Here is a 57,671-nt window from a genome sequence, read left to right as displayed (position 1 = left end):
TTTTGGAACAGTCAGACGAGATATGAATACTCGTTCCTCCCTGAGCTCCGGTTACCTTCCAGGTTGTTTCGGTCTTGTCACAGAACGAAAGTCCTGAAGCCTTTAGAGCATCAAGCACCTGGTTTACCTCTGTTGAAGCAAACGGACTCGACGGCTGGTTTGAGACAAGGGCCCACCCGATCGGGAGGACGATGATCATTGCCGCGAAAAGGATACTGACAGCCTTTATGGTTGTATTACTCATAGAATCACACTCGTAGAGATGACATGATCTTTCTGATACCAACATCAGAACTACAAGTAATAATGAGAAGTGAATAGATTATTAATCCTGTTATTTGTTTCTGATCACATGATAGCCATCACATGTCAATGGATAGAAATCTTGCCTATTGAGGTGAAAAGGAAGAATATTTGAGCTCAAACAATACAAAATTCAATACATGATTTTAGAGCGAGTATCAGTATGTCCGATTGCATCAAAAATCTGAAGTTGCCCGGCCTATGATTAGGGATCTCTTTGATCTGATATATTGCAATATGGAGGAATTCTCCAAGAATGGGTATTATGATGTAATTTTTCACGAAGTAATACCACGAACACAACCCTCTTTCTTGTGTTACATATGATGTTTTCAGGAGGGGCTCTCCCGGTTGGGTGTTGCCAGATGGGGTCTTCAAAAATAAATCCTGAATTTTCGGTTCTATCTATCAGACGCTGAATCATTCTTATTGAATCTGATGAAATATCCTCATGTAGACCCATTTACCTGCTGACCTAATCAGATTCAACATGTTATATCGATAAGACCGGTCTTTCCTGTTCCAATGAGTTGCAAAATCTGCAATTCCCGGACAGGTATATATCAGCAACCATTGAGTACACAGCATGAAATCCAAGGATAATATCCGGGTTAAAGACAAAAAAACTGTGGAAACCGGGATGAAACCAGCTCAGGAAACAGATGATAAACCGGATGGTCAGGTTCATAGCACACTGGGAATTACCAGAAACAGAGGAAAACAGGTTAGCACTGATGTAAAAAGTAAAAAATTGTTAGACCTGGCGCAAATGAAAGCAAATCAGATCAGTTCAAAGATAAAGATCAAAGCACATCAGGTTTTAGCAGGAAACCGGAAGAAATAATCAAAGGAGAAGCTTCCTGGTGTAATGACTCTGGGAAATAATTTAGTAATTCAGGTATCAGATTTTTTTGTTCACTGCTCAAGTTATGCACATATAATTTATTTTTTGTATTCAACAAAAAGCCTTATATACTGTATACCACATGTATTCCTATGACCTGATATGAATGTCCTGATATTTCATAGTCATGTCAGGAATACGTATGAAATGTTTCATATCAGATTTCAGAGTTCTGAATAATTGTATAATGCAAAAATCTTTAGAATCATTCTGAATCTTTGCTTTACACAATGAAGCACGAATGAACATCACATCCTGGAATAATTTGTATTTAGTCCGATTATTTCAGACGTAACGCAATGCATTTTACATCACTACTTTCTATTTAAAGGATATTATTATGCAAAACTATGACACACTCAGAATCAGCATTCAAGAAAGGAACGATAGTGCCGCTGAAGCTCATAAAATAGCAAATGTCAAAATAAAAAGAGCAAAACTGCTGAAACACCAGAATGATATCAAGGAGAACCTAAATACCAGTTTAAAAATTCACCAGATCAACGATACTCTGGATCTCAGTGTTATACCAGCATCCCTGCCATCACCGATAATATCTATCCCATCATCGAATATAACATCTGGACATTTAAAACCCATTAAGCAGAGAGAACATGAATTCGATAGAATTTTAAAAGACGGGTAAGGTATCAATAAACGTTCCTTTCGGCAATTAAAACTCTGGAGCATCGGTTTCAATAAGACATCTGAATGTAAAAACCTTAACCAGTTGCAATGAAACATATTTAATTTTCACAGTCTTTTTCAAGAATTACTTTCCTTGATGATATATATCTATAAAACAGTGAATGAAGGTCAGACTCTCTCCCGTAAACCTTCAGGAATTTAATAGCCATTTTTCCGAGAGAATCCAGAACAAACCCACAGTACCTCTGATCTCAAATGAAGGGTTATTAAGTATATTGAGTTCCTACCTGAAGATACGAGACACCTCAAATCCGGTTATACACAGATCAGGTTTGATGTAGATGCAAGGATACCGGATATCGTTCAGTTACCCAAACCAGGCGGCAGGGATAGATCATTGTCCAGAAACCATCATATGAACTAACGTATACAACCGATGAGATACCACCGCCGGTTCCATGTTTTCTCCTTGGATTACAACACGCTCTTCTCATCGCAACTTCCTTTGTTTTTCCCCTCATTCTGATCAGGACATCAGGGATGGGGACCTCTGACGCCGGGTTCTTCCTCTCAATGACCATCATGGCGGTGGGAATCGGGACAATACTCCAGTCCCTGAAAGGGCATTACATCGGGTCAGGATATTTGTGCCCCTCGTTTGCAGCCCTGTTCTTTATTCCGCCATCTTCTGCTGCATATGCCCTCGGTGGACTTGGCCTTATGTCTGCAATGACTGCTACGAGCGGAGTTATTCAGGTTGCTATCTCCCGGTTTATCGGCAGGCTCAGGTTCCTGTTTCCCCCTGAAGTAACCGGGCTTGTCATCATCATGGCAGGGATTTCTGCGATTCCCTTTTCGATTCAGAGTTTTCTTGGAATGGAGAATCTGAAGGCGGAATTTGTATTAGAGAACCTGCTCATTGCAATCGTTACCCTCGGAGTGATCGTCATTGCAAGTATCTGGGGGAAGGGGTCGATGAAACTGTATCCTGCCTTTATTGGAATCATCGCAGGGTATGTTGCTGCCTTTGCATGTGGACAGATCCCGGAATCATCGATCTTTATCTCTCTGGCATTTCCTTTGATAGAATTTCCACGTCCGACATTCCTCTCCTGGACCTTTGACTCCTCAATTCTCCTTCCATTTCTCATTGCTGCTTTTGCCGGGGTGTTCAAGACTATTGGAAATCTGACGTCCTGCCAGAAGATCAACGATGCAGACTGGATCCGGTCAGATATGGAGAATTACAGCAAGGGGACTCTTACCGAAGGAGTAACGAACATCATCTGCGGAGCTATCGGCGGTCTTGGTCAGAGCACTTCCTCCGGAAACATCGGGCTCTCACTTGCTACCGGTGCAACAAGCCGGAGGATTGGGATCATTGCCGGAGTCATCCTTGTTTTTCTGGCTGTCTTCCCACCGGTCTCTGCCTTTTTTCTTATCATGCCTCTTCCGGTGATCGGGGCTGCTCTCATCTACTCGATCTGTTACATGGTGATGACCGGGATGGAGGTGATGATGACGAGGATGATGGATACCAGGAGGTTTTTTACGATTGGTATCTCGCTTGTCTTTGGATTTGGTGCTAGTACATTCTCCAGTGTTGTTCTTCACCCTGATTACTCATGGCTTGCAACGATCCTGACATCTCCCCTGACTCTCTCGACTATTATCGCAATCGGGCTCACCTTTGCGTTCAGACTCGGAATCAGGCAACAGGCTACTATCACGATCATGCCAGGTGATGAAGACCTGGCTGATACCGTTTTTTCATTTATCGATAAGAATGCCAGGATGTGGGGAGCACGCCGGGATGTAGCGACCAAGGCCGGATCTGCCCTCCTCGAACTGATGGAGAGCGGCTTTTCGTATGAGATCTTCAAAGAGGGTGCAACGGTAACGCTTTCATTTGATGAGTATAATTTTGATATCCACGTGGAATACCGGGGAGATCCGATAACGATTCCCCAGGATATGCCGTCTCATGAGGAACTGATGGAAGATCCGGATTCGTTTTTACGACTGGCCCTGGTATTAGTCAGAAAGCATTCCGATTCGCTGAGTGTCACCCGGTTCGGGGAGATGAATAAGGTGCATGCTCATTTTGAACATTGAAACGCCTTGGTATTAATCAAGTTTCCGTATATGGGACTGAAAAAAGACCAATCCAGATCTCTAATTTTCTTAGCCTTCACCGAACCGAAGAGACGAAATAACCCAAGGAGTTGTCAGATGAAGAGAAGATCGAAAGAGATCTTCTACAATAATCATGATCTGATATTATAACCCGGATTATAACTCACCCACTGAAACTGACGAGGAGCCAAATACTCTCAAATTAAAGGAAAGAGGGATACATGTTGTTACATTATAACTATTTTATTTGGTTATATCGTTAAATAGCCGAATAATTAAGGATTATAAAAAGGAAAAGTGACATACAAACAATTATTACCTGACAGATGTAACAAACAATCTTGTGTAAATGATTATTCATTATTTAAAACACCAGGTATTTATATGCATAGTTGTCCTGTGCCTTGTATCACATGGATCTGCAGCAATTTCAGGATATACAAAGATTCGTGAATGGAATGTAGGTCCTGATGCATCCTCCATTGCACTTAATTCTTCAGGTTGTACATATATCGTAGATTCGGATCATAATTTTATCCGATATTATGATCCGAAAGGAAATATGATAGGAAAATGGGGAAAAGAAGGAACGGCAGATGGTGAATTTCGTAATCCGCAAGGAATCGCTGTCGACTATAGAACAGATACCGTTTATGTAGTAGACACAAATAACCAGCGGATTCAGTATTTTAATTCCACAGGCTCATTTCTTAATAAATGGGGAAGCCTGGGTAGCGGGAATGGGCAGTTCTATTATCCTACTGGTATCTGTTTTTCAGGTGTTCAATTATATGTGACAGATACATATCAGAATCGAATTGAATATTTCGGTCCTGAAGGTACATATATTGGGCAATGGGGTAAAATGGGAGATGATGTCCTGGAATATAAACAACCAAGTGGAATAACATATTCCGGATATCCTGGTATATACATAGTAGATAGAAATAATCATCGGATTCAGGCTAATATATTTGATACTTCAGGACCCCTGTCAACAGCAATGTGGGGAAAATATGGTAGTAAAAATGGTCAATTTAAAGAAATAACAGGTATTGCAAGAGATTCATCTGGGCAGATATTTGTCGCTGATTCTGAATTAAACCGGGTTCAGATTTTTAGTTCAAAAGGAAAGTATCTGGGTAGTATTGATGGTTTTAATCGTCCTAATGGCATTGCAATAGACTCACAAAACAATGTTTATGTTGTTAATTCAGGAAAAAATATGGTTGAAGTATATGCAAAATCTAAAAAATAATTTTTGTTTCATTCCTCCTCTCACCATATTATAATTCCAATTGTTGTTTTTTTTAGTCTTAATTTCGATATAACAAATATGCTTAAAGATACTGATCCATGAAATTTAGGACATAAATAAAGACCAATACAATATAATGGATATGATTGGTTAAATGATTTTTACTAATATACATGTACTTCTAAAAAAACCACAAGCTTAGAGAAAAATGATGAACTCAGTTATTTTAAAATCTTATATTCAATATTCAAACATAGAGTGTACAATTATCATCTTTTTTTAGAATAACGTGATGAAGGGGTCAATGTATTGAATAATCTCAATTTTAATGAATTAATCAATATATATCCAGATTATTAAGGATTAATAAAAATATAATGTGACATACAAACTATTATTTCCTGATAGACGTAACAAACCATCTTGAGTACATGATTATTCATAACCTGAAGCACCTAATGCTGATATGTATCATAGTCCTGTGCATGGTTTCACAGGGATCTGCAACTACTGGGTATACAAAAATAAGTGAGTGGTGGGTGGGTGATTTTCCTCAATACATGACAATTAACTCTTCAGATTGTATTTATATTACTGTTCCTAACGAGGGTAAGGTCAAGTATTTTGATCCTTCCGGAAGTCAACTGGGTGAATGGATTATAGAAGGGTTTCCATGGGGGATATCAGTAGATCCAGGAACAGGTAATGTGTATGTAGCAGACTATTACAAACATCAGGTTCAGTACTTTAATTCATCAGGTTTTTTTTTAGGAAAATGGGGAAGTTACGGTAAGGGAGACGGGCAATTTAACTGTCCTACAGGGATTTTTGCAAGTCCAGGAACAGTTTACGTTACTGATACTGGAAATAACCGGATAGAGTTTTTTGATATGAATGGCAGGTATAAGGGACAATGGGGTAAGGAAGGGAAAGATATCCTTGAGTACAAAATGCCCGGTGCAATCATTAAAAATAGTTATCCAGGAATTTATGTCGCTGATGAAAATAATTACCGGATTCAGGCTAATATATTTGATACTTCAGGACCCCTTTCAACGGCAGGATGGGGAAAACGTGGGGATAAAAATGGTCAGTTTCAATGGATATCCGGTATTGCAACCGATTCAGCAGGACTGATATATGTATCAGATAAAGCTCAAAACCGGATTCAGTATTTTAGTTCAAAAGGAAAATATTTAGGAAGTATTACCGACGATTTTTATTTTCCTCAAAGTGTAGCAATAAACTCTAAAAACTATGTATATGTACTGAATTCAGGCTTGAATAAGGTAGAAGTTTATAAAAAGACATAGATCGAAAACTCTTTCTTTTATCTTTTCCTTCAGATACCAATAAAATAGACGTGAGTATTTTTGGCTCATCGACATTTCGTTTGGGTAAAGTATCAGAGAATGTAATCAAATACAATGATTCTTGCTGAGGAACGATTTCATGTCGCTCTTTATTAACCGCTCCCTGGACCATATCCTCCCTTAAATTTCAGGATGGTGAACGAAAATTAGAAATTTGGATTGACTTTCACGGAGTTCACGATTCCCGTGTCCTGAATGTAATCATTTAAAAAGTGAAATTCATGATACAATGAAAAAAATCTGGCTTCATTTAGATTTCTTTGAGCATCAGGCGTAGATATATGGTCGAATCCCTAGAATATGCTGCCCAGAATGTGGGATAAAACAGGTTCAGGTTCCTTGGGCTAGTAAAGGAAGTGGGTTTACGATGCTAATGGAGGCGATAATTGTCTTCTCCGCACAAACGATGGAAACAGCACATATATCAGATAAACTAAAGTTACCGATAAAAGGATATGGCGAGTTGTCTCGCATTATGTCTCTAAAGCATTACGTGAAGTTGACTATTCGGAAATATCTTCTATAGGTATGGACGAAACATCAAGACGAAAGGGGCATAATTACATTACTGTTTTTTCAGATATCAATTCAGGTCGAGTAGGTCACATCTGTCCTGGAAAGGATGCCTTAACTATCAAATCCTTATCAAAACCCCAACGGTGCCCCGTTGAGGGCCCCAGGTAGGACCGGTGAAAAGGACTTTTTCATGCAAAATCATTAAAAAGTCACAATAGTTCTCCTGACAAGGTCATAGATTTCTGTTGCGATATGTCACATTTTTTATTAGGGGGATATCTTATCACTTTACTACATCATCAATAACCTTTGATAAATTTCAGGTCTCAAAAATGGTCAATGAGGCAGTGGATGAGGTTAGGAGAATTGAGCAAATAGTAACCCCGGTTCTAAAAAATACTCTCTATATCTGGCTTAAGAATCCCTCCTCTTTAACAAAGAAACAGTCGAAAAACCTTGTTACATTAAAAGAGATGAAACTGAAAACTGCTCGTGCATAAAACCATAAACTGAGCCTTCAGTTTTTTATACGATGGAAGATGAGTTATCCGCGAATGTGTATTTCAAGAGGGGGTACTTCTGGGCAACACATAGTAAACTACCTTCTATGAGTAAAGTAGCAAAAACTCTAAAATCTCATTGGAATTGAGTAATTTCATATTTTGATTCTCGATTTACAAACGGCTTGTTGGAGGGTTTGAATAGCATGATTCAAACAATCAAAGTTAATGCCAGAGGGTATCGGAACGATGAGAATTTTATGACCATGATTTATCTCCGACTTGAGAACCTTAAGTTCAACTTACCCACATGAAACGTCGATGAGGCAATTTTACCAATTCGTGATATTATCTACGAAAGTAAAAAATGGATGATGGCATAATCAATTCGGGGGAAGAAAAAATATCAGAAAAATCTATTCAAAAAGAATTATGAGATGATTAAATCTTAAAATGAGAGATCATTACCTGAAGATCTTTGACCAATGACAATATTTCAGTCGCCCCACTTGCCATTTCCTCTGCCGATGTACTTGATTTTTCTGCCAGATCTGAGAGCTCGTCCATTTCTTTCTCATCATCGTTGATTAGGCGTGAGAGATCTTGAATATCCTGGTTTACCATTGTTGTGTCTTCTGCCTGTGAATCAGTCGCTTTTGAAATATCGGAGATGCTGGTGACTGTCATCTCTATCGTCAGGACGATCCCGTTCAACGAAGCGATGGTATTGTTAACGTTCTCTATTTCACTTACAGTCTCTTGGTGAGCTGACGTGATGGATGCTGCGGTCTTTTCAGTACTTCTGACGATTCCTTCAATGACTTCTCCTATCTTCCCGGTTGCCTCACGTGATTCAAGTGCAAGAGATTTCACTTCTCCAGCAACCACAGCAAAGCCTCTTCCATGTTCTCCTGCCCGTGCCGCCTCAATAGCAGCGTTTAAGGCAAGAAGGTTTGTCTGACTGGCGATGTCACCGATAAGCCTGGAGAACTTAGCTATCTCCGTAGCACGTTCGGTAAGTTCAGTGATCTGATCCACTGCTTCTTTAGAGATAGACCCTATCTTCTGCATCTTCTTTGAGGTGTTATTTCCGAGTTGTATAGCTTCCTGACCGATAGAATGCACATCTCCGGTCAGGCTCTTTACCTCCTGGATGCTCCCGGCAATCTCCTGGATAGATGCTGAAAGGTCACTGATTTTGGATTCAATATTGCTTACATTTTCCCGTTGTTTACCAATTTTCAGTTCTGTCGACTGAGCAGTTTCAGTTACCTTCTGGCTTACTCCGACAACCTGATCAGTGGCTGATGAGATCTCAGTAATCATCTTCTCAAGAACCACAGATTTTTGTCTGATTTTATCAATTACATCACGCAGATAGATGATAGTATTATTGTAATCATTCTTTATCTGGGAGAGGGGATCTCCGTCTCTAATTGATGCCAAGAGGGTTAGATCACCAGAAGATACCGCCTGAAGACTCTTGGAAAGGTCAGTAATGCTCAACTCATATGAATTCACCCCCGTTTTTTCGGCCTGTGGTGGAGTGATATTTATCAGAATTCCGGGAGACTCTCCCCAGGTGATTCGAGTAATAATTGCTTCAGCTGGAAAGGAATATCCTTCAAGGTCAGTATATGTCCATGTAATAGTTTCAGAATCACCTGTAAATACCCTGGGGAAGATAACTCCAGTCAGATACTCAACTGATCTTCCATCAGGTTGTTTTGAAGATATCAGGATCTCATGCTTCTTTCCGATGATACCGTTAGTATTACTGGCGTGAAATAGAGTTAGAGCAGAATGATTACAAAATACGTACACTTCGTTCTGGATAATCAGAATTGCCTGAGGGAGCACATCAAGAATTTTCTTACAGTCTCCAGGATTAATTAATTCAGGATTAGACATTTACTACTTCCTCACGATGAAATGAACTGAACCATGTCACATTAAAATCAAATTGAACTGGATGATATCATATAATCATTAAAATCTAAAATTATCCGTGTTAGATAATCTGACGTTTTTATTATCCAATATCCTCCTGATTCATGGCATTCATGATCTTAAATGCATTAATTAAACGTCTGAAAGACTCGACCAATTCCCCAATTTCACTATTCCGGGTTTCAACATTAATCTCGGTATTTAAATCACCCATACTAATCTGCTTTGCAATTTCTGTAAGTTTTTGAATCGGTCTTACATAATGTTCCATCAAAAAATCCAAGGTCTTCTCTGATTGCTCCTCATCCCCTTGTAACTGTGAATTAATGGCTTCCATAATTTTAAACGCATTTATCATACGTTTGAATGAATCAGTCAATTCGTCAATCTCTTCACAGGAGATATTTTCTACATCTGCTTCAAGATCTCCCATACTTACCCGGTTTGCAACATCGGTTAACTGTTTAATGGGAATCAAATAATGTTTCAACAGAAAATTCCGAATCTTTTCTGACCTTATCAATCTCTGATCGAGAAGATCGATAATATGATCAATAGCGTCTACCTGTTGATTGATCTGATCCGCAATAGGTTTCTCTATCTCATCTGTGAGTGTACTGATAATAGTGAGGGGATTTCGAATCTGGTCATTCAATGTGGATAAGGTTTCCATATTGGTATTAATCTGAGAAATAGCATCCTTGATTTTTAGATCCTGTTCCTTTCGATCGGTAATATCACGATCGATAACCAGTACCTGGCGTTCATTCAGGATCTTGAGACGTGCTTCGTAGTACTTTCTACGGCCTGACAGAATATGCTCATATTCAAACTGGCATAGATCCTTATTTTTAAGGGTCTGAGCAATCTTCTGTTGAAATACTTCAATCATTTCACTAGACAGACCTATGGTTCGGATGTTTTTCCCGACATAGTCTTTTTGGTCAGATGATAATGACTGCTCTGGTATATGGGAGTCAAGGAATACTCCTTCATCAGAGATAATAAACACGATATCCGGAATAGCATCAAGAATTGTGCTATTCCGTTTCATGATTGAAATTAGTTCCTGCTCTTTTTTGAGTAATTCCTGATAATTTTTACGTGCTTCCTCATCTTTTGCAATTAATTCTACAGTTTTTGCTTGAAGTTCTTCATTCGACCGTTTCAGGTCATCTTCCATCTGTTTCCGCTCAGAAATATCTTCAATACTACCTTCGTAGTATCTGACTACCCCGCTTTCATCAAAAAATGCCTTTCCGGTATTTTTTACCCAGATATGAGTGCCATCATATTTGATGAGTTGTGTCTCAAAATTACGGACAATCCCATCATGGTTTATCATCTCCATCCATTTTATCCGTGTTTCAGGATGATAGTATAATGAATGTAGCGGAACTTCTAACAGGGTTTCCCGATCAGGATAGCCGAGGAGTTGTACTAAAGCAGAATTAAAATCCAGAAAATAGCCTTCCGGGGAGGTTCGGTACAGGCCTATTGGAAACGTATCATAAAATGATCTAAGCTGTTCATCTTCTACCATAGGGAGTTTGAATGGATGTTTCTTCATTTTCATGGCATTGGTTGACAGAACAGCATTATTCATGGTTTCCATAATTCCCGTAATCCTCCTATGTGAAAAAACAAAGAGAATTTTATTTTATAGTCTTCAAATTTTCTTTGATCTTCAAGGCTGTTTCATCACCCAGCGTCTTCTTCACACCTTCGTAAATTAAATCAATCAGAACATCCATATCGGCTTTGGTCAAATCTGCAGGTGATTTCTTCATCTTAATGCAGACCTGTTTGAGAAAAATCGGTGCAGAAGGACCGATACTTTTTGCCAGGATGGTTGTTATATCGGCATCTAGACTCATTTTTCTTCCTCCTCTTCTTCCTGCATAGAGACCATTATTTTAAAAGCATTGATCATCCGTCTGAAGGATTCTGCCAGATCATTAATCTCGTCATTGGTGTGAACTTCTATTTTTGTCTGAAGATCACCCATACTTACTTTGTCAGCAATCTCTGTCAGTTGTTTTATTGGTCTGGAAATGCTCAAGGCCATTATACATACGATGATAATGACGATGATCATGGTGATAATTGTAATCAGCAGAATCGTATTACTTGAACTCATGCTTTCTGTTGCAATTTTTATGTCATTAACCGTCTGCTGAATTGAAGAATTGAGTTTGAGTTCGAGTTGTTTAGATGGTACAGTAAACTCTTCCATATAAGTCGTTGCAGAAGACTGTAACTTCACTCCATCAGCAGTTGGAACTCCAATGGGTTGTATATACATGTATTTGGATCTGGTTACACCATCTGGATCAGGCCAGTCATAATATCCCCCATGTGGTGTTCCATTTAACGTTGGCTCAACAACTTTCCAAAAAGACGGATATTTCTCTTCGAATGGAGCTGTATCAAAATTGATCAAATTCTGATTAGGGTGGAACCTAATAATGGATGTTATATCGTTATATTCGACAATACAAACGTATCCTCTGTCTCCTAATTTCTGGACCGCTATCTTTTGAAATTCTGTGTCATTTTGAAGATCACTTAATGTTTTAGTCGGATTCGCTTTGATATATATTGCTGCTTGGGCTGCAGAATCTATAGCTTTTTGAGTGATCAGTTTTTCACCAAGATCCATCAAAGCCTTCGAACTGTCATTTATCGCCACGTCGCCCATATTTTGGGCATTATTCGCAGCATTCATACCAATAGCCTTCTCATCCTGTAAAGCCAGATATCCCATGATCCCCAGAGGAACCAAAGTCAGTATCAGCATTACAACAAGAAGTTTTGTTAAGATAGTTGTCTTCATCTCTATACCCCTTTGTATTAGCCCCAGTTTTCCTTCATTAGAAATTGAGTACTCTATTAATCCTCTGAAACTTCTCCCGGCACTGGTATGTGCAACAATTCAAAGGGGGGATATGAAGCAAAAGTCTCAAAGGAATTAATTGAAACCGGCGAAGGTGCTTAAGAACACACCCAACCGTAAGTAGTGCCAAAAAATGCAATGTGGTCAGTTCGATAATCACACGTGATCGCATGATTTCTATCTGTGTATTTAGAGAAAGAGTATAAAAAAGGATGGGTAAAATATAATCTTGATTCAATATTACCTCGGAGCACCTGGCAAAAAATTAGAAATTTCTCGTTCGATAATGTGAGTTCTTATCAAAACATATAGAAATTAATAGAAAAAAAGGGAATTAAAAATTATATTTTAACAGCTTACAATTATTTGATTAATTTAACTGATGTGTTTACAAAGCCCTCAGAATACAATTGAATTTAAGATATTGATTCAATAATTATGTGCGCTTTTCATATCCGAGCAATAGATACCTATTTGAATATATTTCATAATAATTACCAACGGATTTCAAGAAAACTATAGAAGGATAATCTAATCAGGTAGTGCTCAATCAAACTGATGATTGAGAGGTCTTCTTAACCCGGAAATATTGATGGACATATTGGCTCTTCGTCATGGACAGTTAAAATTCAACTTACCCAGATGAAACGCCGAAGAGCCCAATTCTTCTTGGTCGCCATCCATATATCGGATATGCTCTTTCAGAAACATATCTTCAGAAGATGATCCAGCCATTTCCGGAGTGGGGCTTCAAAACCTGGCATTACAATTTATCAACGAAATGATCGGTGGAGAATTTCAGAAAGTTGCGATTTCCAGGGCTCTTGTACAGGAGCCGAGGGTTATGTTGCTTGATGAGCCGACAAGTAACCTTGATCTCCATAATCAGGTAAAAATCTTACAGGTCATGAAGCAGGTTACCAAGGAACACAAGATGGCTGTTGAAATGACATTGCATGATCTCAATATGGCTGTTAGATTTATCGACCGGTTTCTCTTTGTAAAAGATGTGGAGATATTTGCCTGTGGAAATAAAGAGGAGATAACCAGTGAGATGATAAAAAAGGTGTATGACCTGCCGGTCAGAGTTATTGACAATGACGGATATCCAACCGTGATTACGGATATCGGTGCGGCAAAACCGGCATAAAAGTTGTATGACAAAGTTATGCCTCCAGTATCAGATTGTAATCGAATTAGATTTAGGATCCATCAAATCCCTGATTTCACTCCCAATAAGGTTGGTTGAGAGAACAAACAGGACTATCATTACCCCTGCTGACAGGGTGATGAGCGGAGCTTTGCTCATATATGGAAGACCCTGGTTCATAATCGTCCCCCATTCAGCAGTTGGAGGCTGAATCCCGAGCCCTAAAAATCCTAAACCCGCGATTGAGATAATTTTCCCGCCTAGTCCAAGTGTTGCAATCTCCATGATAGGAGCCAGAGAATTTGGCAGGATATGATTGAAAATAATATGTCTGTCTCCTGCTCCAAGTGCCCGGGCACTTGTCACAAACCCACTTGTTTTTAGTGATATTGTCGTTGAACGAACCACTCGTGCATACTTTGCCCATCCCGGAATTGCGAGGGCAAGGATAATTGTCGGGACACTTGGCCCAAGGATTCCGACAAGAGCAAGGGTAATGACCATAGATGGAAATGCAAGCATAATATCAGTAAATCTCATAAGCAGACCGTCCAGTCTCCGGTAATATCCTGCATATAACCCAACTAATAATCCAATGACCACCACAATTGTTGTGGTTATTACTGCAACGGCAAGAGAAGTCTGTGATCCATATATCACCCTGCTCAAAATACACCTTCCAAACTGATCAGTTCCAAGCGGGTATTCCAGACAGGGACCCATAAACCGGTTTTTGAGTGATTGTTCATCTGGATTATGAGGAGCTACAAAGGGAGCGAAAATTGCAATGAAACACATGAAAACAAGGATTATCAGTCCAGCGAGCAGGAGTGGTCTTTGTTGTATCTTTGCCTGGTACTCATGAAAATAGTCCCTAATTGGACTGATCAAAAATTGATTATTCATACTCCTGTCTCACCCGTGGATCGAGAATATACTGCAAGATGTCAACACCGAGATTGAGAAAGACAAAAACCAATGCAAAGACAAGAACACAGCCCTGAAGAACCATTATATCTCTTGTAGATGCAGATTCAACAAAAAGTCTTCCAAGACCGGGAATCGCAAATAACGATTCAATGATCATAGAACCTCCAAACAACCATCCGTATTGTGTGCCCATATACGTTATGACAAGAATGATTGCATTTTTGAGTGCATGTCGCTGAACTACTAATCGCTGAGAAATACCCTTTGATTTTGCAGTTCTGATATAATCCTCTTCAAGTACTTCTGCCATGCTGGTTCTCATCAGACGTATTGTGATTGCACACATCCCGACTGCGAGGGCAATTGCAGGAAGAATAAGGTATTCAAATCCTTCATATCCTGCAACAGGAACCCAGTTAAGGTAAACCGCAAACACCATAATCCCGATAATTCCTATGAAGAAATCAGGAATAGAGAGGCCAATAATTGAAACTGCTCTGGTTATATGATCAATACTGGAGTTTTGACGCATTCCCGAGAGGATTCCAAGCGGAATTGCAACAATACAGGAAAAAAACATAGCCAGGGTAGAAAGGAGAAAGGTCACAGGGAATGCATTTCCTACTTCTTCAACAGTGCTTCTCCGACTTTGATATGAATACCCGAGATCACCTGTTGAAACTCGTGCAAGCCAGGACCAATACTGGATATACCACGGTTTATCCAGATTCATTTCGATCCTCATTGCAGCAACAGCTTCGTCAGGTGGGTGTTCTGTATTCATAATTGCCCGAAGGTTAATTACTGCCGGATCCCCGGGAGAATAGAGAAGCAGAGCAAAAACAACAAATGAAATGCCGATTAAAACCGGAATAGTCTGAAGGACCCGAAAGAGAATGTATGTTCGCATGATAGAACAAAAAAAAGTTATGACAAGGATACATCTTCCAGATGGAAGGCAAACTCTGTCGGGTGCATCCGGTATCCTTTTACGCTATTTGATGTGACATCCTGGTTAACATAGTAACTTAATACTGAAACCGGTGCCTCATCATTGATGATCTCCTGTACCTGATCATAGATCTTCTTACGTGCTGCCTGATCAGTAAGTGACCTGGCTTCACCAATCAGACTGTCCAGTTTCTCACTCTTCCAGTGGTAAGGGCCGTATCCGTTGTTAAACGTACCTGAAGAGTGATAATCTGCCATCAGGATCCAGTCTGGATCCGGGGCATTCATAAGAGATCGTCCCCCGAGATACATATCAAAGTCACCACTGTTCTTCAGAGTTTCAGAAGTATCAATATCAACCGATTTTACCTGAACATCTATTCCAATCTTCTTCAATTCATCCTGAATAATCTCAGCCATCTGCGGAAGCTCAGCACGTTCAGGATATGTAACTAACGTTATGGAAAACTTCTTGCCATCTTTGTCAAGAATACCATCATTATTACTATCTTTCCAGCCTGCTTCGGCTAGCATCGATTTGGCTTTTTCCGGGTCATATGGATATGCCTTGATGTCCTTATTTCCCCAGTAGAAGGTTGGTGGGAAGAGACTGGTGGCCGATTCGCCAACTCCTTCAAGAACATAGTTTATGAGATCCTGTCGGTTGATTGCATAATTCATAGCCTTGCGAACGGCTGTATCTGCGAACGGGCCAGATTCACAGTTGTATGAGAGAATCCTGTCTCTAGAGATAGGTTCAGTATTAATGGTGAATGATCCTGAAGATTTATACCCTTCAGTGATATCAGGAGAAAGAATCTGGGCGATCTGCACATCTCCTCCTTTCAGCATCATAGATCTGGTTTCTGCCTCAGGAACGACATGATACACAACTTCATCAACTGATGGAATTTTTCCCCAGTAATCAGGGTTCTTTACACCGACATACTTCTCTTTCGGGGTGTAGGAACTGAATTTAAACGGACCGGTAGAGTACGGTATAGAGATATCCCCTTGATCGATAGATGCTTCAGATAATGCTGCACTCTCACCCTTTGCCACATATGCAGGTAAAGATGGGAAAGAAGACTTGAGTACAATTTTTAATGTCTTGTCATCGACTGCCTGAATCTCCTGAATCGGGACACTTGAAAAGGTCTGTGACTTTTTAAGAGAATCTTCAAGAGACTTCTTCATCGCCTGTGCAGTAAAAAGAGTTCCATCATGAAATTTCACGCCATCGCGTAAGTGGAAAGTCCATGTTTTCTGATCGCCTGAAACATCCCAGGACGTGGCAAGTCCGGGTGAAATCAGGGCTTCATCATTTATGTCAACGAGCGTCTCGGTTACGCCCATTCGTTGGGCAATAGCTCCATTTACATGAGGGTCCGTGGTTTTTGCATCCCATGGGGCTGCAATGTCAAGAGATTTTCCTCCTCCTTCTGCAAGTACCATGGTATTGCAGAAAAGAAGAAGGACCAGACAAAAGAAGGTATGAAGTTTAGCCATCTTCATAATACAAGATGGGGATGATCCATATAAATGTATATTTATTTGAAATTCGTAATAACTAATACGAAATATTTTCTCAGTGAGTGGGATGATGGCACCGTATTTTTACAGGACCACATGTCTGTAACGCCGGCATTGTATGGCAGATATCATCTGCTTTAGGGCATACTGAACGCCACGTACATCCGTATTCATACCGTGCTTCATAAGGCTTTTCTCCAGGAAGAGAATTCGTTGTAAGTGCGTGAGTGTATGGATGGAGTGGATTATTAAGAATATCAGGGCCTTCTTCAACGATCTGTCCTTTGTACATGACTCCAACGCGGTCTCCCACGACTCTGGCAAGTTGTATGTCATGAGTAATAAATAAGAGGGAAACTCCTGTTTTTTTCTGGATATCTTTAAGCAAATGTACTATCGAGGCCTGGACAGAAACATCGAGCATGGAAGTCGGTTCATCGCAGACGATAAATTCAGGTTTTAAAGCAATAACTCGGGCTATTGCTGCACGCTGAAGTTCTCCCCCTGATAACTGGTGAGGATACCGGTTCACATATTCAGGATCCAACCCGGTCTGTTGTAATAAACCGGTTAATAATTCAGTTTTTGACTGAAAGTGAAACGATTCAGGGTGTAGATAATATGGTTCAAGGATAGAACGGCTGACTTTCCATCGCGGGTTAAAGGCATCTTCCGGATGCTGGGGGATAATCTGCATTTTCTTTCGAAATGGTATCATCTCATAATGGGTTTTATGGGTAATATTGACACCATTGCAGATTATTTCCCCGCCTGTTGGTTGAATGAGAAGAAGGAGGACTCTTCCAAGAGTTGTCTTCCCACTCCCGCTCTCACCAACAAGCACATATGTCTCACCACGTCGAATCGCTATATCGACACCATTGACTGCATACGTTCTTTTTCTTGAAACTATGCCCGATTCATACAGTTTTTTTAGTCCGATCCCAATTATCACACTGGATGCATCTGACATATCCATCTCCTGACTGCTTTAACCCGATATCGCAATCACATTGATCCGACCGGTCTGCACAACGTTCTCTAAACCTGCATCCTGAAAACCGCATATGCATCGGAGGAGCAGTCCCGGGAATTGGAAAAAGACCATTCTGGGGAAGAGAATGAATCAATCCCCGGGAGTAGGGATGAAGAGGAGATTTTAAAAAACATCCTGCATCTGAAATTTCTACAATCTGGCCGCAGTATATCACAACTATTCGATCAGCAAGTTCTGTTGCAAAATCCAGATCATGGGTGATGAGCATGAGGGTAACTCCGGTATTTTTTAACCTGGCAAATTTCTCAATAATGTCTTTCTTGGTTATCCTATCGATTCCTTTCGTTGGTTCATCCGCAATAATTACATCCGGATTTGTTGAGGTTCCCATGGCAATTGTTGCCCTCTGGAGCATCCCGCCACTATACGTAACCGGATATTCCTCAGCCCAAAACTCTGGTGGAAAAATGCTGTATGTTTCTAATTGTTTTACAGCCTGGATACGGGCATGTGTCCAGGATTTACCCAGATGAACAACTGCTGGTTCTGCGATCTGTTTCCACATCTTCATTGACGGGTTAAAACTCGTTTTTGGGTTTTGAGGTATCCAGGCGATTTTACTACCACGGATAGCCTCGATTTCAGAGTGAGGAATTGAGAGAAGGTCAGTCCCGGTGAAGAGAACACTTCCAGTAATCCGGGCATTGGCAGGAAGAAGCCTCATTATCGAGAGGCCTAGAATAGATTTTCCGCTCCCGCTTTCCCCAATTACAGCCAGGGTTTCACCTTTTCTTACAGTAAGATTGATATTATCTATCGCAGAAAGGACGCCATCATTTCCAGGAAATGAGACTGAAAGATCTGATATCTCAAGGATTGGTTTCATGTAAAAAATTGAAGAAATATCTACTGTAAATTAATTATCCGGCGTGGTTTTGGTCCTGAAAAATTGTGGTATCACATCGGTTGTATGGGTTCTCAAAAATCATAGATATCAGGAAACCTTTAATTTCACGATTCATGTTTGTATAATAAGAAAGAAAGTCAAATACCCCTATTCTTTCACTCGACCGTAGATTATCTGGACTTCTGCATGATCATTTGACGTGCTGTCTTCCATGAGTTTTTTCTGATACTCTGAAATCTCCTGGATGTATTCTGATCTGACATCAATCAGATTTTGTGATGTAAAGAGTTGTTTTATCGCATCTATAGTCAGGTTTTCCCGATATGGCAGCGAGTTAACAACTTCCTGGCAATACATCTGATGCCAGAGTTTTTCCCGGTCTGATGTTACAGGCTGATTCTCATCAGGTTGTGGGAAGTAATTTATGGGCTGTGCATGCCCATCTATTGCAATAATTACCCCTCCTGGCCTGGTGATACGAGCCCATTCTCTGATAGCCTTGTCTGGATGGGGGAGAGTCCAGAGAAGATGACGACAGATAACACAATCAAATGAATTATCTGGAAACTGCGGGTTCTCAGCATCTCCGGGGGTAAAACAGACAGCAAGATTTCTGGTCTCTGCTTTCTTTTTTGCAATCGCCAACATCTTCTCCCCAAGATCGATTCCGGTAACAGTATGTCCTAATTCTGCCATATTCAGGGCGATCATTCCGGTACCGGTGCCTACATCCAGAATTTTTTGTGGGGTTGTCCCAATGATCTGAGAAAGATGTTTCTTCCAGAGAGCAGATTCTGTTGCATCAGCCCCATGTCCGATATCCTGATCAAACGATTCACTTCGTTCATTCCAGTACGTTTTAATTTTTGTTTTTACTTCATCTGTTGGAAATGTTTCTGAGTTCATAATTATATTGTTGAATTACGACGTATTAGGTTATACTCTTTTATGCAAGTGTATGATCAGTTGTAACTTATATGCATCCGAAAAGGATGGACACATTTATGGTTCTGAATTGACTTTTCTTCCAACTCTGCCCCACACACCATAGGTATCATTGTAAATGCGTATTTTACATGTATCTCAGTTAACGACGGCGAAAGGTTCTAGTAATACACATTTGCATAATTATCGCAAAAAATAATTTTCAATAAACCCAATAGCCGTAAATAAAATGCGGCACCTAATCTACCACAGAAAATCATAATACATTATTGCAAATCAACATACATCTTACCCACTGAAACTGACGAAGAGCCATTTTTGTTCTCTTTAATTAGACAAAAGAAACCACAGAGAGGTAATATGCCTCATGAATCTGATAGATGTAATTATTCAATTAGGGGTATATCCCTACCCTGTAGTTACAAAATATGAAACAAAAATAAATTAATTGAGAACTTTGTTTTCCAGTTTATTGTATAGAGGTAGATCCATCCTTCGCATGTGGTTTTTTTCAAGCAAAAGAAGGCGGAAGCCTGAGAATTCCTGTGCAGTAATTATATTGTGAGTTAATATCACGATGCCTATTTCTAAGAGATTTTTTAGATGAGATCGATGTAATGAGGTCATAATTTTTACAAGATATTATTTAGTCTATATTTTTGATCACAATATAGAAACTAGTGAGAGCACTTAAGATCAAGATTAATCTGCACATATATTTCTGCAATTTCCTTCTCTATTCAGAGTTTTCTTGGACTCGAGAACCTGAAGGGTTCATTCTATGCAGATACCCTATTTATTGCTGTCGATACATTCGGTGTAATCGTCATTGCAAGTATCTGTGGAAAGGGATCGATGTAACTGTATCCAACATTTATCGGAATCATCGCCGGGTACATTGCAGCGTTTGACTGTGGACAGATCCCTGCCTCATCGATCTTTACCTCCCTTGCGTTTCCCTTGATAGAAGTGCCAAGGCCGACCTTCCTCTCCTGGACGTTTGACTCCTCATTACTGCTTCCATTCATTATTGCCGCATTTGCTAGAGTTTTCAAGACGAACGGAAATCAGAAGTCCTGTCAGAAGATCAACGATGCGAACTGGATCCGGTCAGACATGGATAACTGCAGCAAGGGAACCCTTACCGAAGGAGTGACGAATATCATCTGCGGAGCCCCTGGGGTCTTGGTCAGAGCACATCATCCGGAAACATTGGGCTCTCACTTGCTACCGGTGCAACAAGCCGGAGGATTGGGATCATTGCCGGAGTCATCCTTGTTTTTCTGGCTGTTTTCCCACCAGTATCTGCATTTTTCCTTATCATGCCTCTTCCGGTGATCGGGACTGCTCTCATCTACTCGATCTGTTACATGGTGATGACCGGGATGGAGGTGATGATGATGAGGATGATGGATACCAGGCGGTTTTTTACGGTTGGTATCTCGCTTGTCTTTGGGTTTGGTGCAAGTCACATTCTCCAGTGTTGTTCTTCATCCTGATTACTCATGGCTTGCAACGATCCTGACCTCTCCCCTGACTCTCTCAACCATTATTGCAATCCTGCTCACTCTTGTGTTCAGGATCGGGATCAGGCAATATGCTACCATCAGGATCATGCCTGATGATGAAAACCTGGCTGATACGGTCTTTTCCTTTATTGATAAGAATGCCCGTATGTGGGGAGCCCGCCGGGATGTTGCAACAAAAGCCGGATCTGCCCTCCTCGAACTGATGGAGAGCGGTTTTTCGTTTGAGATCTTCAAACAAGGTGCAACAGTAACGCTCTCATTTGATGAGTATAACTTTGATATCCACGTCGAATACCAGGGAGACCAGATTAGTATTCCAAAGGATATGCCGTCTCATGAAGAACTGATGGAAGATCCGGATTCGTTTCTGCAGCTGGCACTTGCACTGGTCAGAAAGCATTCCGATTCGCTGAGTGTCACCTGTTCCGGGGAGATAAATAAGGTACATGTTCATTTCGTGCATTGAAACCAGACAATTATAATGGATCTTACCCAAGGGACCTTCGGCTAATATAAGTACGTATTATAAATGACAGAAATAATTAGATATAAATAAAGAATTGATTTTAATGTGTATATATAAATATAGAGATGGAAATTATTGTACTAATGACCCGGAGTTAAATTCGATTTATTGTATTTTTCATACTCCTTTACCAAAAGAAAAATATTGCCCAGAATGGCAATGTCTTAGTGATATTAAAGAACGAGAATTGATTAGGAAAGTTGAATCTGGATACTATAATTTTGAAGGAGCAAAATTTGGAAACTTGAATGTTTCTCTTGATTTTAAAGCATTTGGTATTTTCATTGATGCAATTTTTTATGGTCAAGTAGAAATGGAAGGAGAATTCTCAAAAGGGGTCTCATTTCTAAAGGCAATATTTGAGGAGGACACGAGGTTTCCAGAGACATTCTTTGGTATTTTTAGGAATAAAGATTCGGCTAATATATATGTCGGAGAAACTTATTTTGATCAAGCCTTATTTAAATCAAATGTAAGATTTGATCGATGTTTTATATCATACATTTCTTTCAATAGAACCAGATTTTTGCAAAAAGCAACATTTTCTAGTACTTTTAATGAAGATGCAGATTTTTCAAATTCACATTTTTATCGAGATGCAGATTTTTCAAATTCTAGAATTAATGAAGATTTAATTTTGGATAATGTAATCATCCATCGTGATTTACTTTTATTAAAGGCAAATATTAAAAAAATTAATGTAATAGAAAAAATAAATAGGCAAGCAAAAATACATTATGAAAATATTGGTAATCCTGACGAGTCAGATAAATATTATTTTAATGAAATGGTAGCTAGAAGAAAACAAAAAAGAAAGCTACATCGATACTCTGAAAAAATTATTGAGACATTTTTTTACTATGGGATAAAACCATATTTAACATTTTTATGGTATATTGCGTTCATGTGTTTTTTTTCTATAATTTTCTTCTTAATATACGCATTTACTGAAAACGAAGTAAGTCTTTCAGTGTTAATTAATTGTACCTCTTTTAGCATATCAAATTCAATAATACCAGGGCAAGGACCTGTGAATGAAATAACCGGAGTGGGTAAAATTGTTGCTGGATTAGAAGCTATTATAGGAGTTTTTTTCTTAGGTTCATTTATTGCGATATATTCTCGTAAATTCTTAAGATCATAAACCAATAGTTTTTCGAATAGACATAACCAAATTATAATACCAGTTGACTATGTGAAAGCATTTCACAAAATGAGGACACTATAGGATAATAATCAAAATATTTTTTATCGATATGTGTGATCATACAACCAAATATTATGGCAAATGTTTATTCTCAATATCATTTTTTATAAATTCTAATTGATATATATAGATATAATTAACTAATTTATTATCAATATTCGGACCTATACTTTTCATATCCAAACAGAATTCTATCAATCTTTGACAAAGAGGGATATCCATAATTCATATTTCTAGTCTATTATTAGCCATCCTATCTTTATGGTTTACATCTGCACAAAAAAATTCTTCAAACCCCCCGGATCTCACATTCTCAACCAATTATCACCCCGTTTTCCTCTCCTTTGAACTTATTTTTCCCTACCGGTCGACATTATACATAGCCGTGAAATGCGGCTGGGAATCGAACAATGGCAGACTTTACAACCAAGAGTGTCACCAAGTCAGCTGAGCGAAAACTCAGCTCACCCATCGACACGGTAGCAAACTTCCTGGCACTTGTCCAGGACATCATCGACAACAACCCCTGGGGATGCACATCGTACACCTCCAACAACGAGACCGTGGCAGCGGTCGTCAGGGGATCTGAACACTACTCCGGGAAGGTCGTGTATGAGAATGCACAGGCAAAGACAGTCGGACAGATATCTGTCAGGGCTCCGACCTCTGCAGCCTTCAGCACCGATATCAGCACGATCATGGGCACAACGGCGATAAACACCGCAATGGGGGGAACACCGTCACATGACAGTTCTGAAGACACCTTCAGTTGTGCACTCAAGTGCCACAACACAAATGGAGAGGTCTTCACCGTCACATTCAGACGCGACAGTGTTGTTGTGTCAGGATACGAGGCAGATAGCATCCTCACCGGGATAGAAGCCTGGGCAGACACCGTTGCTCTCCTGGCATAATCCAGGAGAAAGAATGCGGTGGAATTACCTGGCAACAGGATCAGTTCTTCTGATCCTTGCCTCTCTCACCGGAGCGGAGTATCTTGGCACAACCATCAGCACAGACGGGACATTTCACCTGTATGGGGCAGGTGAGGATGAGAACGGATCGTTTGTATCCCGGGTTATGGCAGTAGGAACCTCTGAACTCTCACGGATAATCACCGGAGAAGACTCAGGAATCGGACTCTCTGTTCACGGAGCCGGTCCGGTCCTCTTCTCTGATTATACAACAAAAGACCGGGTATATCCTGCTACACCGGCATGTGTCTTTCTCACCGCTGACAGGATCAATGCACCGGGCCGGTCACACATGTACACATCAGGTATCCTTGAACGCGGAACCTATACCATGAGTCGTGTGACAGACCCGGATCTCGTAGGAGAGAGCCTCATTAACGGGACCGGGTTCATAATTCTTGAATCAGGAAGTGAAGGAAACTCGACTTCGGAGTCAGCAGGCTTTGTTTCAGGAAACATGACAGTCCATGATCAGGTCATGCTGTGATCACATCGACAGACATTTATACCAAAAGTAGTATTGGCGAAAGTAAATCCTCGGACGTATGAGCACCGATCGGTGAACCGGATATGATTTGGCACATCTCCGGATCACCCCGATCACTTTCGCCCTGCATCCCTAATCTTTAGATACCCCGGTGCTGAATCACCATGTGTCATACTCATTCTGACCATACTTCAGCACCCCTGCAGGCCAGATATTTCACGAACATTCCCCATAATCTCTGTAATCTGATCAGCGTTCCCCAATGGTCGGGTTTCAGCAAATCTGCTCTGATCTGCTGACCTGAACGATACCGGATCATGAGAGATGGGGCTGAATTCATCTGACGATCATGGACTGTTCAAGTGAACACAGAATGGTATGAGATCATATCAGTGACACGGAGATGTTAGCATACTAAAAATTGAAAGGCCCCGCACAACACTTCACCTTCTTTGGCGGACGGGAAGATTGGCGGGGATAAACTACCTGTATAATCTTTTGAGCGTTTGTACCTTTCTGTCAACCGGGTTGCATCCCGGAAATTGCCAGGGTATTATCACCGGATTGATACACAGATCAGGCTCCCACGCTTCAGTATTGTTCTCTGCATATCCCTCCTGTCTCCGGTCAGGATTTTGGAACAGGAGGTCTGAATGACAGGAACCAACCTGACCGCACGGACCATCCTCTATACGGCTGCAACAGAACTTGAGAGAGCCGGGTATCATTCTGTCAGGGTTGCAGGCTCTGAACGGTTGTTTGATCTGGTTGCCTGGAGCAGAAAGAATGTCCTCTTTGTTACGATAAAACGGACACGAAATGGCGGCATCTCCCAGTTTTCAGAAGAAGTCGGAGAGATAGCCTCGTTCCTCAGCAAGAATCCTCTGCCCGGGATGGTGCAGTTCTGGATCTTTACCTCTAACACTTGGTTGATCTATCAAATTCTGCCAGGCGGGGCACTGCTTCTGAAAGGAGGGATCCATGAGTCTCTCTGAAGACCGGATCTGTCCGTTCATCTCATCAGGCCGGGATCTTGTATCCTGCCTCAAAAAGAGATGCACTGCCTGCAGGTCGGTTGTTACCGGAGATGATACGCTTCTCGTCTGTCTTCTCATCGACCGGGAACTGTATGACTCCTACGAGGTGGATGATGCCTGGATCTGAACCGGCTCCCTATCCCACCCGGTCTGCCTGCTCAATCCTGTTTAGAGCGGGCCAGACCGTTGAGATGAGACTTATCGGCAAGAGAGGAACTGCATCGGGGTACTATAATAACTTTGACAAACTCAGTGCAGATGCTGTCTCGTTTGATAATCGGGGCGAGTATTCAGGGATCTATGTTACCCTGAACCCGGTGAATCCTGATCTTCTGGCCCGGCGGGCAAACAGAATAGAAACACGGCTTGGCAAGGATGAGAAGTCTGCAGGTGATAGGGATATACTCAGGCGGAGATGGCTGGCGATTGATATCGATCCAATCAGGCCGTCAGGCGTGTCATCATCTGATGCAGAGCATACCTCAGCGATAGAGAAAGCAGCCCGGATAGCAGCATATCTTACCGGTCTTGGATGGCCGGCCCCGGTTATGGCAGATTCAGGAAACGGTGCCCATCTGCTCTACCGGATAGATCTGCCGAACGATGATACATCCCGGGATCTTGTAAGAAGTGTGCTTGAGACACTGGACCTTCTCTTCTCTGATGCAGCCTCCACGATCGACACCTCGGTCTTCAACGCTGCACGGATCTGGAAACTCTACGGGACGACGAGCAGGAAAGGCGACAACATCGCTTCCCGGCCCCACCGGAAGGCACAGATCCTCTCTGACATTACTGAACCGGAGATCGTCTCTGAAGAGTTCCTGTCCGCCCTTGCCGGGATGTTTCCACAAGAGGCTGAATCCTCGCAACCTGCCCGGGATCAGGAGAACAGAGGCAAGGGAATCGATCTTGGACTCTGGCTCGATCAGCACTCGATCGGTTACCGGAAGAGGCCGTATGCTCATGGAGATCTCTTCGTTCTTGATGAATGTCCGTTCTCACAGGACCATACCGATGGTGCATACGCGATTCAGTTCCCGAACGGTGCCATATTTGCAGGCTGTCATCACGACTCATGCGGAGGTGGACGGCAGCGGTGGCCTGAACTCCGGGCCATGATGGATGGCGGTTCACCGGGGCGGACAAAGCCGGGATCTGCAAAGAAGTCAGAGGAGAAGAGCGGGGAGAGAGCAGAGAAGAAGGTCGGACTGAAACCAGATCAGAAGAAGGAGAAGAAGACAGAGCAGAAGAACGACCAGGGGACTGCTCTCACTGATACCAGAACCGGTGCAGAACCCGGAAGAGATCAGGACGGATCTCCTGATGAACCCGGTTCAGGAGATATCCAGACGAAAGCATCAGAGATCCTCAAGACCGGCGATCCCCTCTCGTTCATGCTTGAGACCTTTGCCCTGGATCATATCGGTGATCCGGTTGTTGCCGAGTGTCTGGTGATGTCCTTAGCTTCCCGGAGGGTGATCAATGCCCGGGGTCTGCATGTCTCGGTGACCGGTGAGTCGGGAAAGGGGAAGTCTCATGCATTTGAGACCATGATGAACCAGATTCCCCCGGAGTTCAGGCTTGAAGGCCGGATGAGTGAGAAGGCCCTCTTTTACATCAAGGGGATGGAGCCCGGTAGTGTGATCACGCTCGATGATGTCTCTCTTTCTGACCAGATGCAGGAGATTCTCAAGGGAGTGACGACCTCGTTTCGTCGTCCGTTCATCTACCGGACCGTCTCCAAGGACCGGATCGGTGAGACCTGTGTGATCCCTGAACGGTGTGTCTGGTGGATCGCAAAGGTTGACGGGACCGGTGACGATCAAGTCTGGAACAGGATGCTAACCTGCTGGATCGATGATTCAGAGGATCAGGATGCAGCGGTGATCGCCAAGACCCTGAATGAGGCAGCCGGACTCAAACAGGATAAGTATGATGTCAGGGTTGAGTCCCTGGTATGCCAGGAGATCTGGAGGCAGCTCGAGGCCTCCTGGGTTGTGATTCCGTTTGCGAACCGAATCAGGTTCTCTTCCACGATCAACCGGAGAAATCCTGATATGATCCTTGATCTGGTGAGGGCTCATGCGATTCTGATGCAGTGCCAGCGTGTGCATGTTGATACCGACGGGATGAGTCAGATTCTCGCAACAGAGGAGGACTTCGATGCTGCAACTCGTCTCTATACCGCCCTGAACAGTACATCCGGAGGTCAGGAGTCGAAACTTACCCGGAGAGAGTCGTTCCTCGTCGATGCCATCAGATCTCACGGGAGTGGTGAGATAACGATTGCCGAGCTACAGCATCTCACTGATCTCTCGAACTCGGTGGTCTACAAGATCCTGCATGGATCTTCGAGCCATGGTCGTGAATACTCCGGTCTTCTAGAGAAATGTCCGGCTGTCTCGGTCTGCGATAGGACTCTTGTTGTAGATGAGAGCGGGACTACTGCTGCATACCGGAGGTCAAAGGCCTACTCCTGGGATGAGCGGGTGTACCAGAACTGGCGGTTTGAGGGTGGATGCTGGCTGGATCCTGATGATTCAGAGCATGATGACACTGAGAGTAGAGATGAGAAGAATGATCATACCAGTGAGCACGATGATCCATCTCGCGGAATCGCGGAACGTTGCGGCATTGTCGCGGAAGTTTCCGCGACGAATCGGGATGAGAATACAGGGGTAATTAGTAAAAATAATAATAATTATTGTACTTCAGGTACTCTTCGCGGAAAATCTGAAAACACAGGAGAGGTAGTTTCTGATACCACAGTACCATGTTCGTGTGCTTGTGACTCTGAGTTTTCCGCGACGAGTGATCACGAGCAGGTATCCGGGGCCGGTGTATCTTCGGATTGCGATTCCGGGCATTGTAGTACTCGCCCCGGTTTCCGCGATGATTCCGCGAACGCCCGGAATGGGCAGGAAACAGAAGCACCTTCCGCGAAGGTCGGGAATCAGGAAAAACCCTTCAAGGTGAGGCCATCTGACTTCTGTGAGATAGACCGGGGGTTTGGTGAGGGGCCATGTGACTGCTGCGGGTCAGAGTGGGTTCATTTCCAGGAACGGATGACCCGGGAGCGGATGTCTTCTCCTCCACGGTTGAACCGGAAGATCTGCAGATCATGTTATGAGAAGGCAAAACGTGATGAGGCTGCATCGTTCCGGGCTCTTCCCAATGTGATCGACCCGGCCTCTCTGGTGAAGGTGACCTCAGATCTTGGACGATGCCAGGTCTGTGATACGTTCAAGGCTACCTGGCATGATCCAGAGACTCATACTGCGATCTGTGACTCATGCAGATCCAGGATTCTCAGGGAGGGATCGTAAGTGATCAGCCTTTTCAGGATGAATCTGCCTCATCTCTTCTGGTTTATCTTCGGCTGTACCGCACTCTGGAAGATTGGTAGGCTGAAGCCTGATGCCCAAACAGATATGGTGAGGATTATCATCGACGGTCCGGGTGAGATCGGGAGGATCTCAAAGCAGGATGCCCGGGATGTGATCAACCGGGTGGAAGGAATCGGGATCGACCCCGGGGGAACGGTGGAGTTGTCGCCGTCCGGTCACGGGGTTGTGTTTGAGATTCCGGGAGAGGAGAGAGGACGGTTTGTGGCGGTGGCGATGCAGGTGTGGAATATGCTGGAGAAGTGGCCCGGGAAGAAGGCAGCGTTGTTTGAGGAGGTGGGGGGATAACTAAGAATGATACAGAAAAGATATCCTCTTCAAAATCAAGGGTAAAGATATTACCAATGAATTTTTTCACCCTATTTTTTGAAATTAAACCCTAATGTGGATATGATATTTAAATGGTTTATACAAATTAGATAAAATAGTTAGGAAGCCTCTCCTTTCGGTAAAAAATTTACCTATCATTTTAGAGAGGGTACCGAGGCTGTCCAATGAAAAGATGTAGATTGGACAGATTGTCAATCAAATAATTCGCTTTTTGTCGAACTACCAATTTTTACAATAGAATGATAGATACACGCACTGCAAAGGATGGGAATCAACATCCAAACTACTCAAAATTACAGTTGATAGACGAAGAAGAACTAAAAACTCGATAGCATTCGCTACTTAATGGGACATCTGCATTTTATTTTTTCAGTAATATTTTGATAGACCCTGACCCTTTCCTTGGTTTTTTACTAAATTTGCAAGTAATACAAACTGATATGAAATGAGATTCAATGTCATGTAAAATTCTTCAGATCTTTTCTGAATCCATTTTACACTGAAATTAAACATTCGTTTCATGTGTGAATGAGTTCTTTCACAATCTGCCCTTGATTTGTATTCAACTCTGAAATTTGGATTAAGTAAGTTCTGATTGCGAAGATACATCCCGACCTGTTTCTCCCTTCCATTATTCGTGAGAAATAGCATTTTTTCCTCAATAGAATCTCGAATGTCTCCCCCTTTCTTCCACATTTTATTTACCCAATGATCAATTCTCTCAATTGTCCCCTCTATGTTCAAAATTGCGTTCTTGCTTGGATCGATTAGTGGTTGAATTCTGAAAATTCTCCAGTATCTCGCATAAATCATGAAGGAATCATAGCCACCATCAAGTTGAACTTTGATCATGCTTGGATTCATCGTACCAACAATTTCAGCTAATGGGATTGCATATGGGGAATCATGAGCATTACCTTCAGAAAATATTCCATAAAGTGGAAAGTTGTTTAAATGAAATATGTGATATTTGTGCATCCTGCAAGCGTAATGGGGATTATATTCTGCATATTTATCATACCTTGAGGCTTCAATAGGGGTTGAATCAACCATTCCGTGACCATTCTGAATAGATTGACATGCAATGGCTCCGTTTAGGTACATGATCTTCTTAAAGCCGTCTAATCGCAAACGATTGTAAGCAAAATCATGTAAATTACTTGCAGAGGGAATATGATATTTTCCGGGCTCTATTTCAGGAATTCCAAGAGCAATGCAATCTTCAAGTGTTAGTGATTTGATGAATTTTCGATAGGATTGTTTTCGAAAGGAATGGACAATCAAGAGTTTGAATAATAATATTGGTGAATATAACCATTTTCGAGTTTGGCTGTAATTGAGATGGTTGTGCAATTCAATTTCAATCTGGGTAAGATCCATTTTTCCAAGTAATGTACTGATTGAAACACTATTTGTTGGATTTACAGTCCCATGTAATGTCCTTTTTTCGTTTGAGCCAACGAGCATAGAGGCCAGTTTCAATAGTATATAATGGTGCCGAAATCGGTCCCACGGCAATTAACGAAATGAAAAAAGAGTGGAGAGTCGAGAAATTTTATGACCTATTTAAATAATAGGGCCTTCGTTGGACGGCCTCATAGGGCTTAATGATTTTTTCAATAATCTTTTTGTACTAGATGAAGTAGCAAAAGGGATTCAAGGTTGCGAATCCTGGTATTGTTTTTCCAGTTCTTTGAACAGACTGAAGATCTTTGGTTTTATTTCAGGAATGTCGTTTGTGATGACATTCCAGACGATAGAATAGTCGATAGAAAAGTATCCATCCGACATTCCGCAGATCTTCGCAACTTCTTTAATTATATAAAAAGGTAAATTATTTATCTAAGTACGTCGATCACTGTATATTCAATGAATTTTGATGATATCTTCGTTTCAGGTTCAGATAGAACAATCGGTCATTTAGGATTGGTTGCTGGATGTTATGATTCTTTAAAAATCAGTGAGATCGTAGACAATCTCATCCCTAAAAATGGACAACATAAACTCACTCATGGTGATGCCCTTAAAGGAATGGTAATCAATGGCCTCGGATATATTGAACGCCGTCTTTATCTTTTTCCAGGTTTTTTTACAGACATTGCCGTTGAACGATTGTTTCACCAAGATGTGTGTGAAACCAACTTCAATGATGATGTAATTGGTCGAACTCTTGACGCAATACATGCATACGGTGAAACAGAACTCTTCAATCAGATCATTCTCCCTTCGCTGGAAAATGAAGAGTTCTCAATCCATCTTGTTAATGCCGATACAACAAATTTCAGTGTGTATGGCGAGTATGATGGAGAAAGCCAAAGTCAGGAGATCTCAATAACTCATGGTCATCCCAAGGATGGCCGTTGGGATCTGAAACGGTTTTCTCTGGGAATGGCAACAAATCAATATGGCATCCCCCTCATGCTTCAAACCTTTTCAGGGAACGAATCTGACAAGAAAGCATTACTTGAGATAATCAATAAGGTCCGTATGAATCTAAATACCGGTGACAAAGTGATTCACGTGGCGGATGCTGCATTTTATACTGAAGACAATATCCAGACATTAGGTCTTCACACATTCTGGGTAAGCAGAGTTCCAATGACGATATCTGAAGCGATAGTTCTGAGGAATACGTCGGAACTCTTCATCCCATGTAAGGATGAGCGATACTCATGGTTTACTGCAAAATCTGAATATGCAGGAATACCCCAGAACTGGACCGTATTTCATTCAAATGAACAACAAAAGAAGAAAGAACCTGATTTCGAGAAGAGAATCCTGATTGAATTTGAGAAGACAAAAAAATCGCTCAAACACTTATGTTCTCAAAGATTTGCTTGTGAACCAGATGCAAAAATGGTTGCAGAAGAATGGATACAGAACCATCCTAAAGTAATTTTCAGTTCATTCACGATTGACCAGGTCAGAGAGCGATTAGAGAAAAAACGGGGAAGACCTAAGAAAGATGAACAGCTTGTGACAAAGTTCATTGTTAACGCAGAAATATCTCTCAACCAGGTACTTATCGAACAAGAACGATCAATCCTTGGAAGGTTTATTCTTGCGACGAATGATCTGGATTTGGATCCTGATACAACTTTGAGTTATTATAAGGGACAATCACAGGTGGAGAAGGGATTCAGGTTCCTGAAAGATAAAACATTCAGGGTTTCAGACGTGTTTTTGAAGAATATTGGAAGAATTCAGGCGTTGGCAATGGTAATGGTTCTCTGCCTTTATGTCTACGCTGTTGCTGAATACAGACTGAGGAAAGGGCTGAGAGAAGCAAACGAAAGCATACCTGATCAGACGGGAAAGCCAACACAAAAACCAACGATGAGATGGATATTTTTCCTTTTCAGAAGGGTAAAAGAAATATCACTTCGAATCGAGGGAATGATAGTAACGAAAGTTTTGAATCTTAATGACATCCTCATAAAAATTATTAGGTTCTTGGGGTTGCATTGTGAAAAATATTATTCGTTATGAGATCTCTGCGGAATGTCGGATCCATGAATGATCCGATCACGAAGTGCTACCATCTCACGCCAGGAGATCTCCTGATGCCCATCCTTTACTGACTCTGATACATTCTTAGATGCTTCGCCGATTACCTCTAGAGCACTCCGTACCGCATGAGAAAAGTAATCATCATGAATGATATCATCGAATGTTTTCTGATCCGATATTCATTCCAGAAATTAAATTTCATCAAGAATATGCTTCAGATAGATCTGGTGATCCTTCAATCCAGACCACCTCATTCAGAATATATGGCCGAATATATGGATCAAGACTCTCAAGAGTAACAAGATCTACCTTGCTGTCAAAGAAAGACTCAAGATAATCAACGAGCGCAACGTAATTTTTCAGGGTTTTATATTCATCTTTCAGTTTTACAAGGATATCGACATCGCTCGTATTTGTCTGTTCACCTCTGATAACTGAACCGAAAAGACCGATCCTGATTACACCGAACGTGGTATGTATTGTCGGCATTATCTCTGCCAGATGCCTGATAATAGAAATCCTGGTTTTTTCTGTGACTCTCTGCATAGTGAGATAGTATCTGATTATCAGACGGGACGTATATTATGCTTTTTTATTCGGCGTTTTACTCTGAATAATGTGAATAGAGATATTGATTTAATTCTTCATCAGTTTTAATGTGGGGTAGAACGATAAATTTAAACTTTCTCTTCTCTTTTACTCTTTACCCACCCTTATGAAACTATTAGGAGTGGCTATTTCTCACTATGACCTGAATCACCGGAATCGATATGCATCACCTTTCTGACGAAATCTCCTTTTGCTCTGGTATATGCTTCCCGATCTTCTTTGAACTCTGCAGCCAATCGATATTTGAGATCAGCATACTCGTTGGCTAAAACCGGATCGGATTGTAACCGGTCTCTGAACACTACATTGTTCCAGATTTTATGATTACAAGAGGTTATGTGAATATGATGGGTTCGTACTCTGGTTTTTTCCTCCCGTTTTATGAGGGTAATATGGTCACCATACCACCAGTACTCCCAATTTTTTGTATCAGTCAGTCGAACGATTCGTGCAATGGCCTCTTGTAATGAAGAGACTTCAACCAAAAAATCCAAAATTGGTTTTGCAGGCATTCCGGGAATAGAAGTACTCCCATAATGCTCCATCTTCGTGATGATATCAGCACCAAATTCTTCATAGAAAGTATCAATGAAAGAACTCGCCATAACAGGCCATGATGGATCGTATGGAATGAGATGTACTTCATCAGCAGATGCATTATCCGGAAAATACCAGGATATTGATCCAAGATACAGTTTTAGATGCTCTTGTTCCAGATCGCCTTGTAACAGGAGAGTATCAAATTCAGTACATGTTGCATCATGTACCGGGAACACAGACTTTTTACCATGAAATGATGTTACTTCTATCAGATCCGGAGATATCAGAAGAGTGTCTACGTTCTCCCAATCAGGAGTGTAGAAGTCTGCATCAGCACCGAACGCTATTCCGGCTAGAATGGGACCATTTTTTATATCATATCTGATGACCCGGACTCCAGATTCCGGAAGATCAGGTCTGGGTAAGTGAGAATAAAAAGCACTATGGGACTCAATAAATTTTTCATACGGTTCTGCACCGGACTCAAAAATGTCCCATATTCCAATAATCTTCATAAAAAAACTCACGCGAATTGTCTGCAGAAAAGGTATAGAATTGATAGTAATTATTTTGTTTTCTTTTTGTCACTCGATAAAATATATTTGATATGTTGAAGTATCATTTTTTGGGATAGATGAGTATGGAATCCTAAAACCCATATAAGGCGCTGCATAAGGAATTTTTTACAAACGAAAGAAGCATACCATTGGATGTGGTCAATGATCGTACTATCTAATCAAGGACATAGAACAGATAATTCCGGGGATGATTCCAGGTGAATGAAAAAACAAAAATAGAAACCATACCATCTATTCTTTAATTACAGAGGCCCCGGCTCTCTGAACAGACCATATAACCCGCATCGGAGTATTTGGATCTATCATCAAAGGAACCCAGATAGATGAACATGACGGTGATCTCCGGGTGGAGTTCTCTGATCCCCCTGGATTATTCAGATTCATAGAGATCGAAGCATATCTATCAGATGCCCTTCAAGCAGGTATATACATCGTAGATGCCGAAGGAATAAAACCAAGACTGAAGACCCGGATTCTTTCAGAGGTCAGATATCCCTGAACCCCATAATGCCCAGGTATTTCTTGAAGATCTACTCGACTCAATGTGAGACATATCATCACCCTGATCCATTCCAGAAACATCGATGAGTTCTTTACCGAGGACCTCATATCATCATACTATAAAATACCCTACCAATTTGTAGGTATCAGATTCCACCCTGATGATCCACTAACAATCTTGCTGGTATCTGGTGACCCACAAATACCTGTTCATCCATGAAACCTGAACCGTTCATACCAGAACCCCTGCCGCCATCAGATATAGACTGGATCAGTCATATCCCTCTCATTGGTGCTGCAAATGCAGCCTTAGCCAGGTTTGATGGTCTGCTCCAAAGCATACACAGCCCGGATCTCCTCCTCACCCCGCTTATCACTCAGGAGGCAGTCATATCTTCCCGGATAGAAGGAACACAGGCAACCATGAGAGACCTGTTTCTCTTTGAAGCAGGAAGATCAGCAGAAACGGAAGAAAAACGGCAGGATATCAGAGAAGTCACGAATTATCAGAAAGCGCTCAGTCATGCACAGGAGAGAATGAAAACCGGGCATCTCTCCTGGGATCTCATTCTTTCCCTGCATGTTATTCTTCTGGATGGGGTCAGAGGGAGTTCATATGTTGGAAGTGTTCGGAATATTCAGAATTACATTGGCCCAATCGGGGCACCCATTGAGCAGGCAACCTATATCCCACCCCCTCCGGAGTTACTTCCCGAGATGATCCATAACTGGGAGGAGTACCTCATCGGACCTGAAAAAGATGCCCTCGTCCAGCTTGCAGTTTTGAAAGGTCAGTTTGAGGTCATACATCCATTTAGTGACGGAAACGGAAGAATAGGCAGAATGATTGTACCCCTCTTTCTCATGGAAAAAAACCTTCTCTCATATCCTGCATTCTATATCAGTGCATATTTTGACCGGACCAGAGAGGAATACTATACCAGGCTACGGCAGATCTCACAATCCGGGGACCTCAACGGATGGATATCCTATTTTCTAAATGCCGTCCGTGATCAGGCACTTCTCAATATCACCCGTGCTTCAGACATCGTATCCCTCTATGATTCGATGAAGGGTGTAATACCGCAGGTAATCAGATCTCAATACTCAATCGCCGTGATTGACGCCCTCTTTCAAAGACCAATTGTATCTTCTACGGATTTTATGGAGATATCACAAATCCCTCCTGAATCCGGAAAGAGGATTTTACAAAAACTTCGGGATGCAGGTATACTTGAGATCATTAGGGAAGGAAAGGGAAGAAATCCCAGTATCTATCAATTCACAAAATTGGTTCAGATAGTTGAGAATGAGACCTCCACATAAAAATGGACAGGCTCACCTGGAAATGATAACCAGTACCATACGATCAGGGGCCGGGATATGAACTGGACCGAAGAGACCTAGGCCGGGTTTTTCTGTACGTAATTCTATATTAACTCAATCCGCTTACCCATCTGGCTTTTACTCGCATGGAGAGGGTAAAGTAAATAATTACACTATGCTAATTGTGTTTACATCATATCAGGCTAAAATGACTGTCAGTATACGGGATAAGGGAAAATACTGGTTAGGTACTTACTTTCGGGATTTCGGGTATGGATGATAAATAGAGATATCCTGGATACGAATTCACAACCTTGAATAGAAGACATGAACATTATCTGTCTAGGGATCTAAGAATGGTATATGGGATCTTTCTTTATTGTACAGAGAGGTGAACAATGAACACCTTAACAGCAATAATTCATAGTGAGGGAGAATTATTCGTCTCACTCTGCCCTGAAACCGGAACGGTTAGCCAGGGGAATACTATAGAGGAAGCAATTGAAAATCTCAAAGAAGCAACCGAACTATACCTGGAGGAGTTTCCTCTTTCCCCTATATCCCGGAGTCTGATTACCACATTTGAGGTAGCATCCGTTGCAACCCAATAAACCCGTTTCCGGAGCAGAGGCGATAAAAATTCTCTGTAAGAATTTCGGGTTTGAGATATCTGGTAGAAAGGGTAGTCATGTACGCCTTTCAAAAAGTACTCCTGAAGGAAAAGTTGGGACTGTTATTCCCATGCATGATGAATTAGCTACAGGAACTCTCCGATTTGCATTAAAACTAGCAGGAATCACACTCGAAGAGTTTGAAGTATATCTGTAGCAAGGTATTTGGAGTGAATATTTTTCGTTCTTCGTCACGTTATAAGAATAGACAGATTATTACCTCGGTACTATTCTCATCTTTTTGGTTTTTTTCCCACCGGATTCTCTACCGGAACCTGCATATCTGGAAATAATCACACCCACCACACTGTTTCCCGGGATTACCCGGGAACTTCTTCTCCTGGATCTGATCAATCAGCCCCTCAACAGTCTCCCGGACTCTATCTATCTCATGGCTCTGGACCGGAACCGGATCCACCCTTGCATCTTCGATATATGCAACCCCTGCCGATGAGACCGGTTTACCAAGGAGCCGGAGTCCGTAGGCATAGATCTTCACCTGCATTGCTCCTGCTTCGGGAGCAATCACCTCATCAGAGGTCTTGTAATCCTGGATCTCAAAACCTGGTGAAGAATCGAGCATGACATCAATCTTGCCGATGATCGTTCCGTTCCGGACCGGGAACTCGATCCTGAATTCAGATGCATAAACCCGGAGGAGATCCTCCTTTCTCTTGGTTGCATATGACAAAAGCCGCTGATGAGCTACCCGTTTCATACCAAGAAACCGGCTCCGGTCTGCATATGGCAGAAAGAATCCGGACTCGATCGACTGGTCCACTGCCTGCTTAACAGGAACACCCTGTTTGAGCAGGTTTGAGATCTCACCAAGACAGAAGTGCAGAGCATTTCCAAACCCGAGATCTGGAGAGAGCCCGGGAAGAAACCCCCATTCCTTATTCAGACGGTATCGGTAGGGACATTGCTGAAAGAGGATGAGATCTTTTGCAGAAAATGAATGGAGTTCGGCATCAGGCTCCGGGGCCTGACAAGACAATCCTGGAACAGGCCGGGTATATGGAAGAGGAATGACCGGTTCCCTTCCTATCTCATCCTCAATAAACTGCGACGGCTGTAGACCTGAATCTCCCTCCTCCTCGTACCAGCTCAGGCATACCAGATCCCGGGCCCGGGTAAGGGCGACGTAAAATAACTGACGCTCTGCCTCTGTGTTTCCTTCGTACCGGAGAGCCGGGAAGAGTTCACGGGGAATGAGCCAGTTCTTCCTCTCGCCAACCCGTGATGAGGGAAACTTCCCGTCAATCATGGCAGGAACGAACACAACCGGCCATTCAAGACCTTTCGCCTGATGAACAGTGGACAGACGGACTGCATCCACAGCACTATCCTGCTCACCGGCAGACTCCTCGTATCGCCAGTATGCATACAGAAACAGATACCAGTGGAGATCCCGGACAAATTGAACGATATCACCGGTCTTCCCCCCGTAATGCTGGGAAGACTCAAAGTCGGCAAGAACCCTCCCGAAACTGGCGATGTTGCCCATCACAACCGCATCTTCAGCATTATCCGGTGATAAGGCGTGAAACCCAAGGATCGAGAGAAGATTATAATATGCTGTTGTGAAGTTCCGGTATGCTTTATTCTCAAGAACTGCCAGCTTCCAGTATCCGAGTGTCTTTCTGACAACCTCTTTTGTATAGACCGGTGACACGACTGAAAACCAGTCGTCAATCGCAGAGTCCAGGAGAAGATCACCCGAGATCGTGTTCTTCCGGTCTTTGATGGATGCCGGGAAGAATCCCTTCGGGGAGAGCCAGCAGAAGATCTTAGCAAGTGCCAGGATCTCCTGCCTCTTGAAAAGCCCGACCTGACCGGACAGGATGAACGGAATATGATACCGTCGAAGTGCCTGGATAAACGGCGTTGCACTGTTGTTCACGCTCCGGAGCAGAATCCCGATATCCTGGTACCTACATGACCCGGAGTTCACCAGTGAGAGGATCTGGTCTGCAACTCCTTCAGCCTCATCCCCGGCGGTTGGATAATCGATCCGGTACACAGCACCGGTATCAGGCCGTGTTGCAGTCATCGTTTCGTACGGACCGGTCCTGAAATGAGAAGCAAGCGTATTTGCTACGGTGACAATCTGTTTTCCGCTTCTCCGGTTCTCAGGCAGCACGATATCATAGACATCGGGATAGAAGGTTGCAAACCGCTGGAAACACCCTTCATCAGAACCTCTCCACTGGAAGATGGTCTGCCGTGGATCACCAACAACAAAGATATCATTCCGGCCGATAATCTTGATCAACGCCTCCTGTGCCGGATTGATATCCTGGTACTCATCTACTATCAGATGCCTGATACTCCGGGTCACGTCCGGGTGTTCCTGGAGATGAGTGAGAGCAAGCGTTATCATCCGGTCAAACGTGAGCAGGTGAAACCGGTCAAGATACGCTTCATATGATCTGACCGAGGCAAAAAACTCAGGAGCCTGTCTCTCAATCTCTTCCCGGGAGAGGAGGTCGTTATACATCACCGAGAGGCTCTGCTTGAATATGGATGCCCGGTCGGTGGTATTCCTCCCGGTTATAAGGCAGATACGGTCACAGAGATTGATTAAAAGAGCCATCTCCTGGTTCTCATCCAGGACCTCCCATGACCCGTGTCCAAACTGCTCTTCCAGGATCCGGTTGCAGAACCCGTGGATAGTCCCGATGTACATGTCACCGAGCGTGTTGTAGATCTCTACTGCTCCAAGACCCAGTACACGTTTGAAGATCCGGTTCTTCATCGAGGCAGCAGCTTTTTCAGTGAACGTGAATGCGACAATTGATCCGGGAGAGAAGTGCTTCTCAAAGAGAAGATAGAGGATTCTCCGGGTGAGTGTCTCTGTCTTTCCGGCCCCGGCTCCGGCTATGAGGCGGACATATCGTGCTTCTGCTAAGACTGCTTCTTTCTGTGAATCTGAAAGAGGGTGAGGATCATCGAGAATATACGTGAGATATTTATTCATCATCGAGTAGTATGACAGACGTGAAGTAATATTGCGGTTATATCCGGATTAATAGTAGCTTTTACTCATAATTGGAGGGTAGATGGTATCGCCTGATAGTGCTTGTCGATCCAGTCGTCCGTAATTCTGTAGTCTTCTGAATCTAAGTTCAAATAGTGGAGATCATCGTTCTTCAAACCGGTATCATGGTATGAGATAATAAATGAAGAAGTTCGAGTGATGATTCTTACTTATTTCAAAAAAAATCTGGTGTTTCTACGAAATATCCAGGCATGTCCCGAATAACCGGTGAACTACCCCCCGGTCATCCTTCTTTGCAGAAATTACTACTTTTAGAGTATGAATAGATGTATCTGGATGGATTATTCTGATATTACGTGATTCTGTTTCTCCGGTGTCGATAGTATTTTGCATCATTCTATTGAAACCAGGCAGGTCATCCGGTTGAATGAGTGTCCGCATACCTTCTATTGACGGCTTATAGGTAAGAGGATCCTGTCCAAAGTAAAAGAATAATTCATCTGACCAGGTCAGAATCTCTTCTGTCAGATCATATTCCCAGTATCCTACTTTTGATAACGCCAGGGATAGTGATAATGCTTCCACCATTTTGTCTCTTACATCTTCATCTCTTTTCCGTTGAGTTACGTCCTGGGCCACAACTGCACCGGCAATGATCAGGTTATTCTCGTCAAATAATGGAAATGCATTAATTTCACCAATATATTCAGTCTCGTTAGGTAACCGGATGAGGTATTCCTCTCTATTAACATATTCTCCCAAAAGTGCTCTTGATCCGGGCATATCCTTCAACTCTATCTCTTTTGTCCCATCTGTTGAGAAAAAGCGAGGAAGAGTGACATGGGGTTTATTCACATCAACCGGATCTCCGGAATAAACAGGATCACCCAGCATTTGGGATGAAAATCTATTATTTATTATAACGGTGATATTTTCAGGAGTGCCCCGTATGAGAAGAATAGCATATGGAGCTTGTTTGATGAGGGATTCAAGGAGGTTATTAACATATATCAGATTCTTTTCGGCCAGTTTTTCCTGAGTTACATCCCGAATAACACCAATAACCCTGGTTATCTTCCCTTCTGAATCTTTTTCAACCTTTCCAACTGAATGTACGATCTTATGTGGAGAGCCATCCAATGGGTTTACTTTGTACGTGATGTTATATTCTGTATTATTAAATATGAGATTTAAAAAGGATTCTTTTGAAAATTCATTTTCAATAATCCGTTCTTCAAGATCTGCAATAGAAATCTCTTCACAGTCAAGAGGGATACCTAATATTTTTCGTGCTTCAACGGACCCCCAAAACGTTTGCTTTGTCCGATCAAATTCCCAGCAGCCCATATGACCAATGGCCTGTGCCATTAACAGACGTTCTTCACTTGCCTTTACAAGTTTTTCACTCTCTGCAAGGAGATCAAATTGGTTTCTTAACTCTTCTTCTTCCTGGGCTATTTTCTCGTATGCATTGCTGAGTTCAGATTCTTTACGCTTACTGGAGGTGATATCTCTGGTAAAAACAGCAAATCGTACTATGTCTCCATTCTCATTAAATATTGGATAAAAATTATTTTCTAAATTGAGGTCATTATTACTATCTTCAAACCGGATGGCACGTTTTGTCTGGACAACTTCGTCGAATTTTTGTTTCCGTGTATTATATACATCCTCTGAAGTGAATTCAGATAGATTTTTTCCAATAACATCAAGAGGTTTACTGGACACTCTATCTGAAAAAACATCATTTGCATCTAAAATATTGAGATTAATATCAAGAAGGGCCACTGCATCTGCTGTAGCATTTAATAGAGCTCTGGAAGTTCTCTCACTCTGACAAAGGAGTCCTTCAGTCTTCTTCCGGAACGCAGCCTGGTGAATCTTGTGTTCTAATTCCACAAACTGGGGGACCGGGTCACCTCCTTTTTGAAGATAAAAATCTGCCCCGTTATTGATCGCCTGGATGACAACCTCTTCACGACCACGACCTGTAAAGAGAATAAATGGAATATCTCCTATTGTTTCACGAATGACCTGTAAGAACTCGATGCCATCCATTCCAGGCATCTGGTAATCAGATATAATCGCATCGTAATTACCGGCGGGTATCATCTTCAGGGCTTCTTTCGCTGATGATACCGTATCAATAGTTATTGATCCAGACCTTTCCAAGAAAATTTTCCCTAATTGAAGGAGAGGAACTTCATCATCAACATAAATCACTTTTAACCGATCATCTTTCATTATGAATATTCCCACCAAATCTCCTATTCAGATTCTATCAGAGATTATCACTTACCTTTCAGGATGTGCGGTTATTACAATCACAGACTTATTATCTCTATAGCGGACATAACCCGGAGATATCTTTAGGATAAATATCAAAGTATTTCATGTAAAAATTATTTTGTGAACATTGTATTGATTGGATATTTCCTATAGTGAGATAAATATATATCGTTTCTTTCGTACTCACATATTAAGAGTAGGTGATCAATAACAACTGGCATTACTATCAAAAATAGTAAGTTCTATAGTATGAATAAAATAAATTTCTACTGCCGAGAATTTTTTTATATTCTTCCAATGTGGACAAGAACTAACTTTCCAGGCTCTTTTTTTATCGGTCAATTGGTACACGAAACATGAGTGCCCAGGGCATAAGCATCAGGTGATGGATTCTCGAAGAGTAAGAGATACAGGAATGTTGATACCCATTCATCGAATACAGATCGTTCATGAACATCATCCCTGAAATGAAGGCTCTCCTGATCGTCTACTCCTAGGACGTATGCGATACGATTTTTCAACCGACTGATCAATATATTATTTTAATAATAAAAACAATTCGGGCCTCTCAAGCCAAATTGCAGAGACAGAGACTACATCCACTCTTTACTGGCAGCTTAATATGATACACCAAACTACCATCAATAAAAAAGAATTTATGTGAGAGGTTCATAGGAACCTTATGAATCACCATCGGGACCCGGGTTTGATCTGTTTGCTTCTTCTGATTTGCCTTGTCGGATCATGTATTGCTGATGAATTACCTACTTCATTAGCGTATCTGCAGGGTGAAAAGAGTACTATCACTGCCGGGTCAGATGGAATATATGAGATATCTGTGAATAGTCCGGTTCCTTATTTTAGCCTGGCCAATGGTGATACGAATCGTCTGATTCCAATTAATGTTCTAACCAGTATGCCATATCCTCTGAATGCGGCTCTTTTTTTCATTGAAGAAAAAAATGAGACCACGGCAATAGTTACAGTAACAAATATTTCATTTTCAGAAGATAACAAAACGCTGATACTTCAGGTAAAACCTTTAGAGTTTTATGAAGGTACTCAGTTAAAATCGTTTAATGATACCAAAGTGCCTCTCGATCAAGTTGAAAGATCTCAATCAATGGTAGGAGTATATCTGGAGATTAATCAGAAGATTCCAACGAATGAAGATGCCTCGACTTGTTACAATAATTGTGTAGCTGAAAGAATTTGTGCACAAGTTTGTTATTGTAATTGTTATGGTTATTTTTGCAGTGATTACCAAATACCGGATCCCAACCCTATTGTTGATGACTATGTATAACCGCCAATAATTGTGTATACCATAGCGTTCTAGAATTGACGTCGAGAACGGATGTCATTCTAAAACGTTATCCAGTGCACAATAGTATCATCATGACTGAGGATCATTCTATTCAACTCATAATTACTGTATTATCAGTTTTTACAAACCTTTTTTTAGAATCTGATTACTCATTTCTCACCATAAAATCCTATAATTTATAACCTCAATATGAATTTAAATTTTATTCAGAAATATTTAGTAAATCCGATATAATACAAATATGTGTTGAGTCATCATTTTTCCAGGTTGATTCATATATACAGAAATCTCTTCTTGTAAAAGAAAAAAAAGCAACTATCCTATTACCTTATTATTAACAAACCGGTATGGTTGAGGTAATATTCTGAAGTATGGAAAAAATTATTATGCGAATCAATAGATCTGATTTGTGGAAATAATTCCCGAACGTAAATCTCTCTTGATCGTCTACTCGTACCATCACAATAATACCCTCAAGATTGCCCGTAAAATATCAGCGGTTCTCGATGCAGATATTAAAACCTCTCTGGAAATCGACCCGGATAGGGTATCTGATTACACCCTCATTGGATTTGGTTCTGGGATATACTCAGCAAAACACCATGATACTCTGCTATCACTGGCCGATACACTCCCACCGGTCAACAGGAAACCGGTATTCCTCTTCTCAACCGCCGCATTGATCGGTGAAGCAAAAACCCGGAATGATCATCGCCATCTTCGCGAGAAACTCGAGTCCAAAGGATACGTAATAATTGGAGATTTCAGCTGCAAAGGATTCAACACGAACAGTTTTTTGAAATATTTCGGAGGAATGAATAAAGGCAGACCGAATGATCAGGACCTAAACGATGCAGAAGAATTTGCACGCCGGGTGAAGGAGAGATACCTGGCCCTGTCGCTCCAATCACATGATCATACACCAGAATAAACATCTACTGTTTGTTTGCATCCACTCATTCGTTTTTTCTCTGAATTCCTGGTAAGGGAGTGCCTATACGGTTAGTAACCGATCTTCCGATGATCGCAGGGTCTTTCATCAATAGTTCCTGGAACCTCCTGATCGGATACTCCAAACAATAATGTGTAATTGAGCCCTGAATTAAAAATAAAAAAACCATATCAAATTTTAAATTTAAGTTATCAAATAACCAATAGTTATAATATAACTAAAAGATAAACAATAATTCAGACAACCTCTTAGCGAACTAAGCCTGATCTCTCACATGAGACTCTCATCCATCAACCCGTGAACGACAGACTACAAAGCAAAAAAACCGGACAAACCATGAACATACATAAAGTAAAAAAAGTCTATTTCTCACCAACCGGAACCACGAAAACCGTTTTGTCGGCAATTGTCCGGGGGATAAACCCGGAGAGCACAGATATCATAGACATCACCACACCGAAAGGAAGAGAACAATCGATAGAGACCTCTGCAGATGACCTTTTGATCATCGGAGTCCCGGTATACATGGGACGGGTCCCTGCTCTCATCATCGACTGGCTCAATTCCATCCGGGCCCACCAGACACCGATGGTATGTGTTGTGGTGTATGGAAACCGGGTATATGAGGATGCACTCCTGGAACTGAAATATATTGGAACAACATGCGGGGCCATTCCCATTGCCGGATGTGCATATATCGGGGAACATTCGTTCTCAAGTGATGAAACCCCAACAGCAGCCGGACGACCTGATACGAATGATCTTCACCATGCAGAAGAATTTGGAAGAAAGGTCAGGGAGAAATTGCAGTCCGTCTCATCAGTGGCAGAGATCTCGGAAGTCGAGGTCCCGGGGGAATTCCCATACCGGAGCGACTCGAAGTTATGGGTGGTAGATTTCATAGCAGTGAATGAGGATTGTTCAGATTGTGGTCATTGCGCAGAGATCTGCCCGGCTGGTGCCATCGATTCACAGAACAGTTCAAAGATTGATCAGGAAAAATGTATCACCTGTTGTGCATGTATCAAAAGTTGTCCGATGCATGCCAGATCAATGAAAACGGGCCTTGTGCATGATGCTTCAGTCCGACTGCACACGCTGTATAGCGAGCCTAAAATGCCGGAGTACTACCTGTAACAAGCACCGATGAGATTCACCTGAATCCACGTTAGACTAAAGATCGTTAATGGATAGAGTATTACTTTGCACTACTCACCCAATATGAGTGTGTGTCATCGGGTCATACTCACCTGCATAACTGCTGAATTCATGAGACCAACATACCAAAAGACGTGACCTGATGGGAATTGCAGAACGAAGAAAGCGGGAAAAGGAACAGCGAAGAACTGATATCCTTGATGCTGCACAGCGGCTCTTCTTCTCCCGGAGCTTTGAAGATGTCTCCATGGATGAGATTGCCCGGGACGTTGAACTGAACAAAGCAACCCTCTATCTTTATTTTAAAAACAAAGAGGACCTTTATGCCACCATTGTTCTCCGGGGAATCGAGATCCTGAAAGCAAAATACACACAGTGCATGGATACAGATGCTCCGGGAATTGTCAAAGTAGCCCTGATGGGACAGGCGTTTTTTGAATTTTCTCAGGAGCATCCTGATTATCTTCGCATGATACACTTTTACGGATCAGAACGGTTCTCAAAAGAGAACCCATGTAACGCAGATATCGGGAAGGGGTATGGGATCTGCCGGCTGATCCTGCGTGATGCAGTTCAGCAGGGCATCGATGACGGCTCCATTAGGTCAGATCTCGATCCATTCCTCACATCCATGTACCTCATGATCTCGTTCATGAATAACCTCTCAATGGAGTCAAAGTGGAAACAGGTGATAGAGGCAGAGGGCTTCAGTTTCAATCAGTACGCAAGCGAAATATTCCGCTTCATCATACCGTCGATCGTCTCCAGGGAACAGGCTTCAAACCTGGATATCAGGGACTTTGCACGATACGGGTTTAACGTAGTCGATCCTGTACCGGTTAAAAAAAGATAACGAAATTTCATAGCGGTTCAGGCAGATGTTTGCACAAATACTTGTGGATCAACAGCCTGAATAATTATAAGATACACTACGATACCCGGTTAAACTGATCTACTGCCACGGAGATTGGAGTTTTATCTGTAAGGTATGTCAACTCAAATTCATCAGGTCCGAGAATCTTACCGTGTGAATACCCGTTATTCTGTTCTACAACAGATATCTCCGTTCCATCTGCACTGATCACTCCTGCCATCTCCATACTGACCGGAGTTCCATCCGTTTTAACATACGAGGAATTCCCGGTAAATATCCGGTCCCGCTGCTCGGTAATATTCAGAAAGAAAAAGCCACCTTCATTTTCAGAAAAACCCTCACTGGCATTATATTCGACATAGGGGCCAGTCCAGTTTCCGACAAGACTCGGAGTATCGGCAGTAGCAATACCAGTCACACAAACGAACATACAGAGAAACAATACAGCACCATACCCTTTCATACGATATTGTCATTCACAAACGAGATAATATTATCTCACTCACTATCATTGGAGATCTCATCATGTGACATGTGAACTATCTCTCCTGAATACCCTGGTTTTTTCACATCGAGTCGGGCGATATTTCCCTGATCTTCTAATAACTTGCCTGGAACCATGATGCCGGATTAGAAACCCGATATCGAAGAAAGTTCATACACGAGACCAGAAGATGAACTTAAATTTCCTGTTTTCTCTGAATCCCGTATATGTTATTTAAAGAAATACCTCGATGTATGACTAATGGTTTTTGATATCAAAACCCTGATACTCATCAACTTTTTAGTCAATTTTGTAAATGTATTTGTGGCTGCCATTATCTGGCACCAGTACAAAAGACGTTTTCCCGGACTTACCTGGCTGCTCTCATGTATGATTATGGAAGCAGCAGGGATCTGCTGTATACTCTTCAACGGGATTATCCCGGATATTTTCAGTATCATTCTGGGAAACGGGATGATGCTTATCGGATGGGTATTCCTCCAGATAGGTCTTGAGCGGTTTACCGGTAAGCCAGGACCACAGATTCAGAATTTTATCATATTAGTCCTGTTTTTCATCAACGAAACGTACTTCCTGTATATTCAGCCCAATCTCACGATACGCGAGGTAGGGATGGAACTCGTAATCGTCCTCATCGATCTCCAGATCTGTTATCTGTTATGGAGAAGGGTATCAGGAAATATGCAAAAGGTGACGCAGATAATCGCTATCGTCATGGGAATTCACCTCACCTTTAGTATACTGATATTCGGACTTGAGATCCTGATCCCGTTCAAAGGAAACAGGTTCTTCTTATCCGGAATAATCGGAGAAATAATCCCGACAACATACCTTGTCATGGGAATTCTGGTGATCATTGCCCTGATCATGATGGTTACCAGCAGGCTTCTTGAAGAGATCAGAGTACAGGAAGAAAAATTTAACACGGCTTTTCATTCATCCCCGTACGCAATCCTCATAACAAGGGCATCTGATGGAGTAATTTTTGAGATTAATGACGGGTTTACTGCCATCACCGGATATCAGCCAGACGAAGTTCTTGGAAAAACCACAGTTGAATTATCAATATTGGAGAAGCCCAAAGATAGAACCCTCCTGGTCACTGATGTCTCAAAGGGGAAAGTAAGGGGAGTTCAGGTTGAAATACGGGCTAAATCAGGTAAAATTATTTCAGGCCTCTTTTCTGCTGACATCGTAACAATCAATTCTGAACAATGTATCCTCTCAAGCATCAGCGATGTTACTGAACTCAAACATACAGAACAAACATTAATCCAGGCAAACAGGAAGTTAAACCTGCTCTCCAGCATCACCAGGCATGATATTCTCAACAGGATCATGGTGGTTCAGTTTTACGGCGAAGAACTCATCGTAAATCTCCCAGAAGATTCTTTTCAAAAAGAGATCAAGGCGATTACCCAGTCCACCAGCGAGATACGAACCATCATTGAATTTACCGGACAGTATCAGGAACTTGGATCAGCAGCTCCGGAATGGCAGAATATTGGTTTATTATTTACAATTCCGGAGATACAAAAGTTTTTAGCACCATTATCCTTCCAGTCAGATCTTGGATCCCTGGAGATCTACGCAGACCTTATGCTCAGAAAGGTTGTGTATAATCTGGTTGAAAACTCACACAGACATGGCAGAAATCTGACCAGAATCACCCTTTCTTCACATAGAGATAATGATAACCTGGTTATCTGGTATGAAGACGATGGGGGAGGAATTCCACTTGACGAGAAAGAAAAATCCTTTGAGAAAGGATATGGGAAGAATACCGGACTGGGATTATTCCTTATCAGGGAGATTTTATCCATAACTGGAATTACCATTCATGAAACCGGGGATCCCGGTATTGGTGTACGATTTGAGATCAACATCCCTGAAGGAAAATACAGGTACACAACCACGAACACAGAGCACGTGTAAAAAAGAGACGGCCCGGGTCAATCCGATGAGGGCCCGACAAAAAAAGAATGAGATATCGTTCTCAGGGGATCCAGGTTGTAACATCTCTGGCATCCGGTCTGACAGATTCTGGCAGTTTTTCTGCCGGATATCCAATCGCACACCCATTCAGTTCCCAGACTCCGGGCCAAATGTCCAGAAACTCACAGAAATCATCTAATGTTTCCATCTGTGACGTGATCGAGACGAGCTGAAATCCAAGACCGAGGGCGGTTGCCTTCAGCCACATATTCTCAAGGCAATGAGCAAGCGAGGCCTGCTGAACAGGGGGGAACCCCTTCTTCTCAGCGACCACCAGGTAGACCGGTGCCGTTCCAATTCCCGGGACCGTTCCCATCTTTTTGATCATCGAGATGCGTTTGATAAAACTGCCAGCTTTCTCTGCAAATTCTTCGTTACTTGCAGCAGCCTTCTCCAGTTCTTTGGACATCTCCTGCACCTCACGAAAGAGCATTGGCTTGATAACAGTCATTATCTCAGACTCTTTCCTGATCACGATGAACTTCCTGATATCATCTGCACCTTTTGCTGCAGCACTGGCATAAGGAGCATGAAGTCCTGCAGAGATGATACTCAGAATAGTCTCATCAGAAACCGGCTCATCGGTAAAACTCCGATGAGTCCGGCGTTCGGCAATAATTTCGTCAAATATTCTGTTTCTGGTTTCAAGATCTACCGAGTTCATTTCCTGTCACATAGATAGGAGGTCAGACAGGTAAAGTCATTGCATCGATTCATCAAAACCATGATCAGGTTTTCTGTAGATGATCGATGTGTAACCATCTGGGATAACAATAGTTCGAGAAAAATACATCAGGTGTTATTGTTGTCATGAGTTGTGTGACAGCCATGCAATATCGCTGAAAAGAAGGTTGATGGGATAGTTTGGCATTCATGGTGAGAAAAAAGGAACGAAAAGGTCATACACCTTTCTTTTCTTCACTCTATCCAGCCCCTGTCAATAGCGAAAAAAACCATATCGTTTCAAACTCCATCAGATCTTTGAAATTAACGAGCCTTATTCCCGAACCGGAAGATTTCCATTCTGTGAATACAGTTGTTTTACAAGATCCATAATGCCAAGACCCTTATCGGTGATAGAATAATTTTTTCCGCTTTCTGTCTTCACAACAAAACCTGCTTCGATGAGTTTCGTTACATGGTATAGCAGGTGACCGCCATTTGAACCGGTAAGAGAACCTAGTTCTTTAAAGCTCATACTACCGGTAGACAGAGCCTGTAACATAGCAAACCGGTGTTTATGTGAGAGTGGCTCAACAAGTTTTGATATGACAATCTCTCCGGGAAGATCCGAGACAAAGTGGTTAATTCTTGGTTTTACCAGTGATTCCCGGCTCTCCTTGATGAGTCCCAGGGTCATTTTGATCTGTTCTTTTTCATTCAGGTATGCAGAAAAACAGGTATTACATGGTTCTTTTGAGAGAAACGGGGCTTTTTTTATAAGGGTTTTATCGTTGATGGCTTCACGGCCACAAGAAAGAATAATATCAGGATATTGTTCTTTCTGAACTGTTACTTTTAGCCTTGCCAGAAGGAATTCCTTACATTCATTCCGCCTGTTTCTGGTACAAGGATCAAGACACTGGGCTTCCAGGTTGTGTTCTGCATTCTTCAGCATGAGATCCATGAAGATCTTCTCGTACCCATCAATAATCCGCTCACGAAGTACTGATATTCTCTCCTCTATTACAGAGTTCTGAATCTTCTGCATCTCTAGAAGGATTGTTTCAACACCATCCCGATGATCAGCTTTCAGAGTTCTAATATCCTGTTCCAGTTGTATAATCCGCTCCTCTATCTCATCTTTTCGCATCAGTATAGAATTGTAAACCTCAAAGGTATAAAAAAATTACCTGAATATATAATATTTTATATCGAGATACATCTAATTACAGGAAACGCCAGGATATATGAATCATATCCGGAATGTGAGAAAATTATGATGAACAAAGTATCGATTGGAACAAATGCCACGATATGTCCGATGCCAGTCACTCTGATTGGATCGATGGTGAGTGGTAGGCCGAATTTCATGACCGTAGCATTTATCGCACGGATAAACATGGAACCGCCTCTTCTCAGCATGAGCCTTAACAAAAAAAGCGCAACACGTGAGGCAGTTCTTGAAACCGGAGTATTTAGTGTAAATTTCCCGACCGCCGGGATGGTGGATAAGGCTGATTATTGCGGGATTGTATCAGGGAAAAATACCGACAAGTCCGGACTTTTTGATATATTCTATGGAGCCCTCGGAGATGTTCCCATGATTCGTGAATGTCCCCTCTCATTTGAGTGCAAGGTTACTGAATCACATGAGTTCACGAGTCATACATGCATTATCGGAGAGATTGTAGCCACGTATCTGGATGAAAGCTGTTTTACAGATAATAAACCAGATCCTAAAAAGATCAATCCGTTAATGCTTACCATGCCTGATAATCAGTACTGGAATATTGGAAATCCGGTTGGAAAAGCGTGGAATGCCGGCAGAGATCTTGTAACGTGACAGTACATTTAGCCGACACTCAATTAGAGGAAGATAATGAATGAAGAGTATCCTATGGATACACATCTGAAAGGGTATGCAGATAAATACGCCGAGTGGAGGAAGAGTGGAAGTTTTACTTTCTCTTCCCGGATTATTCCAGTCCAGGAGTCTTTTACCTCTACACAATGGGTATTGCCTCAGGAACAGGTATTGAAATTACTCAGAGAAGTCCGGTCCATTGCTCTGACCGATTGTATTTGCCGGACCCATTACCATCGGTGCGACAGACCCCGGGATGTATGTCTGCTTCTGGATGAATTAGCAGACAAAACTGTTGCTTCAGGAAAAGCCCTGAAAATTTCCATGGACGAAGTGTCTGAGAGACTTCGTGAGGCTGACAGATATGGGCTTATACATATGGCCCTGTACATGCCTGGCCATAAGATATATGCACTCTGTAGTTGTTGTGCATGCTGTTGTCATGATCTTCAGTTACTTCTCCAGTATCACCGGGTAGATCTTGTTGCCAGATCGGATTATGTGGCAGACACAGATAGCAGCCGGTGTAATTCCTGTGAACTTTGTATTGAAAGGTGTGTATTTGGTGCAAGAAAAGTCCAGGACGGAGTCTTTGTGTATGATCCTCGTTCATGTCTTGGATGTGGACTCTGTGTTTCTGTCTGTCCGGAGAATGCTACAGGTATGAAAAAAAGGGATATTGAAGATCCAGGGTACTGATCACAGCCTGACCAATACCATGGTAACAGGCATTGCACGTGACTTTTTTTGATATTAAAAAAAAGGTTTTTTTAATCAGTATCTGTTTCATCAGTGTCGTCAGTGATAGTAAATGCGTTCACAAGTATGGAATCTCCAATATCTGAACTTTTTACCATTACAGACCATTTCTTTGAGGCTCCACCGGGATATCCAACTTTATCGTCTGGGATTTTTAATTTGCAGACAACCAGTGTTGAATTGGAAGTAACATCTTTGCATGGAATTTCTATAGAATCAGAAATAAGTTTTACTTCCCTCACCAATTCAAAATTTAGACCAGTTACATTGAAGTCAATCTCTTTACCACGTTTTGCCTGAGTCGGATTAATACTGCGAATTACCGGAACTGCAGAGACGTTTCCTCCGGCTCCTCCAGCAGCCTTACTGCCAAAATAGAAACCCGCCACTGCAACAACCAACGTACTTACGGTGGTGATGATCTGTTTCGCAATGTCTTCTCCAGCCCTGCTCTTCTCCATTGTTCGCCCTACATTGAAAAGAGTCGTATTACTCAGTACGAGAGAACGCTGAATATAGACGATCTCATCTTCCGGGATGAGATCAAGTTGGTCCTGGGTGATATTTGTACAATTATACACTGCAGGACCACTATGTTTTTCAACCTCCTCATACAGGAGGATTGAACTAGTCATGAAGATGAGAATGAGGCTTAATGCAATGACTGCTCGAATACTCCCCTCTGGGAGACCCAGAGATTGTGAGCGATCTGACAGACCAAGATATTTGAAGATAACAGCTGTGAAGGTCAGAAACACAAGAAGTAAGATAACACTGAGAACCAATAGAATCGAGAGATAAAACTCAGCTCCTCCCGCGTTCTCAATGTAAAAAAACGATACGCATACGCAACTAATGCTGTTAACGTCAGTAAAACAACTAAAATTATCGCTCCCCATAGAGGGAAGTCATGCCTCTCCAACATGGTTGTACCACAACCATACAACGAATGTATAAGTATATAATGAATAGTTTGGATCGTTTAACTTACAATATAAACAGATTAAGCGGAATATATGACACGTATTCTTTTACTACAAAAGAAACCGATTATGGTAAATATAACAGGGCTCTAAAAAAGGTGCGAGAGTATGTGGATCTCATCCAGACTGCCCCGGATTAGTCCCACATCTCCTCATTACAGTGTGATGTTTACTATCTGTCGTGAAAGATCATTGATATCAGTAGCCATAATATTCTGATGAGAGATCGTATACAGGATTGAATCCATCAGAAGGGATCGCTTCACTGCAGAAGCCTGTTCAGGATAATTATTCAGGTTACTCGTTTCCTTTGTTATCCTTCCTTTTTCAGTGAACCCGTTCTTTAGATCTATCCCATACACGTACGTCCCCTGCCAGATCGATGGAATATATGACCCATTATACTGGCTTCCCGGTGTCGGAGTATTTGTTATCTCCTTAATGGGAATAGCCATCACATTTTTGCTCTGATCCAGCAGGAACGCCCGATGATCACGCAGCACTTCTGAATCAGAACCTTTCTCTCCGATAATAACATGACCTACCTCCCGGGGGTCTGTAAGATTTGATACATCGAATAATGCAATCTTTATCCCGGTTGCAGAGACTCCCCACTGATTCGGAGTGGTATCTTTTCCGATTCCAATCAGATGGGTTTTATCATATGGATGAAGGTAATCAGAGTATCCCGGAATCTTGAGTTCTCCTAAAATCCCCGGATGTTTAGGATTTGAGAGGTCTATTACAAAGAGCGGGTCCATCGTTTTGAACGTGACCAGGTATAACAGGTCGCCCATAAACCGTGCTGAATAGATCTTCTCGCCTGATGCCAGATGATCCAGACTGCCGATCACGACCATACCAGGATCAAGAACATACACACCATTCGAACGCCCGCCCTTAGCAGCAGGTTCGTCTATTGTGGTCGCAACCCGGAGGTTTCCTTCATATTCATCAAGAGAGAACTGGTTGAGAAGATATCCGGGGAATGTCCCGGTTGCTTTGTATGAGATCTTCCCATCCCTGATACCAAACCGGTGTACTACTGAATCCTTATAGGTTGGCAATGAGCCAGGATTGTTTCCCTGATTTTTGTAGGCGATGTATACATTTCCCGGTGAAACGTAGAGCGTGCTATCCTTACCCAGGAGGAATGATTCTGCAGTGGGCTGTGCGTCATTATGTATGTTGAATGATGAAAGGGAGTAAAATACATAATTTTCAGGAGGAACCTGGGGAGCCCGGATATTTCGTATGGCAATCTCCTTTTTCCCATCATAGAGGACCGGCATATGGTAATCTCCGGCAGTCCTGCTCTCCTGGTTGAGAACATAGATGTCACCATCAATCATCCGTGCATTCTGGTATCTTCCCGGAATACTGATGTCACGCAATATCTCCGGATGAGCACGGTCAAGTATCGAGTAGACAAGTGCATGGGTCTGATATTCTGAACTTGGAACAGGAGCAACTGATCCAGCAGGTTTTATCCAGCCCTGACCATTCTTCCCGGTAAAGATGACCAGACGATCTCCGTTCAGGAAAATATCAGATACATCGCCTTCTACCGGGATCTGTGAAACGATTCTGGCATTTTGCGGTGGATATGCATCAACAATCGTCAGATTTTTGTTACTGATGATGTAGATATACTTTCCATCATTTTTGATAAAATCAGGTTCATCTACTCCGGTAACCTGGATATTTGTGGTGGAGTATGTTGATGCCACATCAGTTACTAATCCGGACGGGGAGTAGGCAGTTGCCTTTTGTAAAGTGAATACCTGGTTTTCTGGCATCATTGCGGGAAGATGTGATCCTCCATTCGTAAGGGGTGCGGATACTGCTTGAGATTCGATATTGTAAAGCCCTTTTCCCAAATCCGTTGAGGCAAAATCAAAATTTTTTCTTTCTGAATTTAACGCTTTTTCTTTAGCCAGTTTCTCTTCGTTTGCCCGGGTCTGATTTAAGAAATACAGTTCCAGACCTTCAGCAGAACTGATCTTCTTTAGAGCCAGAGGATTATCTTCGTTATCACCTAAAAACGGAATCATACCGATCAGATTAGAAATAACGGAATTATCCCTGCTTACCGCGGTTTGAGGTGTAACTGTTTGAGTACTGTTTACGGGTGAACCTGAAGGTATCGTTAGACCTGAAATTCCATTCGGTACAGTGTACTCTTCAGGTTGCAAATTGGGTATACGGTCTGCAGAGACACTGCAGATCATTACCAGGAGCATACATACCCCTATTTTTAAAATTAAATTCATTTGAGTCATAGTATCTTCCTGTTCTTCAGAGACTCAGAATTACTTTTACTACTTCTTACCCAAGAGGGCAATATGTTTCCGGGCTAAGAACTGAGGCAAACGAAAAGGTCAAACCCAATTTTATCTTAGTACATTGATTAATATTCAGATCTCATCGGCTAAGGTAAGGTGTATCACTACCTTAACCGATGACATCTGAAAGATATTTGAAAAAGCCTGGCTTAATCTATACAGATCTGTCTTAGCAAAGAACATGGGACCAAACCGGACCAATTAATATGGGTTTATCAGGAGTCTCCAGAGATGATTGACCGATTCGTTACCTAACAGGCAAATTTATCTGCGATTTATGATATCCGGTCACCGGGATCACCAATCTGATAATGACCAGGATGGGATCCTACTAATAGAAGAGTCTGATGGGTACAATGTACAATTTTATCGGTTCAAATATACTGAAACATCCCTTTCGGGAATGTCAGTTCAAACCTGGCACCGGTACCATATGTTCCGGTCTCATGAATTGTTATACCGGTAAGTGAAAGGATCTCACGGACAAGAAACAGCCCAAACCCGGTATTTTTTCCAAAACCTAATTCAAATATCTTCTCCTTAAGATCTGCAGGTATTCCAATCCCGTTATCCTCCCATACGATAATCAGGTTTTCATTATCCACATGTGATCCTACCCTGATGGTTGTGACAACCTGACCATGGCGAATCGAATTATCAAGGAGATTAAAAAATATCTTCCCGAGCATCTGATCCGCGTATACTCTGATTCCATTCAGATTATTTTTTAAGTGAATTTCCGGAGGAACATGTTCCAGCGGTATACAGGAGGTGAGATCAAACCACTGGGCTGTGTGAGAGCTCATATCCTGATAAAACCGTGAAAATTCAATCTGGGTTTTTATTGTATTCGCAGCGATCCTCATCTTCTGAACATACTCAATCAATCCCGGGTCTGAGTAATCCATCTGGATTATTTCAAGAGAACCCTGGATCACCATAATCATATTCAGAATATCATGGCGTGTTATACTTGAGAGAAGGTTCAACTGCTTATTTTTCCGCAGGATAGCATCTTCCATCTGTTTACGTGTGGTAATATCCCTGAGCGAGAGTAGTATTGCCGGTGAATCGTGAAACGTTATCTCTTTTCCTATCCCTTCTATCCATATCTTTTGCCCTGATGATGTTACAGCCTGATAATCTACAGTATATGGCTCTATCACCTCTGCAACATGACTGATCTCATAGATTACACGATCCCTGGACTCCGGGGATATAAATTCAAGGACATTCTGGCTCCCTGATTCAATGAGCTTCTGAATATCCAGATCAAAAATCCTGCCTGCAGCCTGGTTTCCAAACAAGAGTATTCCATTCTTGTCTATGATGATAATCCCATCAAGTGACAGATCTACAAGCATTCTGAATTTTTCTTCACTCTCTCTAAGAGCATCTTCAATCTGTGAACGTTCGATCTCTGCTGCTGCCTTTCCAGCGATGATATCCATGACCTCTCTGATACCTTCGGGTGGATCAAGAGGTTTTCTGGATAGTACACAGAGAACTCCTATTGGTTTTCCCTCGTAATTCCTAATTGGTGTTCCACAATATCCTCTGAATTGAAACTGTTTCAAAATGTTTGCACCAGGAAACGTTTTGATAACATTATCAGTGCACATGTGAAATTCCTGCTCACAGGTTTTTTCGCAGGGTGTTCCAGGAAGTGAATAATATCCGTCAGAAATTTCTTTTCCATCAAGTATCATTGATATTGCATGTACTCCTGAATGATCCGGATTTAATTTCCCGAAAATTACACAATCAGCATGAAGCCAGGAACGAAGAATTTCTGAGATATTACGTATAGCAGAGAGACCGGTTTTA

General features: G+C 42.0%; 55 protein-coding genes and 1 pseudogene (2 of these 56 only partly in view). 30 read left to right on the top strand and 26 right to left on the bottom strand.

Annotated elements, in window-relative coordinates; translation table 11 throughout:
• Positions 1-244 carry the 5' portion of a hypothetical protein gene (locus ACHZA2_RS16595; RefSeq protein ID WP_319580620.1) on the bottom strand. It extends 218 nt beyond the left edge of the window, so 244 of the gene's 462 nt are visible here — the first part of the coding sequence; the start codon lies at positions 242-244; its stop codon lies off the left edge, out of view.
• A gap of 645 nt (positions 245-889) precedes the next feature.
• Between ACHZA2_RS16595 and ACHZA2_RS16590 the strand changes: the two genes are divergently transcribed.
• From ACHZA2_RS16590 to ACHZA2_RS16555, 8 genes are all read left to right on the top strand, one after another.
• Positions 890-1,147, top strand: a complete 258-nt coding sequence (locus ACHZA2_RS16590) for a hypothetical protein (protein WP_319580619.1) — start codon at positions 890-892, stop codon at positions 1,145-1,147.
• Positions 1,148-1,547: 400 nt separating this feature from the next.
• Positions 1,548-1,853, top strand: coding sequence for a hypothetical protein (locus ACHZA2_RS16585; RefSeq protein WP_319580618.1), 306 nt, complete (start codon positions 1,548-1,550; stop codon positions 1,851-1,853).
• Between the two features lie 395 nt (positions 1,854-2,248).
• Entirely contained in the window at positions 2,249-3,970 is a 1,722-nt protein-coding gene (locus ACHZA2_RS16580) for a solute carrier family 23 protein (protein WP_319580981.1), read from the top strand.
• A gap of 370 nt (positions 3,971-4,340) precedes the next feature.
• Positions 4,341-5,249 carry a 6-bladed beta-propeller gene (locus tag ACHZA2_RS16575; RefSeq protein WP_324292173.1) on the top strand — a complete coding sequence of 303 codons (909 nt, stop codon included), beginning with the start codon at positions 4,341-4,343 and terminating at the stop codon, positions 5,247-5,249.
• Positions 5,250-5,734: 485 nt separating this feature from the next.
• The gene (locus ACHZA2_RS16570; RefSeq protein WP_319580616.1) at positions 5,735-6,562 is read left to right on the top strand and encodes a hypothetical protein; all 828 of its coding nucleotides are present in this window, start codon (positions 5,735-5,737) and stop codon (positions 6,560-6,562) included.
• 588 nt (positions 6,563-7,150) lie between these two features.
• Positions 7,151-7,306: a transposase gene (locus tag ACHZA2_RS16565; protein WP_394698613.1), complete on the top strand. Its 156-nt coding sequence runs from the start codon at positions 7,151-7,153 to the stop codon at positions 7,304-7,306.
• A gap of 77 nt (positions 7,307-7,383) precedes the next feature.
• The gene (locus ACHZA2_RS16560) at positions 7,384-7,638 is read left to right on the top strand and encodes a transposase (protein ID WP_319580615.1); all 255 of its coding nucleotides are present in this window, start codon (positions 7,384-7,386) and stop codon (positions 7,636-7,638) included.
• A gap of 206 nt (positions 7,639-7,844) precedes the next feature.
• On the top strand, positions 7,845-7,952 hold the full coding sequence (locus tag ACHZA2_RS16555) for a hypothetical protein (protein ID WP_394698612.1): 108 nt from the start codon (positions 7,845-7,847) through the stop codon (positions 7,950-7,952).
• 127 nt (positions 7,953-8,079) lie between these two features.
• Here ACHZA2_RS16555 and ACHZA2_RS16550 read toward each other — a convergent pair whose 3' ends face one another.
• The 4 genes from ACHZA2_RS16550 to ACHZA2_RS16535 all read right to left on the bottom strand — a co-directional run bounded on the left by ACHZA2_RS16550 (position 8,080) and on the right by ACHZA2_RS16535 (position 12,424).
• Positions 8,080-9,549: a methyl-accepting chemotaxis protein gene (locus ACHZA2_RS16550; RefSeq protein WP_319580614.1), complete on the bottom strand. Its 1,470-nt coding sequence runs from the start codon at positions 9,547-9,549 to the stop codon at positions 8,080-8,082.
• A gap of 121 nt (positions 9,550-9,670) precedes the next feature.
• Entirely contained in the window at positions 9,671-11,203 is a 1,533-nt protein-coding gene (locus tag ACHZA2_RS16545; RefSeq protein WP_319580613.1) for a HAMP domain-containing protein, read from the bottom strand.
• Positions 11,204-11,243: 40 nt separating this feature from the next.
• Complete coding sequence (locus ACHZA2_RS16540; protein WP_319580612.1) at positions 11,244-11,465, bottom strand: hypothetical protein; 222 nt, start codon at positions 11,463-11,465, stop codon at positions 11,244-11,246.
• Positions 11,462-12,424 (bottom strand): HAMP domain-containing protein, encoded by a 963-nt coding sequence (locus tag ACHZA2_RS16535; protein ID WP_319580611.1) that lies wholly within the window; start codon positions 12,422-12,424, stop codon positions 11,462-11,464. The genes ACHZA2_RS16540 and ACHZA2_RS16535 overlap by 4 nt, the downstream gene beginning before the upstream one ends.
• A 742-nt stretch (positions 12,425-13,166) precedes the next feature.
• Here ACHZA2_RS16535 and ACHZA2_RS16530 point away from each other — a divergent pair.
• Positions 13,167-13,634: an ABC transporter ATP-binding protein gene (locus ACHZA2_RS16530; protein WP_319580980.1), complete on the top strand. Its 468-nt coding sequence runs from the start codon at positions 13,167-13,169 to the stop codon at positions 13,632-13,634.
• Between the two features lie 30 nt (positions 13,635-13,664).
• On the opposite strand, the gene ACHZA2_RS16525 is transcribed toward ACHZA2_RS16530, so the two are convergent.
• The 7 genes from ACHZA2_RS16525 to ACHZA2_RS16495 form a co-directional block, all read right to left on the bottom strand.
• Positions 13,665-14,540: an ABC transporter permease gene (locus ACHZA2_RS16525; protein WP_319580610.1), complete on the bottom strand. Its 876-nt coding sequence runs from the start codon at positions 14,538-14,540 to the stop codon at positions 13,665-13,667.
• Positions 14,533-15,474, bottom strand: coding sequence for an ABC transporter permease (locus tag ACHZA2_RS16520; RefSeq protein WP_319580609.1), 942 nt, complete (start codon positions 15,472-15,474; stop codon positions 14,533-14,535). Before ACHZA2_RS16520 ends, ACHZA2_RS16525 begins: the two co-directional genes overlap by 8 nt.
• 17 nt (positions 15,475-15,491) lie before the next feature.
• Positions 15,492-17,024, bottom strand: a complete 1,533-nt coding sequence (locus ACHZA2_RS16515) for an ABC transporter substrate-binding protein (RefSeq protein WP_319580608.1) — start codon at positions 17,022-17,024, stop codon at positions 15,492-15,494.
• Positions 17,025-17,103: 79 nt separating this feature from the next.
• The gene (locus tag ACHZA2_RS16510) at positions 17,104-18,021 is read right to left on the bottom strand and encodes an ABC transporter ATP-binding protein (protein ID WP_319580607.1); all 918 of its coding nucleotides are present in this window, start codon (positions 18,019-18,021) and stop codon (positions 17,104-17,106) included.
• Positions 17,969-18,931 carry an ABC transporter ATP-binding protein gene (locus ACHZA2_RS16505; RefSeq protein WP_319580606.1) on the bottom strand — a complete coding sequence of 321 codons (963 nt, stop codon included), beginning with the start codon at positions 18,929-18,931 and terminating at the stop codon, positions 17,969-17,971. The genes ACHZA2_RS16510 and ACHZA2_RS16505 overlap by 53 nt, the downstream gene beginning before the upstream one ends.
• A 168-nt stretch (positions 18,932-19,099) precedes the next feature.
• Positions 19,100-19,858 carry a methyltransferase domain-containing protein gene (locus tag ACHZA2_RS16500; RefSeq protein ID WP_319580605.1) on the bottom strand — a complete coding sequence of 253 codons (759 nt, stop codon included), beginning with the start codon at positions 19,856-19,858 and terminating at the stop codon, positions 19,100-19,102.
• A gap of 818 nt (positions 19,859-20,676) precedes the next feature.
• Positions 20,677-20,925, bottom strand: coding sequence for a hypothetical protein (locus tag ACHZA2_RS16495; protein WP_394698611.1), 249 nt, complete (start codon positions 20,923-20,925; stop codon positions 20,677-20,679).
• On the opposite strand from ACHZA2_RS16495, the pseudogene ACHZA2_RS16490 reads away from it, so the two are divergent.
• From ACHZA2_RS16490 to ACHZA2_RS16450, 9 genes and pseudogenes are all read left to right on the top strand, one after another.
• Positions 20,819-21,396: pseudogene (locus tag ACHZA2_RS16490) on the top strand (solute carrier family 23 protein). The gene ACHZA2_RS16495 and the pseudogene ACHZA2_RS16490 sit on opposite strands and share 107 nt — an antisense overlap.
• A complete protein-coding gene (locus ACHZA2_RS16485; RefSeq protein ID WP_319580603.1) occupies positions 21,359-21,892 on the top strand; it encodes a hypothetical protein in 534 nt (177 codons plus the stop codon). Before ACHZA2_RS16490 ends, ACHZA2_RS16485 begins: the two are co-directional and overlap by 38 nt.
• A gap of 103 nt (positions 21,893-21,995) precedes the next feature.
• Positions 21,996-23,096: a pentapeptide repeat-containing protein gene (locus tag ACHZA2_RS16480; protein ID WP_319580602.1), complete on the top strand. Its 1,101-nt coding sequence runs from the start codon at positions 21,996-21,998 to the stop codon at positions 23,094-23,096.
• Between the two features lie 473 nt (positions 23,097-23,569).
• Positions 23,570-24,073 (top strand): hypothetical protein, encoded by a 504-nt coding sequence (locus ACHZA2_RS16475; RefSeq protein ID WP_319580601.1) that lies wholly within the window; start codon positions 23,570-23,572, stop codon positions 24,071-24,073.
• A gap of 13 nt (positions 24,074-24,086) precedes the next feature.
• A complete protein-coding gene (locus tag ACHZA2_RS16470; protein ID WP_319580600.1) occupies positions 24,087-24,620 on the top strand; it encodes a hypothetical protein in 534 nt (177 codons plus the stop codon).
• A 653-nt stretch (positions 24,621-25,273) separates the two neighbouring features.
• Positions 25,274-25,615 (top strand): hypothetical protein, encoded by a 342-nt coding sequence (locus ACHZA2_RS16465; RefSeq protein ID WP_319580599.1) that lies wholly within the window; start codon positions 25,274-25,276, stop codon positions 25,613-25,615.
• Positions 25,602-25,784: a hypothetical protein gene (locus ACHZA2_RS16460; RefSeq protein ID WP_319580598.1), complete on the top strand. Its 183-nt coding sequence runs from the start codon at positions 25,602-25,604 to the stop codon at positions 25,782-25,784. The genes ACHZA2_RS16465 and ACHZA2_RS16460 overlap by 14 nt, the downstream gene beginning before the upstream one ends.
• The gene (locus ACHZA2_RS16455) at positions 25,750-28,986 is read left to right on the top strand and encodes a hypothetical protein (protein ID WP_319580597.1); all 3,237 of its coding nucleotides are present in this window, start codon (positions 25,750-25,752) and stop codon (positions 28,984-28,986) included. Before ACHZA2_RS16460 ends, ACHZA2_RS16455 begins: the two co-directional genes overlap by 35 nt.
• The gene (locus tag ACHZA2_RS16450) at positions 28,987-29,352 is read left to right on the top strand and encodes a hypothetical protein (RefSeq protein ID WP_394698610.1); all 366 of its coding nucleotides are present in this window, start codon (positions 28,987-28,989) and stop codon (positions 29,350-29,352) included.
• A gap of 411 nt (positions 29,353-29,763) precedes the next feature.
• Here ACHZA2_RS16450 and ACHZA2_RS16445 read toward each other — a convergent pair whose 3' ends face one another.
• Both ACHZA2_RS16445 and ACHZA2_RS16440 read right to left on the bottom strand, forming a co-directional pair.
• Complete coding sequence (locus ACHZA2_RS16445; RefSeq protein WP_319578110.1) at positions 29,764-30,861, bottom strand: transposase; 1,098 nt, start codon at positions 30,859-30,861, stop codon at positions 29,764-29,766.
• A gap of 189 nt (positions 30,862-31,050) precedes the next feature.
• Positions 31,051-31,185 carry a HepT-like ribonuclease domain-containing protein gene (locus tag ACHZA2_RS16440; RefSeq protein ID WP_319580595.1) on the bottom strand — a complete coding sequence of 45 codons (135 nt, stop codon included), beginning with the start codon at positions 31,183-31,185 and terminating at the stop codon, positions 31,051-31,053.
• Between the two features lie 78 nt (positions 31,186-31,263).
• On the opposite strand from ACHZA2_RS16440, the gene ACHZA2_RS16435 reads away from it, so the two are divergent.
• The gene (locus tag ACHZA2_RS16435) at positions 31,264-32,883 is read left to right on the top strand and encodes an IS1634 family transposase (protein ID WP_319578050.1); all 1,620 of its coding nucleotides are present in this window, start codon (positions 31,264-31,266) and stop codon (positions 32,881-32,883) included.
• Here ACHZA2_RS16435 and ACHZA2_RS16430 read toward each other — a convergent pair.
• The 3 genes from ACHZA2_RS16430 to ACHZA2_RS16420 form a co-directional block, all read right to left on the bottom strand.
• Positions 32,871-33,083, bottom strand: coding sequence for a DUF86 domain-containing protein (locus ACHZA2_RS16430; RefSeq protein WP_394698648.1), 213 nt, complete (start codon positions 33,081-33,083; stop codon positions 32,871-32,873). The genes ACHZA2_RS16435 and ACHZA2_RS16430 overlap by 13 nt on opposite strands.
• 22 nt (positions 33,084-33,105) lie before the next feature.
• Positions 33,106-33,450, bottom strand: a complete 345-nt coding sequence (locus tag ACHZA2_RS16425) for a nucleotidyltransferase family protein (protein ID WP_319580594.1) — start codon at positions 33,448-33,450, stop codon at positions 33,106-33,108.
• A gap of 188 nt (positions 33,451-33,638) precedes the next feature.
• Positions 33,639-34,568, bottom strand: coding sequence for a GrpB family protein (locus ACHZA2_RS16420; RefSeq protein ID WP_319580593.1), 930 nt, complete (start codon positions 34,566-34,568; stop codon positions 33,639-33,641).
• A gap of 337 nt (positions 34,569-34,905) precedes the next feature.
• On the opposite strand from ACHZA2_RS16420, the gene ACHZA2_RS16415 reads away from it, so the two are divergent.
• The 4 genes from ACHZA2_RS16415 (at position 34,906) to ACHZA2_RS16400 (ending at position 37,286) form a co-directional block, all read left to right on the top strand.
• Positions 34,906-35,130 (top strand): nucleotidyltransferase family protein, encoded by a 225-nt coding sequence (locus tag ACHZA2_RS16415; RefSeq protein WP_394698647.1) that lies wholly within the window; start codon positions 34,906-34,908, stop codon positions 35,128-35,130.
• A gap of 218 nt (positions 35,131-35,348) precedes the next feature.
• Positions 35,349-36,458 (top strand): Fic/DOC family N-terminal domain-containing protein, encoded by a 1,110-nt coding sequence (locus ACHZA2_RS16410; protein WP_319580592.1) that lies wholly within the window; start codon positions 35,349-35,351, stop codon positions 36,456-36,458.
• Positions 36,459-36,856: 398 nt separating this feature from the next.
• Positions 36,857-37,069: a type II toxin-antitoxin system HicB family antitoxin gene (locus ACHZA2_RS16405; protein WP_319537828.1), complete on the top strand. Its 213-nt coding sequence runs from the start codon at positions 36,857-36,859 to the stop codon at positions 37,067-37,069.
• Positions 37,056-37,286 (top strand): type II toxin-antitoxin system HicA family toxin, encoded by a 231-nt coding sequence (locus tag ACHZA2_RS16400; protein ID WP_319537829.1) that lies wholly within the window; start codon positions 37,056-37,058, stop codon positions 37,284-37,286. Before ACHZA2_RS16405 ends, ACHZA2_RS16400 begins: the two co-directional genes overlap by 14 nt.
• Before the next feature lie 108 nt (positions 37,287-37,394).
• Here the strand turns inward: ACHZA2_RS16400 and ACHZA2_RS16395 are convergent, their stop codons facing one another.
• Both ACHZA2_RS16395 and ACHZA2_RS16390 read right to left on the bottom strand, forming a co-directional pair.
• A complete protein-coding gene (locus ACHZA2_RS16395; RefSeq protein WP_319580591.1) occupies positions 37,395-40,112 on the bottom strand; it encodes an ATP-dependent DNA helicase in 2,718 nt (905 codons plus the stop codon).
• A gap of 252 nt (positions 40,113-40,364) precedes the next feature.
• Positions 40,365-42,374 (bottom strand): response regulator, encoded by a 2,010-nt coding sequence (locus ACHZA2_RS16390; RefSeq protein ID WP_394698609.1) that lies wholly within the window; start codon positions 42,372-42,374, stop codon positions 40,365-40,367.
• 760 nt (positions 42,375-43,134) lie between these two features.
• Here ACHZA2_RS16390 and ACHZA2_RS16385 point away from each other — a divergent pair.
• The 4 genes from ACHZA2_RS16385 to ACHZA2_RS16370 all read left to right on the top strand — a co-directional run bounded on the left by ACHZA2_RS16385 (position 43,135) and on the right by ACHZA2_RS16370 (position 46,709).
• The gene (locus ACHZA2_RS16385) at positions 43,135-43,725 is read left to right on the top strand and encodes a hypothetical protein (RefSeq protein WP_319580589.1); all 591 of its coding nucleotides are present in this window, start codon (positions 43,135-43,137) and stop codon (positions 43,723-43,725) included.
• Positions 43,726-44,155: 430 nt separating this feature from the next.
• Positions 44,156-44,677, top strand: coding sequence for a flavodoxin family protein (locus ACHZA2_RS16380; protein WP_319580588.1), 522 nt, complete (start codon positions 44,156-44,158; stop codon positions 44,675-44,677).
• A gap of 357 nt (positions 44,678-45,034) precedes the next feature.
• Positions 45,035-45,835, top strand: a complete 801-nt coding sequence (locus ACHZA2_RS16375; RefSeq protein ID WP_319580587.1) for a 4Fe-4S binding protein — start codon at positions 45,035-45,037, stop codon at positions 45,833-45,835.
• Between the two features lie 163 nt (positions 45,836-45,998).
• The gene (locus ACHZA2_RS16370; RefSeq protein ID WP_319580586.1) at positions 45,999-46,709 is read left to right on the top strand and encodes a TetR/AcrR family transcriptional regulator; all 711 of its coding nucleotides are present in this window, start codon (positions 45,999-46,001) and stop codon (positions 46,707-46,709) included.
• Between the two features lie 76 nt (positions 46,710-46,785).
• Here the strand turns inward: ACHZA2_RS16370 and ACHZA2_RS16365 are convergent, their stop codons facing one another.
• Together ACHZA2_RS16365 and ACHZA2_RS16360 are read right to left on the bottom strand one after the other, a co-directional pair.
• Positions 46,786-47,193: a hypothetical protein gene (locus ACHZA2_RS16365; protein ID WP_319580585.1), complete on the bottom strand. Its 408-nt coding sequence runs from the start codon at positions 47,191-47,193 to the stop codon at positions 46,786-46,788.
• A 35-nt stretch (positions 47,194-47,228) separates the two neighbouring features.
• Positions 47,229-47,351 carry a hypothetical protein gene (locus ACHZA2_RS16360; RefSeq protein WP_319580584.1) on the bottom strand — a complete coding sequence of 41 codons (123 nt, stop codon included), beginning with the start codon at positions 47,349-47,351 and terminating at the stop codon, positions 47,229-47,231.
• A 124-nt stretch (positions 47,352-47,475) separates the two neighbouring features.
• Between ACHZA2_RS16360 and ACHZA2_RS16355 the strand changes: the two genes are divergently transcribed.
• Positions 47,476-49,170, top strand: a complete 1,695-nt coding sequence (locus tag ACHZA2_RS16355; protein WP_319580583.1) for a PAS domain S-box protein — start codon at positions 47,476-47,478, stop codon at positions 49,168-49,170.
• A 61-nt stretch (positions 49,171-49,231) separates the two neighbouring features.
• Here the strand turns inward: ACHZA2_RS16355 and ACHZA2_RS16350 are convergent, their stop codons facing one another.
• Both ACHZA2_RS16350 and ACHZA2_RS16345 read right to left on the bottom strand, forming a co-directional pair.
• Positions 49,232-49,894 (bottom strand): nitroreductase family protein, encoded by a 663-nt coding sequence (locus ACHZA2_RS16350; protein ID WP_319580582.1) that lies wholly within the window; start codon positions 49,892-49,894, stop codon positions 49,232-49,234.
• 333 nt (positions 49,895-50,227) lie between these two features.
• The gene (locus tag ACHZA2_RS16345) at positions 50,228-51,043 is read right to left on the bottom strand and encodes a winged helix-turn-helix domain-containing protein (RefSeq protein WP_319580581.1); all 816 of its coding nucleotides are present in this window, start codon (positions 51,041-51,043) and stop codon (positions 50,228-50,230) included.
• Between the two features lie 126 nt (positions 51,044-51,169).
• On the opposite strand from ACHZA2_RS16345, the gene ACHZA2_RS16340 reads away from it, so the two are divergent.
• Positions 51,170-51,736, top strand: coding sequence for a flavin reductase family protein (locus ACHZA2_RS16340; protein WP_319580580.1), 567 nt, complete (start codon positions 51,170-51,172; stop codon positions 51,734-51,736).
• A 36-nt stretch (positions 51,737-51,772) separates the two neighbouring features.
• On the top strand, positions 51,773-52,456 hold the full coding sequence (locus tag ACHZA2_RS16335; RefSeq protein ID WP_319580579.1) for a 4Fe-4S binding protein: 684 nt from the start codon (positions 51,773-51,775) through the stop codon (positions 52,454-52,456).
• A 71-nt stretch (positions 52,457-52,527) separates the two neighbouring features.
• Here the strand turns inward: ACHZA2_RS16335 and ACHZA2_RS16330 are convergent, their stop codons facing one another.
• From ACHZA2_RS16330 to ACHZA2_RS16320, 3 genes are all read right to left on the bottom strand, one after another.
• Positions 52,528-53,151 (bottom strand): hypothetical protein, encoded by a 624-nt coding sequence (locus tag ACHZA2_RS16330; RefSeq protein ID WP_319580578.1) that lies wholly within the window; start codon positions 53,149-53,151, stop codon positions 52,528-52,530.
• Positions 53,152-53,654: 503 nt separating this feature from the next.
• Positions 53,655-55,553 (bottom strand): beta-propeller domain-containing protein, encoded by a 1,899-nt coding sequence (locus ACHZA2_RS16325; protein ID WP_319580577.1) that lies wholly within the window; start codon positions 55,551-55,553, stop codon positions 53,655-53,657.
• Positions 55,554-56,218: 665 nt separating this feature from the next.
• A protein-coding gene (locus ACHZA2_RS16320; RefSeq protein ID WP_319580576.1) for a PAS domain S-box protein crosses the window boundary here: on the bottom strand, positions 56,219-57,671 show its final stretch. 1,706 nt of this gene lie beyond the right edge of the window; only the last 1,453 of its 3,159 coding nucleotides appear in the window; its start codon lies off the right edge, out of view; it ends in the stop codon at positions 56,219-56,221.

Origin of the sequence: uncultured Methanospirillum sp., assembly GCF_963668415.2 — an archaeon.
Lineage (GTDB): Archaea > Halobacteriota > Methanomicrobia > Methanomicrobiales > Methanospirillaceae > Methanospirillum.
This window is presented reverse-complemented; position numbering and strand designations above follow the sequence as displayed.

What these genes read in the sequence shown, in the direction of transcription:
- ACHZA2_RS16425 (WP_319580594.1), bottom strand. Translation starts at nt 33,450, where the DNA reads ATGCAGAGAGTCACAGAAAAAACCAGGATTTCTATTATCAGGCATCTG.
- ACHZA2_RS16340 (WP_319580580.1), top strand. Translation starts at nt 51,170, where the DNA reads ATGATGAACAAAGTATCGATTGGAACAAATGCCACGATATGTCCGATG.
- ACHZA2_RS16395 (WP_319580591.1), bottom strand. Translation starts at nt 40,112, where the DNA reads ATGATGAATAAATATCTCACGTATATTCTCGATGATCCTCACCCTCTT.
- ACHZA2_RS16480 (WP_319580602.1), top strand. Translation starts at nt 21,996, where the DNA reads ATGTGTATATATAAATATAGAGATGGAAATTATTGTACTAATGACCCG.
- ACHZA2_RS16495 (WP_394698611.1), bottom strand. Translation starts at nt 20,925, where the DNA reads ATGAATGGAAGCAGTAATGAGGAGTCAAACGTCCAGGAGAGGAAGGTC.
- ACHZA2_RS16550 (WP_319580614.1), bottom strand. Translation starts at nt 9,549, where the DNA reads ATGTCTAATCCTGAATTAATTAATCCTGGAGACTGTAAGAAAATTCTT.
- ACHZA2_RS16565 (WP_394698613.1), top strand. Translation starts at nt 7,151, where the DNA reads ATGGACGAAACATCAAGACGAAAGGGGCATAATTACATTACTGTTTTT.
- ACHZA2_RS16525 (WP_319580610.1), bottom strand. Translation starts at nt 14,540, where the DNA reads ATGAATAATCAATTTTTGATCAGTCCAATTAGGGACTATTTTCATGAG.
- ACHZA2_RS16420 (WP_319580593.1), bottom strand. Translation starts at nt 34,568, where the DNA reads ATGAAGATTATTGGAATATGGGACATTTTTGAGTCCGGTGCAGAACCG.
- ACHZA2_RS16390 (WP_394698609.1), bottom strand. Translation starts at nt 42,374, where the DNA reads ATGAAAGATGATCGGTTAAAAGTGATTTATGTTGATGATGAAGTTCCT.
- ACHZA2_RS16330 (WP_319580578.1), bottom strand. Translation starts at nt 53,151, where the DNA reads ATGACTAGTTCAATCCTCCTGTATGAGGAGGTTGAAAAACATAGTGGT.
- ACHZA2_RS16475 (WP_319580601.1), top strand. Translation starts at nt 23,570, where the DNA reads ATGGCAGACTTTACAACCAAGAGTGTCACCAAGTCAGCTGAGCGAAAA.
- ACHZA2_RS16555 (WP_394698612.1), top strand. Translation starts at nt 7,845, where the DNA reads ATGATTCAAACAATCAAAGTTAATGCCAGAGGGTATCGGAACGATGAG.
- ACHZA2_RS16370 (WP_319580586.1), top strand. Translation starts at nt 45,999, where the DNA reads ATGGGAATTGCAGAACGAAGAAAGCGGGAAAAGGAACAGCGAAGAACT.
- ACHZA2_RS16455 (WP_319580597.1), top strand. Translation starts at nt 25,750, where the DNA reads ATGACTCCTACGAGGTGGATGATGCCTGGATCTGAACCGGCTCCCTAT.
- ACHZA2_RS16375 (WP_319580587.1), top strand. Translation starts at nt 45,035, where the DNA reads ATGAACATACATAAAGTAAAAAAAGTCTATTTCTCACCAACCGGAACC.
- ACHZA2_RS16545 (WP_319580613.1), bottom strand. Translation starts at nt 11,203, where the DNA reads ATGGAAACCATGAATAATGCTGTTCTGTCAACCAATGCCATGAAAATG.
- ACHZA2_RS16350 (WP_319580582.1), bottom strand. Translation starts at nt 49,894, where the DNA reads ATGAACTCGGTAGATCTTGAAACCAGAAACAGAATATTTGACGAAATT.
- ACHZA2_RS16460 (WP_319580598.1), top strand. Translation starts at nt 25,602, where the DNA reads ATGAGTCTCTCTGAAGACCGGATCTGTCCGTTCATCTCATCAGGCCGG.
- ACHZA2_RS16335 (WP_319580579.1), top strand. Translation starts at nt 51,773, where the DNA reads ATGAATGAAGAGTATCCTATGGATACACATCTGAAAGGGTATGCAGAT.
- ACHZA2_RS16435 (WP_319578050.1), top strand. Translation starts at nt 31,264, where the DNA reads ATGAATTTTGATGATATCTTCGTTTCAGGTTCAGATAGAACAATCGGT.
- ACHZA2_RS16510 (WP_319580607.1), bottom strand. Translation starts at nt 18,021, where the DNA reads ATGTCAGATGCATCCAGTGTGATAATTGGGATCGGACTAAAAAAACTG.
- ACHZA2_RS16585 (WP_319580618.1), top strand. Translation starts at nt 1,548, where the DNA reads ATGCAAAACTATGACACACTCAGAATCAGCATTCAAGAAAGGAACGAT.
- ACHZA2_RS16540 (WP_319580612.1), bottom strand. Translation starts at nt 11,465, where the DNA reads ATGAGTCTAGATGCCGATATAACAACCATCCTGGCAAAAAGTATCGGT.
- ACHZA2_RS16440 (WP_319580595.1), bottom strand. Translation starts at nt 31,185, where the DNA reads ATGTCGGATGGATACTTTTCTATCGACTATTCTATCGTCTGGAATGTC.
- ACHZA2_RS16445 (WP_319578110.1), bottom strand. Translation starts at nt 30,861, where the DNA reads ATGCTCGTTGGCTCAAACGAAAAAAGGACATTACATGGGACTGTAAAT.
- ACHZA2_RS16535 (WP_319580611.1), bottom strand. Translation starts at nt 12,424, where the DNA reads ATGAAGACAACTATCTTAACAAAACTTCTTGTTGTAATGCTGATACTG.
- ACHZA2_RS16325 (WP_319580577.1), bottom strand. Translation starts at nt 55,553, where the DNA reads ATGATTCCGTTTTTAGGTGATAACGAAGATAATCCTCTGGCTCTAAAG.
- ACHZA2_RS16520 (WP_319580609.1), bottom strand. Translation starts at nt 15,474, where the DNA reads ATGCGAACATACATTCTCTTTCGGGTCCTTCAGACTATTCCGGTTTTA.
- ACHZA2_RS16500 (WP_319580605.1), bottom strand. Translation starts at nt 19,858, where the DNA reads ATGAACTCAGAAACATTTCCAACAGATGAAGTAAAAACAAAAATTAAA.
- ACHZA2_RS16465 (WP_319580599.1), top strand. Translation starts at nt 25,274, where the DNA reads ATGACAGGAACCAACCTGACCGCACGGACCATCCTCTATACGGCTGCA.
- ACHZA2_RS16410 (WP_319580592.1), top strand. Translation starts at nt 35,349, where the DNA reads ATGAAACCTGAACCGTTCATACCAGAACCCCTGCCGCCATCAGATATA.
- ACHZA2_RS16355 (WP_319580583.1), top strand. Translation starts at nt 47,476, where the DNA reads ATGGTTTTTGATATCAAAACCCTGATACTCATCAACTTTTTAGTCAAT.
- ACHZA2_RS16470 (WP_319580600.1), top strand. Translation starts at nt 24,087, where the DNA reads ATGCGGTGGAATTACCTGGCAACAGGATCAGTTCTTCTGATCCTTGCC.
- ACHZA2_RS16345 (WP_319580581.1), bottom strand. Translation starts at nt 51,043, where the DNA reads ATGCGAAAAGATGAGATAGAGGAGCGGATTATACAACTGGAACAGGAT.
- ACHZA2_RS16570 (WP_319580616.1), top strand. Translation starts at nt 5,735, where the DNA reads ATGGTTTCACAGGGATCTGCAACTACTGGGTATACAAAAATAAGTGAG.
- ACHZA2_RS16590 (WP_319580619.1), top strand. Translation starts at nt 890, where the DNA reads ATGAAATCCAAGGATAATATCCGGGTTAAAGACAAAAAAACTGTGGAA.
- ACHZA2_RS16405 (WP_319537828.1), top strand. Translation starts at nt 36,857, where the DNA reads ATGAACACCTTAACAGCAATAATTCATAGTGAGGGAGAATTATTCGTC.
- ACHZA2_RS16575 (WP_324292173.1), top strand. Translation starts at nt 4,341, where the DNA reads ATGATTATTCATTATTTAAAACACCAGGTATTTATATGCATAGTTGTC.
- ACHZA2_RS16365 (WP_319580585.1), bottom strand. Translation starts at nt 47,193, where the DNA reads ATGAAAGGGTATGGTGCTGTATTGTTTCTCTGTATGTTCGTTTGTGTG.
- ACHZA2_RS16360 (WP_319580584.1), bottom strand. Translation starts at nt 47,351, where the DNA reads ATGGTTCCAGGCAAGTTATTAGAAGATCAGGGAAATATCGCCCGACTC.
- ACHZA2_RS16505 (WP_319580606.1), bottom strand. Translation starts at nt 18,931, where the DNA reads ATGAAACCAATCCTTGAGATATCAGATCTTTCAGTCTCATTTCCTGGA.
- ACHZA2_RS16515 (WP_319580608.1), bottom strand. Translation starts at nt 17,024, where the DNA reads ATGGCTAAACTTCATACCTTCTTTTGTCTGGTCCTTCTTCTTTTCTGC.